At 68.2% G+C, this 51,349-nt stretch carries 37 protein-coding genes; 27 read left to right on the top strand and 10 right to left on the bottom strand.

Annotation, left to right across the window (positions count from 1 at the left end; translation table 11 throughout):
* Positions 1-104: 104 nt before the first annotated feature.
* The 8 genes from prfA to GZ998_RS13505 all read left to right on the top strand — a co-directional run bounded on the left by prfA (position 105) and on the right by GZ998_RS13505 (position 11,315).
* A complete protein-coding gene (prfA, locus tag GZ998_RS10165) occupies positions 105-1,199 on the top strand; it encodes a peptide chain release factor 1 (RefSeq protein ID WP_219109767.1) in 1,095 nt (364 codons plus the stop codon).
* Positions 1,196-2,056: a peptide chain release factor N(5)-glutamine methyltransferase gene (prmC, locus tag GZ998_RS10160; RefSeq protein WP_219109766.1), complete on the top strand. Its 861-nt coding sequence runs from the start codon at positions 1,196-1,198 to the stop codon at positions 2,054-2,056. The genes prfA and prmC overlap by 4 nt, the downstream gene beginning before the upstream one ends.
* A 205-nt stretch (positions 2,057-2,261) precedes the next feature.
* On the top strand, positions 2,262-3,020 hold the full coding sequence (locus tag GZ998_RS10155) for an NAD(P)H-binding protein (protein ID WP_219109765.1): 759 nt from the start codon (positions 2,262-2,264) through the stop codon (positions 3,018-3,020).
* A gap of 152 nt (positions 3,021-3,172) precedes the next feature.
* Positions 3,173-3,601, top strand: coding sequence for a nuclear transport factor 2 family protein (locus tag GZ998_RS10150; RefSeq protein WP_161923841.1), 429 nt, complete (start codon positions 3,173-3,175; stop codon positions 3,599-3,601).
* A 1,534-nt stretch (positions 3,602-5,135) separates the two neighbouring features.
* Positions 5,136-5,705, top strand: coding sequence for a hypothetical protein (locus tag GZ998_RS10145; RefSeq protein ID WP_219109764.1), 570 nt, complete (start codon positions 5,136-5,138; stop codon positions 5,703-5,705).
* Positions 5,706-6,656: 951 nt separating this feature from the next.
* A complete protein-coding gene (locus GZ998_RS10140) occupies positions 6,657-9,581 on the top strand; it encodes a UvrD-helicase domain-containing protein (RefSeq protein ID WP_219109763.1) in 2,925 nt (974 codons plus the stop codon).
* Between the two features lie 164 nt (positions 9,582-9,745).
* Positions 9,746-10,990, top strand: a complete 1,245-nt coding sequence (locus tag GZ998_RS10135) for an alpha-amylase family protein (RefSeq protein ID WP_308807214.1) — start codon at positions 9,746-9,748, stop codon at positions 10,988-10,990.
* The gene (locus tag GZ998_RS13505; protein WP_374939202.1) at positions 10,977-11,315 is read left to right on the top strand and encodes a hypothetical protein; all 339 of its coding nucleotides are present in this window, start codon (positions 10,977-10,979) and stop codon (positions 11,313-11,315) included. Before GZ998_RS10135 ends, GZ998_RS13505 begins: the two co-directional genes overlap by 14 nt.
* Before the next feature lie 102 nt (positions 11,316-11,417).
* On the opposite strand, the gene GZ998_RS10130 is transcribed toward GZ998_RS13505, so the two are convergent.
* Both GZ998_RS10130 and GZ998_RS10125 read right to left on the bottom strand, forming a co-directional pair.
* The gene (locus tag GZ998_RS10130; protein ID WP_219109762.1) at positions 11,418-13,874 is read right to left on the bottom strand and encodes a glycoside hydrolase family 3 C-terminal domain-containing protein; all 2,457 of its coding nucleotides are present in this window, start codon (positions 13,872-13,874) and stop codon (positions 11,418-11,420) included.
* Between the two features lie 60 nt (positions 13,875-13,934).
* Positions 13,935-15,563 carry an MDR family MFS transporter gene (locus GZ998_RS10125; RefSeq protein ID WP_237564307.1) on the bottom strand — a complete coding sequence of 543 codons (1,629 nt, stop codon included), beginning with the start codon at positions 15,561-15,563 and terminating at the stop codon, positions 13,935-13,937.
* Between the two features lie 244 nt (positions 15,564-15,807).
* On the opposite strand from GZ998_RS10125, the gene GZ998_RS10120 reads away from it, so the two are divergent.
* A complete protein-coding gene (locus tag GZ998_RS10120; protein ID WP_219109761.1) occupies positions 15,808-17,511 on the top strand; it encodes a glycoside hydrolase family 13 protein in 1,704 nt (567 codons plus the stop codon).
* Between the two features lie 201 nt (positions 17,512-17,712).
* On the opposite strand, the gene GZ998_RS10115 is transcribed toward GZ998_RS10120, so the two are convergent.
* The gene (locus GZ998_RS10115; protein WP_162679434.1) at positions 17,713-20,196 is read right to left on the bottom strand and encodes a TIM-barrel domain-containing protein; all 2,484 of its coding nucleotides are present in this window, start codon (positions 20,194-20,196) and stop codon (positions 17,713-17,715) included.
* Between the two features lie 2 nt (positions 20,197-20,198).
* Here GZ998_RS10115 and GZ998_RS13410 point away from each other — a divergent pair, with 2 nt between their 5' ends.
* Positions 20,199-20,564 (top strand): substrate-binding domain-containing protein, encoded by a 366-nt coding sequence (locus tag GZ998_RS13410; RefSeq protein WP_161923847.1) that lies wholly within the window; start codon positions 20,199-20,201, stop codon positions 20,562-20,564.
* Between the two features lie 35 nt (positions 20,565-20,599).
* On the opposite strand, the gene GZ998_RS10105 is transcribed toward GZ998_RS13410, so the two are convergent.
* Together GZ998_RS10105 and GZ998_RS10100 are read right to left on the bottom strand one after the other, a co-directional pair.
* Positions 20,600-20,884: a hypothetical protein gene (locus GZ998_RS10105; protein WP_161923848.1), complete on the bottom strand. Its 285-nt coding sequence runs from the start codon at positions 20,882-20,884 to the stop codon at positions 20,600-20,602.
* Positions 20,885-20,906: 22 nt separating this feature from the next.
* A complete protein-coding gene (locus tag GZ998_RS10100; protein ID WP_219109760.1) occupies positions 20,907-22,076 on the bottom strand; it encodes an ROK family transcriptional regulator in 1,170 nt (389 codons plus the stop codon).
* A 146-nt stretch (positions 22,077-22,222) separates the two neighbouring features.
* On the opposite strand from GZ998_RS10100, the gene GZ998_RS10095 reads away from it, so the two are divergent.
* The 4 genes from GZ998_RS10095 to GZ998_RS10080 all read left to right on the top strand — a co-directional run bounded on the left by GZ998_RS10095 (position 22,223) and on the right by GZ998_RS10080 (position 27,433).
* On the top strand, positions 22,223-23,491 hold the full coding sequence (locus GZ998_RS10095; protein ID WP_162679436.1) for an ABC transporter substrate-binding protein: 1,269 nt from the start codon (positions 22,223-22,225) through the stop codon (positions 23,489-23,491).
* Between the two features lie 20 nt (positions 23,492-23,511).
* Positions 23,512-24,447, top strand: a complete 936-nt coding sequence (locus tag GZ998_RS10090; protein WP_237564308.1) for a carbohydrate ABC transporter permease — start codon at positions 23,512-23,514, stop codon at positions 24,445-24,447.
* A 6-nt stretch (positions 24,448-24,453) separates the two neighbouring features.
* Positions 24,454-25,374, top strand: coding sequence for a carbohydrate ABC transporter permease (locus GZ998_RS10085; RefSeq protein ID WP_161923850.1), 921 nt, complete (start codon positions 24,454-24,456; stop codon positions 25,372-25,374).
* Between the two features lie 202 nt (positions 25,375-25,576).
* A complete protein-coding gene (locus GZ998_RS10080) occupies positions 25,577-27,433 on the top strand; it encodes an alpha-glucosidase (protein ID WP_219109759.1) in 1,857 nt (618 codons plus the stop codon).
* On the opposite strand, the gene GZ998_RS10075 is transcribed toward GZ998_RS10080, so the two are convergent.
* Positions 27,430-28,611: a chloride channel protein gene (locus GZ998_RS10075; RefSeq protein ID WP_219109811.1), complete on the bottom strand. Its 1,182-nt coding sequence runs from the start codon at positions 28,609-28,611 to the stop codon at positions 27,430-27,432. The two genes, GZ998_RS10080 and GZ998_RS10075, sit on opposite strands and share 4 nt — an antisense overlap.
* A 169-nt stretch (positions 28,612-28,780) precedes the next feature.
* Positions 28,781-31,159 carry a 6-phosphofructokinase gene (locus GZ998_RS10070; protein WP_219109758.1) on the bottom strand — a complete coding sequence of 793 codons (2,379 nt, stop codon included), beginning with the start codon at positions 31,157-31,159 and terminating at the stop codon, positions 28,781-28,783.
* A gap of 304 nt (positions 31,160-31,463) precedes the next feature.
* Between GZ998_RS10070 and GZ998_RS10065 the strand changes: the two genes are divergently transcribed.
* The 9 genes from GZ998_RS10065 to GZ998_RS13190 all read left to right on the top strand — a co-directional run bounded on the left by GZ998_RS10065 (position 31,464) and on the right by GZ998_RS13190 (position 42,035).
* Entirely contained in the window at positions 31,464-32,756 is a 1,293-nt protein-coding gene (locus tag GZ998_RS10065; protein WP_219109757.1) for a DUF6350 family protein, read from the top strand.
* 201 nt (positions 32,757-32,957) lie between these two features.
* Positions 32,958-34,622, top strand: a complete 1,665-nt coding sequence (purH, locus tag GZ998_RS10060; RefSeq protein ID WP_219109810.1) for a bifunctional phosphoribosylaminoimidazolecarboxamide formyltransferase/IMP cyclohydrolase — start codon at positions 32,958-32,960, stop codon at positions 34,620-34,622.
* A 67-nt stretch (positions 34,623-34,689) separates the two neighbouring features.
* Positions 34,690-35,064 (top strand): hypothetical protein, encoded by a 375-nt coding sequence (locus GZ998_RS10055; RefSeq protein WP_306823055.1) that lies wholly within the window; start codon positions 34,690-34,692, stop codon positions 35,062-35,064.
* A 309-nt stretch (positions 35,065-35,373) separates the two neighbouring features.
* Positions 35,374-36,708, top strand: a complete 1,335-nt coding sequence (locus GZ998_RS10050; RefSeq protein ID WP_162679472.1) for a dicarboxylate/amino acid:cation symporter — start codon at positions 35,374-35,376, stop codon at positions 36,706-36,708.
* 344 nt (positions 36,709-37,052) lie between these two features.
* The gene (locus GZ998_RS10045; protein ID WP_219109756.1) at positions 37,053-38,039 is read left to right on the top strand and encodes a malate dehydrogenase; all 987 of its coding nucleotides are present in this window, start codon (positions 37,053-37,055) and stop codon (positions 38,037-38,039) included.
* A 221-nt stretch (positions 38,040-38,260) separates the two neighbouring features.
* Positions 38,261-39,604 (top strand): ABC transporter substrate-binding protein, encoded by a 1,344-nt coding sequence (locus tag GZ998_RS10040; protein WP_219109755.1) that lies wholly within the window; start codon positions 38,261-38,263, stop codon positions 39,602-39,604.
* A gap of 198 nt (positions 39,605-39,802) precedes the next feature.
* Positions 39,803-40,735: a carbohydrate ABC transporter permease gene (locus GZ998_RS10035; protein ID WP_162679444.1), complete on the top strand. Its 933-nt coding sequence runs from the start codon at positions 39,803-39,805 to the stop codon at positions 40,733-40,735.
* 1 nt (position 40,736) lies between these two features.
* A complete protein-coding gene (locus tag GZ998_RS10030) occupies positions 40,737-41,612 on the top strand; it encodes a carbohydrate ABC transporter permease (RefSeq protein WP_219109754.1) in 876 nt (291 codons plus the stop codon).
* A gap of 186 nt (positions 41,613-41,798) precedes the next feature.
* On the top strand, positions 41,799-42,035 hold the full coding sequence (locus tag GZ998_RS13190; protein WP_161925296.1) for a hypothetical protein: 237 nt from the start codon (positions 41,799-41,801) through the stop codon (positions 42,033-42,035).
* A gap of 38 nt (positions 42,036-42,073) precedes the next feature.
* On the opposite strand, the gene GZ998_RS10025 is transcribed toward GZ998_RS13190, so the two are convergent.
* Positions 42,074-42,601, bottom strand: coding sequence for a hypothetical protein (locus tag GZ998_RS10025; protein ID WP_219109753.1), 528 nt, complete (start codon positions 42,599-42,601; stop codon positions 42,074-42,076).
* A gap of 24 nt (positions 42,602-42,625) precedes the next feature.
* Here GZ998_RS10025 and GZ998_RS10020 point away from each other — a divergent pair, with 24 nt between their 5' ends.
* Positions 42,626-43,084 carry a GntR family transcriptional regulator gene (locus GZ998_RS10020; protein WP_374939201.1) on the top strand — a complete coding sequence of 153 codons (459 nt, stop codon included), beginning with the start codon at positions 42,626-42,628 and terminating at the stop codon, positions 43,082-43,084.
* A gap of 51 nt (positions 43,085-43,135) precedes the next feature.
* On the opposite strand, the gene GZ998_RS10015 is transcribed toward GZ998_RS10020, so the two are convergent.
* Entirely contained in the window at positions 43,136-44,575 is a 1,440-nt protein-coding gene (locus GZ998_RS10015) for a hypothetical protein (protein ID WP_219109752.1), read from the bottom strand.
* Between the two features lie 405 nt (positions 44,576-44,980).
* Here GZ998_RS10015 and GZ998_RS10010 point away from each other — a divergent pair, with 405 nt between their 5' ends.
* The 3 genes from GZ998_RS10010 (at position 44,981) to GZ998_RS10000 (ending at position 48,461) form a co-directional block, all read left to right on the top strand.
* Positions 44,981-46,387 (top strand): hypothetical protein, encoded by a 1,407-nt coding sequence (locus tag GZ998_RS10010; protein WP_219109751.1) that lies wholly within the window; start codon positions 44,981-44,983, stop codon positions 46,385-46,387.
* The gene (locus GZ998_RS10005; RefSeq protein WP_161923862.1) at positions 46,384-47,415 is read left to right on the top strand and encodes a hypothetical protein; all 1,032 of its coding nucleotides are present in this window, start codon (positions 46,384-46,386) and stop codon (positions 47,413-47,415) included. The genes GZ998_RS10010 and GZ998_RS10005 overlap by 4 nt, the downstream gene beginning before the upstream one ends.
* A 110-nt stretch (positions 47,416-47,525) precedes the next feature.
* On the top strand, positions 47,526-48,461 hold the full coding sequence (locus tag GZ998_RS10000) for a tetratricopeptide repeat protein (protein WP_162679450.1): 936 nt from the start codon (positions 47,526-47,528) through the stop codon (positions 48,459-48,461).
* A gap of 183 nt (positions 48,462-48,644) precedes the next feature.
* On the opposite strand, the gene GZ998_RS09995 is transcribed toward GZ998_RS10000, so the two are convergent.
* Positions 48,645-51,002 (bottom strand): glycogen/starch/alpha-glucan phosphorylase, encoded by a 2,358-nt coding sequence (locus GZ998_RS09995; RefSeq protein ID WP_162679451.1) that lies wholly within the window; start codon positions 51,000-51,002, stop codon positions 48,645-48,647.
* Positions 51,003-51,349: the final 347 nt, after the last annotated feature.

Genomic DNA, 51,349 nt, shown 5'->3' with positions numbered 1-51,349 from the left:
GGGTGCGTCCCACGACCGCACGATGCGCGTGGGACGCACCCCAAGGTCGTAATCTGTGCCCTGATCAGTCCGCATATCCCCTCCGGGCCGGAGAAAGGTGAGTTGTGAGCGTCGAGGACTTCTCCGCCGTTCAGCCTCTGCTGGAGGAGCACACCGCGATCGAGCAGGATATGGCCGACCCCGCCACCGCCTCCGACCCCGGAGCCATGCGCCGCCTGGGTCGCCGCTATGCCGAGCTGGGCCGCATAGTAGAGGCGTACCGCGCCTGGAGTGCCGCTGCCGCGGACCTGGCCGACGCCGTCGAGCTGGCTCGCGATGACGCGGACTTCGCTGCCGAGCTGCCTGCACTGCGCCAGGCCGAGCGGGACGCCGCCGCGCGCCTGCGGGAGGTGCTCGCCCCGCACGACCCAGACGACGCCCGTGACGTCATCATCGAGGTCAAGGCCGGCGAGGGCGGGGAGGAGTCCGCTCTGTTCGCCTCCGACCTGGCCCGCATGTACACCCGCTACGCTGAGCGCATGGGTTGGGCGGTGGAGGTTATGGACGCCACCGACTCCGAGCTCGGCGGCTACAAGGATGTGCGCCTGGCTATCAAGGCGAAGAGCGCCGTCGAGCCGGCCGACGGCGTGTGGGCGCACCTGAAGTACGAGGCGGGCGTGCACCGGGTACAGCGCGTACCCGTCACGGAGAGCCAGGGCCGCATCCACACCTCCGCCGCCGGCGTACTGGTGATGCCGGAGGCTGACGACCCCGGGGAACTGGAGATCGACGCCGCCGACCTGCGTATCGACGTGTTCCGCTCCTCCGGGCCCGGCGGGCAGTCCGTCAACACCACCGACTCCGCCGTGCGCATCACCCACCTGCCCACCGGGATCGTCGTGTCCATGCAGAACGAGAAGTCCCAGTTGCAGAACAAGGAGGCGGCCCTGCGGGTGCTGCGGGCGCGGCTGCTTGCCGAGCGTGCCGCCGCGCAGGCCGCCGAGGCCGCTGCCACCCGCCGCTCCCAGGTCCGCACGGTCGACCGCTCCGAGCGCATCCGCACCTACAACTTCCCTGAGAACCGCATCGCCGACCACCGCACCGGCTATAAGGCCTACAACCTCGATGCCGTGCTCGACGGCGACCTGGGTCCGGTCATCGACTCGGCCATCGCCATGGATGAGGCCGAGCGCCTGGCCGCCGCCGGCGAGCAGCCGTGAGTGCACTCGACCGCTACGCGCTGCGGCGTACGGTGCGCGAGGCAGGACAGGCCCTGGTCCGCGCCGGGGTGGCCTCGCCGGAGGTTGACGCCCGGCTGCTGGCCGAGCACCTGCTGGGCGGGCCGGTGCTGCTCGCCGACGGCGCCCCGGAGGACTTCGCCGCCGCGTACGCGCAGCTCGTGGAGCGACGCGCCGCCCGCGAGCCACTGCAGCACATCTTGGGCGTGATGTGGTTCCGGGGACTGGAGCTGACCGCCCGGCCCGGTGTGTTCATCGTCCGCCCTGAGACGGAGGTGGTCGCCGGGGCGGCCATTGATGCCGCAAGGGCGATCGCGCCGGGGGAGGAGGCCGGCGTCGTCGACCTGTGCACCGGGTCGGGTGCTATTGCCGCCGCTGTGGCCCGGGAGGTGCTCACAGCTCGCGTGTGGGCGGTTGAAATAGCCTCCGACGCCGTCGCCCTGGCGCGGGAGAACTGCGAGCGTCTGGCGCCGGGCAGGGTGGAGGTGATCCACGGCGATGCCACTGATCCGGCCGTGCTGGCCGAAATGGACGGGCGAGCCGATGTGGTTGTCTCCAACCCGCCGTACGTGCCCGCCGGGGCGGTGGAGGACACCGAGACGGCTGAATACGATCCCCACGTCGCCCTTTACGGCGGGGGAGAGGACGGCCTGGAGACTCCGGTCGCCGTCGTCGCCCGGGCCGCTGCCCTGCTGCGTCCGGGCGGGGTGCTGATCATGGAGCACGACCCCGGGCAGTCCGCGCCGCTGCGGGCCGCCGCCCGAGAGACCGGATTCGCCGCGGCCACCACCGGAGTAGACCTGACCGGGCGGGAACGCTTCCTGCGGGCAGTACGGTAGGTCGACCGGTCGCAAGCGTTGCGGCTCGGCTCAGGGGAGCCCTGCCAGACCCCGTCTCGTGGGACCTGGAACCGCCGCTCGGCTTACGGCACGATTCTGCGTGCCGGCAGGCAGAACCGTCTTCGCCACGGTCACCCGAGCCGGTAACGCCACGCGGCCGGGGCTCACCCGGCCCGAACCACAAGTGCAGGAAAGAGCACCCCTTATGACCACCATCCTCGCCATTGGAGCCACCGGACAGGTCGGACGCGTCGTCGTCGACGAGGCGTTGCAGCGCGGCGTGGGGGTCCGGGCCCTCACCCGTAACGCCGCCCGCGGCCGCCGCTCCCTGGCCGACGGCGCCGAGATCGTCGAGGCGGCCGCCACCGACACGGAGGCGCTGCGCCCACTGCTGCAGGATGTCGACGCCGTCGTACTCACACACGGTACCGACAACGACGGTAAGGGCGGCGCTACCTTCTACGACGTGGTTCGCGCCGTCATCGACGCCCTGGGGGACGGCCCAACCCACATCAGCCTGATGACCACCATGAACGCCTCCCACTCCGCCCGCGCCGGAGCCAGCAGCTACGGGTTCGTGGAGTGGAAGCGCCGTGCCGAGCGGCTCGTGCGCGCCTCCGGCCACCCCTACACCATCGTGCGCCCCGGCTGGTTCGACCACCAGGGCCCCGCCGACCGCCAGATCGACCTCAAGCAGGGCGACCTGGTCACCGGGCAGCCCGGAGTCGACCGGCGCCACATCGCCCAGGTACTCCTGGAGGGCGCCCTCAACCCCTCCGGCGCGCGCCGCACCGTGGAGGTATTCAGCAAAGCCGGTACCCCCGTCACCGACTTCGAGGCCCTGTTCGCCGCGACGCGTGCGGATGAGGAAGGTGTGATCGACGGCGTGCTCGACACTAACAACGTGCCGCTGGCCAGCGAGCCGCAGCGCGTCCAGGACGACCTCGCCCGACTTGGCAAGTGATGGGGCTAAGAGAGGCACTCATCAAAGCGGTTCCGCCCCGCAGCATCGTCGCAGGCGTACCGGCGCGAGTAATCCGCGAGAAGTAGCCGCACTGCCGGACGGCACAGACGCACGGACTCAATCCGAACCACCCTGAGAAAGTGAGAACACTGATGCCTACCGAACTCGAGCACAAGGACGCCATCCGCGAGGTCATCGACCGCTTCTCCAACCTGGAGGTAGACGTCGCGGAGCAGTCCAAGCTGTTCACCCCGGACACGCACGTCGTGGTCTACACCGCCGATGGCTCGAAGATGATGGAATTCGATGGCGCCGACCAGCTCGTCGAGCTCTTCGGAGCCGCCATGGCCGGCGTCAAGACCTCCTTCCACATCAACGGCCAGCAGGTCATCACGCTCGACGGCGACACCGCCACCGACGTCCACTACGGCCAGGCCCTGCTCGTCCAGGAGCAGGACGGCAGGGACGTGCTCCTGTCCCACTCCATCCGCTACATCGACACCCTGGTCCTGCGTGACGGCAACTGGCGTATCAGCCGCCGCGAGCAGCACTTCGTGATCTCCGAGACGCGCGACTACTGACGCGCACTCCTTGATGCGTTGACGGCTGAGCCCGCCTCCCGATTGCGGGGGCGGGCTCAACCGTAGCTTTGGCTAAAAGACGGTGGTGCGCGCTCCTTCAATTCAAGACTGCTCGCTTGGTGGGCTGCGCTAGGGCGGGGTTACCGGTTCTTCCGGTGTGGGGGTGTGCGCGGTGGGGCGAGATACTGCCTGACTATCCGTCACCGAAACACGCCAAGAAACTTGACCAAGCCCGAGAGCCACCAAGGGGTGATTGTCATGATTCGGGACAAACGGGTTCGGCGGCGCCGGCGGCCGCGAGCGAAACGTTGGAATCATGCGGGCGCCGAACCACGCTCGGCGGGTGTTAAGGCTCGTTTGTCCCGACTGGTGACACTCTCCGTCACAATCCACAGCGATTTGCGGGCCGATGGCAAGCCGGTTGTTTCCAGCACGCCTGCAGACAGCCCGGCATCCTACCCACATGTTGTCCCGCCATCCCTCCGCACCCGAAAACAGGAAGAGGCTGTCAGCTACGCCGGTTGGGCGTTAACAACGCTACTTAACGTTTAGCTGTATACCTCAGAGCCCTTCAGCAGACCGTTAACAGGCGTTGTTAACCCCGAAATGGCGTAGCAGATGGCCCCACCGTCGGCCCTTGGAAGGCACAGGCAGTCAACCCCGGCGCGGTGAACTGACCCGGCTACGGACGGCGGTGGGAAATGTCCGAGATCGGCATAAAGGACTCTGAGACGGCGAGTGTTACCTGGCAGATCGTTGATATTCCGCGCTTTCGTCGGCTGCGATGCCGCCGAGCGGCGGCGTTTATGCCGATCTCGGACAGTTACGGGGAGTGGCGTAGTCTCCCCAGGCGGAAGTTAGGTATTCTCCAAAGCCCGAGCCGCTCCTCGTAGCCAATCTCAGTCGATGGCTCCATCAGAGGGTAATAACGCCTCATTCTGTGGTAGCAGCGTCGGCGCCTTCTGCGTAGCGGCCTCGGCCGCATCCCATAGGTAAGCCGCGTTGTCACCGCACATATAGGTCCTCTGCCGTGGCCAGAACCGACTCCCGGAAGTAGGGGTTACGAAGAGAATCTGTGGTCACTAGGTCTACGGAGCGGCCCGTCGCCCGCTCCAAGGCCTCCTACAGGCCAAAGAAATCGTCGAAGTGGCTGCCTCGGCGTCCACAGCTCTTGCAGGCCGACCTGAAGCAGACGGCGGAACACATCATCGTGGCCAGGTCGGGGTCCGCAAGGACTTCCGCGATCAGCATGGATACGGCAGGCTTGCTGGTGGGGCGTCGTGGGTGGATCTTCCTAGTGAATCTTGGTCGAGAATCTGGGCTCCCACGATGCCCCACCCGCAGCGCCTACGACGCCGCTGGAGGGACCCCCGCGCGAATTGCCACCACACAACGAGACTCACCACCTGTGCCTAGCGTTGTCGTGCGAATAACATAACGATAGTCTTGACTTAAGGGTGCATTTTTGTTTAACTGATTGCTGAATGTAGTCAGATGTGCACCAAAGGTGTGATGTATTGTGGGGGCAGTTACGGTGTCTTCGCTGCTTAAGCAGGCGTTAGAGAGCAATATTGGAAGGCGGTTGTTGTGGCAATTGCCGCATTTGTTGGTTGTGGCGTGTTTTTGTGTCCAGCGTCCTGTGTTGACTATTGCGTCTGATGTGTTGGAGTGGGCCGGATTTTCTGCGTTGCGTGTTTCGGAAGTTGCGAGTTGGGTTGCTGGGCGAGCTTATGTTCTCGGCGCTCTGGCGTTTGTTGTTTTGGTACTCGTTGCGTTACTTTGGTCGGTTGAGGGTGTTTCCACGGAAAGGCTTCTTGTAATTCTTAGCTGTGCCACGCTGCTGTTGTGGCAGGCTGCAGGCGCGCCTTGGCCTGCGGTTGTCGTTGTTGCTGCTCGGGTAATTATTACTTGGCTGTATTCGCGTTTGACGCGCGATGAGTCTCATTTTGCAATTACTGTAATTGGGTTGATGACTGTTATCGGGTCGCCAGTATTTACCTTTATGTCTTTGGTCTCGCCTGGTGACAGCGGTCATAGTCGTGAAATCGCTGTGCGCTTGAGTGGGCCGGTACGGGTGCAGCAAGTCCCGCTTGAAGCGCCATAGGGGGCTTTGGTTGTAAGTGTGCGTGCCCGTGTTGCTAATTCTGTCTATCTCAGCTCCAGCGGGGGGTGTGGATCGGTGGCAAATATTGATCTCGCGGCGAGCGGCGTGTTGTGAAACGTCGTCACTTCAACGGCTCGCAATTTTAATGTCGGTCGGTCCGTTCGTTCGTCATCGATTTCGAGAATCGGTCACGGCGCACCCGGCGATCTGCATGTGGTGGACCGGGCGTGGGATGATGATTCGTGTGTTTCGGTGGTCGTTCGTGTGGTTATGGTCGAGGGCCGGTCCAAGCATGCCTTCAAGCATTGGCTCTAGGACCTGCCCGAGACGCTCCGGGCTCTTCCGGTTTGAGGGTGTGGTGGTTCCGGCCGGGGGCTGCGGCGTGGGGGTGATGAGGTAGGTTTCGGGCTGATATGGACATGTTCAGGCTGACGAGGTCGTGCTCGACCGGCGCAGGTCGTTGTCGGGTGGGCGGGGACGTCGTTAGTCGGGCGGGGGCGCTCTCGCCGTTGGCGGGGCGGTCGTCGCCGACGCGGGATACACCTCCAGGACGCGGACAACCCGCGTCCTGGAACAACCGACCAGGCGATCCGGGCTGGCTCTTCGTGCTTGTGGGTGTGGCGGCTGGCGTGTTGCGGGGTGAGGGATCTGGTGAGCCTGCCGGTTCACCACGCCGCACTCGTCTGTTGGCAGCCCCGGCGTCCGGAGGTGGGTTCATCTGCAACGCCACTTCGGGGTTAACAACGCCTGTTAACGGTCTGCTGAAGGGCTGTGGGGCATACAGTAGACCGTTAAGTAGCGTTGTTAACGCCCAACCGGCGCAACAGACGCTTCAGCCCGACTCAACCACCACACCCATGAACCGGAAGAGCCGCGTTGGGCGGGAAGCGGAGGCTGGGAGCCGCCGCGGTGCGCGCCGTCTCGAGTCGACCGTCTAGGCTTGGCCCCGAGATGAACGACGCGATGAACTCCCTCTTCGGTGCACTGCCCATGCCCGGTTCCGGCTCGGAGACCACGCCTCCGCCGGAGGCCGCCCTGCCCTCGCTCGACCCGGCCGGCGCCGGCTGGGATGACGAGAGCTGGGCCGCCGTCGAGCCTCCGGACGAGGAGGACCTGGCCGCCTACGACCCCGCGGAGGAGACCTCCGTCCCGTCCGCCGCCGGCGCGGCCGCCGTCGCCCCCACCTGGGAGGAGCGCCAGGCGGAGGTCTCGGCTCTTGTCGCCCGCGCTCAGGCCAACGCCGCGGCCGCCCGGACCCGCGCCGGCGTCGACGCCGAGGGCGCGGCGGACCGGACGGTCGGCCCCGGCGCCCTGCGCGGCTACGGCATCACCACCGATCCCGCCGAGTTGCTCACCGGCCTCAACCCCGCTCAGGAGCAGGCAGTCACGCACGCCGGCTCCCCGTTGCTGATCATCGCCGGCGCCGGCAGTGGCAAGACCCGGGTACTGACCCACCGCATCGCCTACCTGCTGGCCACCGGCCGGGCCCGCCCCGGCGAGATCCTCGCCATCACCTTCACCAACAAGGCCGCCGCAGAAATGCGCGAGCGCGTGGCCGGCCTGGTGGGGCCGGCGGGGGAACGCATGTGGGTGTCCACCTTCCACTCCGCCTGCGTGCGCATCCTGCGCCGCGAGCACGAGGCCGCCGGGCTGCGCTCCACGTTCTCCATCTACGACGCCGCCGACTCCACCCGCCTGATCACCCTGATCGTGCGCGAGCTCGGCATCGACCCCAAGCGCTTCACCCCCAAGACCTTCGCCGCCCGCATCTCGGATCTGAAGAACGAGCTGATCACCCCGGCGGAGTTCGCCGAGCGCGCCGTGACCTCCAACCCCTTCGAACGGCACCTGACCGAGGTCTACAGCGCCTACGCGCGGCGCCTGCGGGCCGCCAACGCACTGGACTTCGACGACCTGATCATGCGCACGGTCCAGCTGCTGCAGGCCAAGCCGGCGGTGGCGGAGATGTACCGGCGCCGCTTCCGCCACGTGCTAGTCGACGAGTACCAGGACACCAACCACGCCCAGTACGTGCTGGTGCGCGAACTGGTGGGCGGGTCCGGCACCTCCGGCGCCGACTCGCCCGTCCCGCCCGGGGAGCTGACGGTGGTGGGCGACTCCGACCAGTCCATCTACGCCTTCCGTGGCGCCACCATCCGCAACATCGAGGAGTTCGAGCAGGACTACCCCAGTGCGCGCACGATCCTGCTGGAGCAGAACTACCGCTCCACCCAGAACATCCTGTCCGCCGCCAACTCCGTGATCGCCCGCAACACCGGGCGGCGGGAGAAGAACCTGTGGACCGCCTCCGGCGACGGCCCCAAGATCATCGGCTACGTGGCCGACTCTGAGCACGACGAGGCCCGGTGGATCAGCTCCGAAATCGACCGCCTGGCTGACGAGTGCGGTATCCGCCCCCGTGACGTCGCCATCTTCTACCGCACCAACGCCCAGTCCCGGGCTCTGGAGGAGGCCTTCGTCCGCTCCGGCCAGCCCTACAAGGTGGTCGGCGGCACCCGCTTCTACGAACGGCGCGAGGTCAAGGACGCCATCGCCTACCTGCGCGCCGTCGACAACCCCGACGACGACGTCTCCATCCGCCGCGTCCTGAACGTCCCCAAGCGCGGCCTGGGAGACAAGGCGGAGGCCGCCCTGGCCGAGCATGCCGCCCGCTACGCCGTCTCTTTCGGTACCGCCGTGGCCGACGCCGCCAGCGCCCCCCGCCCGGGGGAGGGCGAGGGCGCGGAGCCGCCCGCCGTCGTCGGGCTGACCACGCGCGCCACCCGGCAGGTGACGGGCTTCCACGAGCTGCTCACCTCCCTGCGGCACGGCCGCGACGCTGGCGACGGCGTGGCCGACATCCTCGACGCCGCCCTGGACGCCTCCGGCTACCTGGCGGAGCTGCGCGCCAGCGACGACCCGCAGGACGCCAGCCGCGTGGAGAACCTGGCCGAGCTGCACGCCGTCGCCTCCGACTTCCAGGCCGCAAACCCCGACGGCACGCTTGCCGACTTCCTCGAGCGGGTGTCGCTGGTGGCCGACTCCGACCAGCTGCCCCCGAGCGCCGATGCCGCCGACCAGGCCGAGGCCCAGGCCCGCGAGCAGGGGCAGGTCACCTTGATGACAGTGCACACCGCCAAGGGGCTGGAGTTCCCGGTCGTATTCGTAACCGGACTGGAGGACGGCACCTTCCCGCACTCGCGCTCACTGGCGGAGGAGACTGAGCTGGCTGAGGAGCGGCGCCTGGCCTACGTGGCCGTTACCCGCGCCCGTGAGCGCCTGTACCTGACCCGTGCCGCAGTGCGCTCCGCCTGGGGCAGTGCCACCGCCATGCCCCCCTCCCGCTTCCTCGACGACGTCCCCGAAGACACGATCGAGTGGAAGCGCATCGCCTCCTCCATGGATGCCCTGCGCGGCGGCGGCACCGGCTGGGGCGCCTCCTGGGACGAGGGCGGCTTCGGTACGCGCCGCGGTAACGGGCGCGGCAGCGAGGAGGCCCACGACGACGACGGCGACGGCGACTTCGCCCCCGCCATTGGCTCCGGCCGCCGCACCCGCACCGGCAAGCTGGGGCGGGTGGAGACTCCCAAGGACCGGGCAGAGGCCCGACGTGCCAAGCGCCTGGCGGCGCGCGGCAAGCCGGTGCGCCTGGGCACGTCCCAGTCCGGGGCGGAGTCCGCGGAGGCCGCCCTGCCCGCGGCCGTGGCCGGGTTGCGGGCCGGGGACCGGGTACGTCACAAGACCTACGGGGAGGGCAGCGTCATCGCTATCGAGGGCACAGGCCGCTCCACGGTCGCCCGCGTGGAGTTCATGATCGACGGGGCCCGGGCGACCAAGCGCCTAGTGCTGCGCCTGGCACCCGTCGAAAAGGTCTAAGCGGCGGTCCTCCCGTCCGGTGACATGCCGCCCGGCGGAGCCTCTGGCGGAGGTCCGTGATGCTAGGGTGATCGGGTTCACCCGGAGCGCGGCCGTGGCGAGAACTCCCCCGGCGGATTCGGTGCTGAGACAGATCCGAGCTGGAGCCCCACTTAGGAGTTTCTGTGGCCTCATGGAGTGATTCCTGCATCTGGTGGCACGTCTACCCGCTGGGCTTCACCGGCGCGCCGATCCGGCCCACGCAGGCCGAGCGGGCACTCACCCCGCGTCTGGACGCCCTGGAGCCGTGGCTGGACTACCTGATCGAGCTGGGAGCCAACGGCCTGGCCCTGGGGCCGATCTTCACCTCCGAGACCCACGGCTATGACACGGTCGACTTTTACTCCATCGACCCGCGCCTAGGGGATGACGCCGCTTTCGACCGGCTGATCGCCGCCTGCCGGCGGCGCGGCATCAACGTCATGCTCGACGGCGTGTTCAACCACGTCGGCACCGGCCACCCCCGCTTCCGTGCCGCCCTGGCCGAGGACGCGGCGTCCCAGGAACTGTTCCGCCTGGAGCACACCGACGCCGGCGTGGTGCACCAGGACTTCGAGGGGCACCGCGGCCTGGCCGCCCTCAACCACGACTCTGACGCCGTAGTCGAGCTGGTGGCCGACGTGATGCGCCACTGGCTGCGCCGCGGGGCCATGGCCTGGCGGCTGGACGCCGCCTACGCCGTGCCGCCGGAGTTCTGGGCCCGGGTGCTGCCGCGCGTGCGCGAGGAATTCCCCGAGGCCTGGTTCATGGGCGAGGTGATCCACGGCGAGTACGCCGAGATCGTGGCCCGCTCCGGCATGGACTCGGTGACCCAGTACGAGCTGTGGAAGGCGATCTGGAGCTCACTGCTGGATGAGAACTTCTTCGAGCTCGACTGGTGCCTTAAACGCCACAACGAGCTGCTTGCCGCCTTCACGCCCCTGACCTTCGTCGGCAACCACGACGTCACCCGCATCGCCAGCAAGATCGGTGACGCCAAGGCCGCCCTGGCTGTGGTGCTGCTGTTGACAGTCGGCGGCATCCCGTCGATCTACTACGGGGATGAGCAGGCCTTCCGTGGCGAGAAAACCGAGCGCCTCGGCGGCGACGATGAGGTGCGTCCGGTCTTCCCCTCCGGCCCTGAACAGCTCTCAGCCCTGGGCGCGCCGATGCTGTGCCTGCACCAGGACCTGATTGCGCTGCGCCGTCGTAACCCGTGGCTGACCACGGCCACCACCGTGACCCGTCACCTCGACAACCGCGCCTACAGCTACGAGACGGTGGGCCCCGGCGGGCAGCGCCTCGCCGTCGAGCTGCGCCTGGAACCAACTCCGGGAGCCGTGGTGACCGCCCCCGACGGGCAGGTGCTGCGGGTTGGTGAACAGGCATGAGCAATGGCTTGGTACGGGGCGGGCACTGGCACTGACCGCGGTATTTTTCGGAGCGGCGCATATCACCAACACGGAGGCGAGTGCTTTCGGCGCCGTGGCGATCATGCTAGAGGTGGGCATCCTGCTGGGCGCCTGCTACCTGGTCACGCGCCGCCGTGGGCTGCTGCGCCGCCCGCGCGCAGGCGCAAAGACTCAGCGCCGTAGCGCAGAGGGGTTAGCGGCTTTTCCGGCCGGTGGGTGTCGGGCTGAGGAGGGGCGGCTGGCATGCCGGTCCCGGTGCCTGTTGAGACGGAGTGTCCAAATCGATGACAAGCACCGTCCATAACCCGTGAGAGCCGATGCAGCGCCCGCACGATTCCAACGTTTTGTTAGCGGCTGCTGTTGCCTCCAACCCCGTTTGTCATCGATTTGGACACCTCAGCCCGGCTCAGGCTTCGGCAGCCGCCCGCGCGGCGGGCGTGGTGGCCGCCATGCGCAGCACGTGCAGCGCTGTCTGTTGCAGCTCCCCCAGCGTGAGGTGCTCGCCGCTGGCGTCGTCCGGGGAGTATCCAGCCAGTACGGCGTCGTCATGGCCGTCCGCACGGGTGGATGACCAGGTGACGCCGCCGGGCATGAGCACGTCCACGCCCGCGCGCACCCGGGTGGCGGAGTCCTTCAGCTGCGGGAAGAGCGGGTCCGGCGCGTAGCGCATCCACCAGTCGGTCATCACATTGCCCTGGTAGTCCCACTCGCCGCGCAGGATGGTGGTGACCAGGTCGTAGTTGTAGTGGGCCCACTGGCTGTTGATCTTGTTGTAAGAGGTCATGATGTTGAGCGGGTCCGACTCCTGCACACAGATGCGGAAGCCGCGCAGGTAGATCTCCCGCAGCGCCCGCACGGACACGCGCGAGTCGTTGTAGATGCGGTTGGTCTCCTGGTTGTTGGCCGCGAAGTGCTTGGGGCAGGCCGACACCCCCTGTGACTGGATGCCGCGCACGACGGCGGCCGCCGCCAGCCCGGTCAGCAGCGGGTCTTCCGAGTAGTACTCGAAGTTGCGCCCGCACAGCGGGTCGCGGTGGATATTCATGCCCGGCGCCAGCAGCACGTCCGAGCCCTTGCGGAGCATCTCCTGCCCGTGCAGGGCGGCCAGCTCCTCCAGCAGTGGTGCATCCCAGGTGGAGGCCAGGGCGGTGCCGCAGGGCAGCAGGCTGGCATAGGCGGACACTCGGATCCCCGACGGGCCGTCGGTGGTGATTACCGGGGGAATACCGAGTTCTCGCAGGTGCTCGGTCAGCCCGCCGAAGGCGCCGGCATTGCCGGGTGCGCCCAGCGGGGAGTTCATCTCCACATCCCCGTAGGCCAGCTGCGCCAGGTCCTCCACACCCAGCTGAGCCACGAAGTCCTCCATGGTGGCGCGCCCGGCTACCACGTCCGCGAACCGGATGCCGACGTCGCCCGTGGGCGCAATGGCCTGTGGCAGGCGCGCCAGGATGCGCTCGCGCAGATCGACGGTGGACGTGGGTACGGCCTCCCAGCCGACCTGCGCCCGGCCGTCCGCGTCGCGTGTCACAGTCATGCGGTCGAAGGGAGCGTCGGGGGAGGGGGCGAGCGCCTCCTGTAGCTGCTCGACCACCTCGGTCTCCTCCACGACTACGGCGCCGACCTCGATGGTCTGCCGCACCGAGGTGCCCACGTGCACCGGGTAGGTGCCCGCCTCCACCACCCAGGCGTGGGCGTGACCGGTCCGGCCGTCGTCGTCGAAAGCGGCCAGGCGCTCGCGCGGGAAGGAGAGCGTCACCTCCTGGGCCTCGCCCGGGGCAATCATGCCGGTGCGGGTGAAGGCGACCAGTTCCCGGGACGGGCGCGGCAGCGCCGCCTCGGCGGGCGCGCCCCGGTACGCCTGAATTACGGTCGACCCGGGGCGCGGACCGCTATTTTGCACCTGCACGCGTACGGTGACGTCGCCATCGCGGGTGGGGGAGGCATCCTCCAGGCGGGCTCCGGACAGTGCGAAAGAGGTGTAGCCCAGGCCGTGCCCGAAGGGGAACAGCACCTTCTCGGGGGCGAAGGTCTCGAAGTAGCGGTAGCCGACGAACACGTCCTCGGCGTAGTTGTTGAACTCCTCATTCCCGAAGTTCGCAGCCGACGGATAGTCCGTGTAGGTGCGGGCGATGGTGTCGGTCAGGCGCCCGCCCGGCTCCGTGGCCCCGGTGAGCACGTCGGCGACCGCACGGCCGCCCTCCATACCGCCGGGCCAGGCCAGCAGCAGGGCGGACACACCCAGTTCCTCGGCCCAGGACAGGTCCATGACATTGCCGGAGTTGACAATCACCACCGTGCTCTCGAAGTGCCCGGTGACGCGCTCCAGCAGGGTGCGTTCGGTGTCAGTGAGGTAGTAGCCGCCCGGCTCTAGCACATTCTCCCGGTCCTCACCCGCGGCCCTGCCGATCACGACGACGGCGGTGCGGGCCCGGGAGGCGGCCGCAGCGACCAGCTCCTGGCCCGCCTCCATCTCCGGGTAGAAGCGCGGCCAATTGCCCCACTCCTCGGTGGGCGGCTCCTGCGCGTTGCACCACTGCCGGTAGGTGGAGGCCAGCTCCGCGTCGACGCTGACTCCGCGCTCAACCAGGCTGCCGAGCAGATTGGTGGTGTATACGGGGTTGACGTCACCGCCGGAGCCATAGCCGACGGCGAACCAGTCGATTTGCACACGCCCGAAAACCGCTACCGGCTCGGCAGGGGACAGGGGCAGCACGCCGTCGTTGGTGAGCAGGACGGTGCCCTCGGCGGCGGCCCTGCGGGCCAGCTCGGCCAGGCGGGGGTCATAGTAGCGGTCGGAGTCGTGGTCGGCGGCAGCGGAGGTGTTCAGGTTCTGGGCGACCTCGCTGGTGGTGTTGGTGGTCATGGCTGATCGTCTCCGTAAAAGTACATGCAGGTCGTGTGGGACAGCGGTGTCAGGTCAAGCCTAGCCGTTCGCGCCGTCGGTGTGTCGGGCATTATCGGTACCGTCTGCGGCGAGCTCCTCCTCGAGCTGCTCCAGACCGGTCTTGGTCGACAGCGGGATCGGCCTGAACAGGGCGGCGACTGCAGCCGCTAGCAGCAGCATCGGGGCCAGCGCCAGCAGCACGGGAGCCAGCGCGTGATGGTAGGCGTCCACCACTGCGGCGCCCGTGGCGGCGTTCAGGTTCCGGGCAATCGCCGGAGTGATTGAGGCGGCTGCCTGTGAGTCGAGGCCGAGGGAGAGCAGGGAGGCGGTCAGTCGGCTGGTGAACAGCACCCCAACCACCGTGTTGCCGATCGAGACCCCGATCTCCCGGAAGAAGTTGTTGGTGGAGGTGGCGGTGCCGAGCATGCTGGCGGGCAGCGCATTCTGGATGACGAGGACGCTGAGCTGCAGGAACATCCCGATGCCGATTTCCAGTATGAACACCGCCACGCCGGTCCAGGCCACGTGGGCGTCGGCGGGTAGCAGACCCAGCATGGCCATTCCGGCCGCGGCCACCAGCGAGCCCACGATCGGGAAGGGCTTGTAGCGCCCGGTGCGGGTAACCAGCGTGCCCGACAACAGCGATCCGGTGAACATTCCGATGCTGCCCGGCACAAGCAGCAGGCCAGACACGGTGGCAGAGACTCCGTGGACCATCTGCAGGTAGGTTGGCAGGTAACCGTTCATGCCGAACATGCAGGCGGCCATGAGCACCGAGACGACGGTGGCGATGACGAAGGTGTGATTGGTCAGCACCTGCAGCGGCAGGATCGGGTCGGTGGCTCGTCTCTCCACCGGGACGGCGGCGGCCCAGGCAGCCACGGTGACGCAGATCAGCCCGACCATCACCGGGTTGTTCCAGGCGTACGTGGTCCCGCCCCAGGTGGCGATGAGCACGATCCCCGCGGCGCCGATGCTGGTCAGTGTCAGCCCGGCCCAGTCGACGCTGAAGCTGCCGACGCGCCGCGGCATGCGCAGCGCGATGGCCACCGCCACCCAGGCGAACAGACCAAAGGGCAGGAAGAACCAGAAGATCCAGCGCCAGCCCAGCCAGTCCGAGAGCCATCCCCCCAGAAGCGGGCCCAGGATGGCGGCAATGCCGAACATGGCGCCCATGGGTGCCATGTAGGTGCCGCGTACACGCGGCGGGATGATGTCGCCGGTGATGGCCTGGGAGCAGATCATCAGGCCGCCACCTCCCAGCCCCTGCACGAAGCGGAAGATAGTAAAGGAGAACATGTCGGCCGCCAGGCCGCACAGGGCCGAGCCGCCGACGAACAGTGCGATGGCCAGCAGGTAGAGCTGCTTGCGACCCACCAGGTCGCCGAGCTTGCCGTTGATCGGCATGGCCAGCGTCTGTCCGAGCGTGTAGGCGGTGATGGCCCAGGACATGTGCGCCACGCCGCCCAGGTCGCCGATGACGGTTGGCAGCGCTGTGGCGATCACCGTGTGGTACATCGCGGTGAGGAACTGAACCATCATTAGGCAGATGTACACGACCCAGAATCGCCGGTCGGGGCGGAAGGTCATGCCCGCGACGGTGCCGGAGATCCCCTGCGAGCCCGGCTGCGGGCTCACATGTGCGTCTTGCGTGGGGGTATTGCTCATAACCTCGCGTCTCTCCTCACGGCGCGCCAAGTGGGGAGCGGTCCGGAGCCGGGAACGGCGCGTCGCGCAACAAATTTTGCCAAACGGACGGGATCGCTGGGAAATGCCCGCGGAGAGGTATTGGGCACCCCAAGTGCACCGGCGCCGCCAAGCGCGGAGCTGGTGATCGGACTATGTACCATCCACCTGCGCCCCCGGGAACGGTTGCTCCCGGACTAGCCCCGTTCCACGACCAGAAGACCTCATGACCTTTCTTGCTCCGCTCGTGACTGTGCGCACTGACCAGGACGCCTGGTGGCGCGACGCCGTCATCTACCAGATCTATCCGCGCTCCTTCGCCGACTCCGACGGCGACGGCCTCGGTGACCTGCCCGGCGTCACCTCGCATATGGACCACCTGGCCGCGCTGGGGGTGGATGCAATCTGGCTGTCGCCCTTCTACCCATCTCCGCAGGTTGACGCCGGCTACGACGTGGCCGACTACTTCGGCGTGGCCCCCGAGTACGGGACGCTGGATGACTTCGACGATATGGTGGCCGCTGCTAGCGCCGTCGGCATCAGGGTTGTCATCGACCTGGTGCCCAACCACTCCTCTGACCAGCACGCCTGGTTCCGTGCCGCGCTGCAGGCGGGCCCCGGCTCGCCGGAGCGCGAGCGTTATATCTTCCGCCACAACCCGGACGGGCCGCCGAATAACTGGGGCAGCCTGTTTGGCGGCCCGGCATGGTCTCGGGTCGAGCCGCTTACCGGCCGGAGGGAGGACCGCGGCTGGTGGTACCTGCACCTGTTCGCCGCCGAGCAGCCCGACTTTAACTGGGACCATCCCGATGTACGCGGGATGTTCCGTGAATTCCTGCGTTTCTGGGCTGGGCGCGGGGTGGATGGCTTCCGCGTGGATGTCGCCCACGGCCTGGTCAAGGCTCCCGGCCTGCCCGACGACGCTCTGGGGGAGGACCGCTGGCGCGGTGCCCCCGTCGGCGATGAGCGGCCTAAGACCGCTGACAACGGTCCCATGTTCGACCAGCCCGGCGTACACGACATCTACCGTGACTGGCGCAGCGTGCTCAGCGGCATACGCCCGGACATTCTGCTGGTGGCAGAGGCCTGGGTGGATCCGCCCGAGCAGATGGCCAAGTACGTCCGCGAGGACGAGATGAGTCAGGCCTTCAACTTCAACCACCTCAAGTCCCCCTGGCGTGCCGCTGACCTGCGCCGCGTCATCGACACCTCAATGGCCGCCAACGCCGCCGTGGGCGCGCCAACCACCTGGGTACTGTCCAATCACGACGTCGTCCGCCACGCCACCCGCTTCGGATTTCCCCCGGGGAGGGAGCCGGACGACGGTATCGGCGCCGAGGATCCGCAGCCGGACATCGCCCTGGGGCTGCGCAAGGCCCGCGCCGCCACGCTGTTCGCCCTCGGTCTGCCCGGAAGCATGTACATGTTCCAGGGGGAGGAGCTGGGCCTGCCCGAGCACACCACCATGGAAGATGCCTGCCGCCAGGACCCGGCCTGGCTGCGCACCGGCAAGCGCACGCGTGGGCGCGACGGCTGTCGTGTGCCGCTGCCCTGGGCCGCCGATGGACCCGCCTGCGGCTTCAACGCCACCGGACGGACCTGGCTCCCGCAGCCTGAGGGCTGGGGTGCCTACGCCCCGGCCGTACAGGCGGCTGATCCCGACTCCACCCTGGCCATGTACCGGCGTGCCATCGCCGCCAGGCGTGAATGGCAGCTGGGGAGAGGCGGGGTCGAATGGGTGGCGGGTCTGCCCGAGCAGGTGCTCGCATTCCGCAACGGCGAGGTCATAGTTGCGATCAACATGGGAGATGAAGAAGTCCGATTGCCGCGGGCGGGCACCGTACTGGTGCAGTCTTGGAACGGGCAGACGGGCGGGCGCCTCGACGCCATAACCGTTCCCGCTAACGCGGCCCTGTGGCTGGCTGCCTGAGCGGCCTCCGCGCTGACGAACGGTCCGTCAGGCCACGCCACAGGTGCCCCGGTTAATCCGGAGTAGCGCTCGATAAGCCTCGTATTCGGCCTGCCCGCTCTCATTCGGGATGCGGTTCCCCGGTTTGGACTGCCCCGGTGTGCAACCGGGGCAGTCCAAACCGGCGTGAGCGCTGCAAACTGACGCGAGCACTCCAAACGGCTAAGCCACCTCGCTGATGGCGGCCAGCAGCTGCTCAGGCAGGCCGGCCGCGCGCAGGCCGCCAATGAGCGCACCTCCGGTCGCACCGGAGGAGACCACGCCCCAGGCCCGGTCCTTGGCCGGGTAGGACATCTGAGCTGGTTCAAGGATCCGGAATACCTCGTCTGCCAGCGACGGCGGCCTGGTGCTCACGCCCGAAAGCTCGAGCACGACGCCGTCGGCCGGACGCACCGCGCCCAGGGAGACATCCAGGCCAGCACCAAGCGTGAAGCCATCGGCAGGGCGTTCCTTGAGGGGGACCTCGGCGCCGTTCACACGGGCCGTGGCCCGTCCGCCGGTGGACAGCAGGTGCACGGTGATCTCCCGCTCGCCTGGCACGGTGCTCTCCGGACCGTCCTGGGTGATCTCCAGGCGGGCCGAGCCGGCCGCCTCGTCCCAGGCCAGTGTGAAGCGGGTGCGCACCACGGCGTCGGGACCGGGCTCGGGAGAGCCGTCGTCCTCCTCGAGCACGAACTCGCCGTCGGCCCCCGGCACCACGAGCACGGAGAGGTGACGCGGGTTGTCGCCGGCCGCCTCGGTGAGGTCCTCGGCGCCGACGACTACGGACCCGGCGCGTGCCAGGACGGGCACCTGCTCTAGGGGACGGGAGAAGGTGAGCACGCGGCCATCGGCGGCAGCGGCGTCGTAACGACGTCCGGTGGGCAGGTCGAACCAGGTGCCCTGGGGCAGCCAGGCCTCCTCCTGGGCCAGGCGCGCGGCCGGGTCGGCGGGGCGCGTGACAGGCATGACCAGCAGGTCCCCGAAGAGGAACTCATTGCGGTTGTCGTAGGAGCCCATGCGCGTCGGGTAGTCGTGGTAAAGCGGCCGCACCGGGCCGGTGCCGTCGGTGTGTGCCAGCCGGGCCCACGTGTACAGGTAGGGCACGAGCCGGTGCCGCAGCCGCAGGTATGCGTTCATGGTCTCCCGGGCGTCGCGGGAGTAGCGCCACGGCTCCTTGGAGTTGAACACAGAAGTGGTGGAGTGCATGCGGTTGATAGGGGAGAAGCAGCCCAGCTGCACCCAGCGGGCTGCCATCTCATCATCCTTGGCCCCGAGCATGTGCCCGCCGATGTCATTGGACCACCAGTAGTAGCCGATGTTGGCGGAGGTGGCGGTGAACTCCGGCTGGAAGCGCAGCGACTCCCAGGAGGTTACCGTGTCCCCGGAGAAGCCGATCGGGGTGCGGTGGCTGGAGGCGTCGGCGAACCGGGAGAAGGTGATCGGACGACGCCGATAGCTGGTCTGGCCGGGGCCGCTGCGCTCGCGCCCGGAGTCGAGGTAGTGGACGTGGTTGAGCATCCACAGTGGGTCCAGCCCCGGAATGTCGGTAGCGCCTCCCTGCTGCCAGTCCAGCCACCAGAAGTCGACGCCCTGCGCCTCCAGGGTGTGGTGGGCGTGCTCCAGGTATGCGGCGGTGAAGGCCTTGTCGCCGATGTTGAAGGGGATATCCGCACCCGTTGCGGGATCCATACCCAGGGCGCGGGCCGTGGGCGCGTAGGCGTCCTCGTGACGGCGTATGCCGGCGGCGGGGTGCAGGTTGAGTGTCACCTGCATGCCTCGCTCGTGCAGGGCCGCCAGGAAGCACTCAGGGTCCGGGAACAGCGCCCGGTTCCAGGTGTATCCGGTCCAGCCATTGCCGATTGCCGGGTCGATGTCCACCAGGTGCCAGTCCATGTCGACCACGGCCACGGAGAAGGGCAGCTGCTCGGCGGCGAAGCGGTCCATTAGCGCCAGGTAGGACTCCTCGGAGTACTTGTGGTAGCGACTCCACCAGTTGCCCAGTAGTGCCCGCGGGATCAGCGGGGTGGGGCCGGTCAGCGCGAAGAAGTCGCGCAGGGCCGCCCGATAGTCCTGCCCGTAGCCGAAGAAGTAAAGATCCTGGTCCGGTGCCCGGCCGGAGGCGGCGTCGGAGTGCGGACGCGGGCGCACCCACTCGTCCTCCTGAATGAGCAGGGAACCGGAGTCATCAATAACCGAGTGCCCGGTGATCGACAGCAGGCCGGGCTGAACTGCGGTAGCACCATCCACAGTGTCGAGCGTGCGCACGGTGCCCCCCAGGTTGGTGCGGTAGAGCTCATCCGGGTCCCACCGGTCGCCGTGGCGCCAGGTGCCGCCATGCACGCCGATGACGGCGGTGCGCAGGGTGACACTGAGACCGGAGTCGGAAAAGCCGCGCGCCGGCAGGTAGGTCAGATGCAGGTGCTCGGTGATGATCTCGACGCGGTCCTCGCTGCGGCGGACTTCAAACTGCGGCACTGGGCCCAGATCGCGGGAGACCACCAGCTGGGTGGCGGCGTCCACGAAGTTGCCGTTGTGGGAGTACTCCATGCGGATCAGCCGCGAGGTCAGCACCGTGAAGCGCCAGTCGGGGCCGGCGACGACCGCGCCGGGGCGGGCGGGGGCGGGGCGGGGACGGTCCGAACCGGAGGAGAGGGGAGAGGTCATGGGTGGCCTTTCAAAGCGTATTTCGAGTCCGGAAGGCGGCCAGTCCGCCAGCAAGTTTTGCGATAAACGTTAGGTTAGTGCACCGCCGCGGCCCGCTCGCTGGCGGGCTCGTCCTCGCGAATCCTCGCCCTGTTTTACGGGCGGGTCAGCGGGTGCCCGAGGACGTCTCCGTGGTCGGCTTCGACGGGCTGGACCTGGCCCGCTACGCCGACCCGCCGCTGACCACCCGTCAGCCGATAAGGGACAAGGCCACTACCGCCGTCGCCTTTCTGCTGGATGAGCTGGGCGACGGTGATGGCGCCCCGCGGCAAACCGTGCTACCGGTCGCCTGGCAGGAGGGCAGGACACTGGGGCCGGCGCCGAGCTGATACCGGAAGGTGCCGATAGAACCCGAGGGGCTGCCTCACTCGCGTCGCTTGCCTTCGACATCGTCGTGCTTCAGCTTCATGGCGCCAGCGTCGAGGATGCCGATGATGGGGGCGACAAGGAGGACAAGGGGGATGTTGTCGGCACGTCCCAGAGCCGCGAAGACGGCGCAAACCACAACGGCAACGATGAAAGTTGCCAGGACATGCCGTGCAAAATGCGGCTCGGAGCGTTTTGACCCGCTGCGCTTGGAACCGCCTCCGGTGCAGCCTTGTGACCTGGACATGATGAGTTCTTCTCTCGCGGGCCGCGATGCTGTCACGACCACGTTGGTATGACATGAATCATAGTTCACCGAGGATGTGGGCGCGCAGGGCTAGGGCGGCAGCGCCGGTGGCCCATTCTGCCCGGTCGTGCTCGCGCACGACCACATCGAGCGGAGTCGCACTGGCACGGCGTACCGCGGCGATCCCCTGCTGCACCTCGTCTTCAAAGAGCGTGGCGATGCCGGCGCGCTCGCCCGCAACCACCACGACCTCGGGCAGGGTGAACGCCGCAGCCATGCCCAGCAAGCGCCCTAGCCTGCGCGCGTAGGAAGCGCATAGAGACACGGCGTCGCCGTCCCCCGCGGTCGCCAGCTCGACGATGTCCGCCGCTGGCAGCCAGTCGTGGCCGCGCTGCACCCAGGTGTGTTCGATTGCTTCATTGGTCAGGCAGTCCATCGCCGCTGCGGCGCTGGCCGGCCGAGCGCCGTCGGGTACCGGCACCGTGCCCAGCAGACCCATCTCGGCGTCGGCGTTGGTCACGACCTGGCCGTCTACTACCAGTCCATGGCCGACGCCCGCACCCACCGTGAGCAGGCTGAAGCGGCCGTGTACCCGTCCCACTCCGAACCAGGCTTCCCGCAGCGTCAGTGCGGTCAGGTCGTTGCCGATAATGGTCGGCACGCCCAGCCGGGCCTCAACGAAATCGGCCAGAGGCACTCGGTGCCAGCCGTAGAACACGGCCTCATCGACCGTGCGCCCGTCGCGCGCGGTGCCGCCCAGGCTGATCCCCAAGCAGGAGGGCGGCGGAGCGTCCGCGGAAGCGCCGGCGAGATCGGTGAGCGCGGCGGCCAGCTCGGTGATGATTTCTGCGGGGGAGTGGCCCGTAAGCGGGCGGCGCACGGTGGCGAGAACGCCCAGGCGCAGGTCTGTCAGGACGGCCGTCAGCAGGTTCGTTGACAGGCCAACTCCCACCACGGACTCGGCGTCGGCGCGTACCTCCAGCGGAGACTGCGGCCGACCGGTGTCGGCCACCTGCAGCGTGTGCGTGGTGAGCAGTCCGGCATCCACCAACGGCGTCGTCAGACGGGTGACCGAGCCGGGGGAGATGCCAACTATGCGCATGATCTCGGGGCGCAGCAATCGTCCGTAACGCAGCAGGGCGAGCACGATCTCGCGCTGGGTGTCGCTGAGAGCGGTCCAGGGCGATGTGGGTGATTCGGTCCCGGCCGGGGCGCTTGAGTCGGCCATGACCCCATCATGCCCGACTCTGGGGTGATGCTCGTGGCCGGTGGGCTTGCGCACAGGTTTCTTCTGGTGCAGAATAATCTGTGTTGCCGCCGACCGGTGGCACTCCCACCCCCACCTAACCTCAGCAAGGATGCACGGAGGTAGCCATGAGAGCACTGAGCAGGCGCTCCTTCCTCGCCGGTACGGCGACGGCGGCGGCGCTCGCGGCCACGGGCGGCACCCTCGCCGGCTGCTCGTCCGGAGACGGCAAGGTCCACCTGGAGCTGTTCCAGTTCAAGAGCGAGGCCATCACACTGTTCGACCAGATCTGCGAGGACTTCAATGCCGCCAACCCGGACATTGTCGTCACCCAGAACTTCCAGGCCGACAACATCACTTCATTGCGTGCTCGCCTGGTCAAGGGCGACACCCCGGACTTGATCACCATCAACGGCGACTACAACTACGGGGCGCTGGCGGACACCGGCATCTTCTACGACTTCAACCGCACCGACCTCCTCGACGGCGTGAACCCGTCCATCGCCTCCATCCTGGACACGCTCGGCACCGGTGGCGAGGGTCAGACCAACGGCGTGGCCTTCGCCGACAACGGCTCGGGCATCATCTACAACAAGGACGTCTTCGACTCCGCCGGCGTCGAGCCGCCGACCACCTGGGATGAGCTCATCGAAATCTGCGACGAGCTCACCGCCCAGGGCATTGATCCCTTCTACTGGGCCATCAAGGACAACTGGACCGGGGCGCCCGCCTTCTCCTCCCTGTCCGGCTCCTACCTAACCGACGGCGTCGCCGCGTGGTACGACAAGCGCCGCGACCTGGACTCGGGCACCTCCTTCGCCGAGCTCAGTCCGGTGTTCGAGAAGATGCACCAGGCGGTCCAGTACGGCAACGCCGACAAGGCCGCCCTGGGCTACAACGACGGCAATCAGGGCTTCGCTCAGGGCAAGGCGGCCATGTACTGGCACGGCACCTATGCCATTCCCGCCATCCGTTCCTACAACCCGGACATCAACCTGGGTACCTTCGCCACCCCCGCCGACAACGCTGCCGACACCAAGGTCGTCTCCGGCGTCGACGTGGCCCTGACCATGGGGGAGAACCCCGCTCACCTGGAGGAGAACCTGCGCTTCTTCAAGTACCTGATGGACGAGGCGAATATGACCGCCTACTGCGACGAGCAGGTCGCCTACCCGACCCTGACGGCACTATCCGCCCAGGACCCCGCCCTGGAGGGGCTCCAGCCCTACTTCGACGCCGGGCGCGTGGCCACCTACTCCGACCACAACTTCCCGCCGGCTATCACCCTGAACGCCTATATGCAGCAATACCTGTTCAACGGCGACCTGGACCAGCTCATCACCACCCTGGACGCCCAGTGGAACAAGGTTGTCCGTCGCATCAACGAGACAGCCTGAGGCAGGAGGACCGAATCACCATGACCACGCAAACCGCCACCGCGCCGCGGGTCGGCGACCCGCAGGCGGCACCGGGCAAGATCCGGGACAACCAGGCCAAGAAGGTCGACCCGGCCTTCATCTGGATGCTCGTCCCGGCAGCTCTCGTCTTCACCCTGCTGCTGACGATCCCGCTGCTGACGGGTGTCTTCTACACCTTCACCAACTTCAAGGGCTACGGCGACTGGCACTTCGTCGGCCTGACGAACTACAGGAACCTGTTCTCCGATGACATTATCTGGGGCTCGTACCTGTTCACCTTCAAGTACGCGATCGTCGCCTCCGTCCTGACCAACATCATCGCCCTGGGCCTGGCCCTCATCCTCAACTCAAAGATGAAGGCGCGCACCTTCTTTCGCGGCGTGTTCTTCGTGCCCTACATCCTGCCGGTGCTGGTCGTCTCCTACATCTTCAGCTACCTGTTCACCAACAACCTGCCCCAGATCGGGCAGGCGCTGGGATGGGAGTGGCTGAGCACCTCGCTGCTGGCCAATGAGGACCTGGCGTGGCTGGCCATCGTCGTCGTCGGCGTGTGGCAGTCGGTCGCCTACAACACAATCATTTACCTGGCCGGATTGCAGACCGTGCCCGAGGAGATCTACGAGGCCTCCGCCATCGACGGCGCCGGCCCGGTGCGGCGGCTGTGGTCCATGACCCTGCCGCTGATAATCCCCTACCTCGGCATCAACATGGTGCTGTCATTCAAGGGTTTCCTCGGAGTCTTCGACCAGATCGTGGCCCTGACCTCCGGCGGTCCGGGCACCGCCACCCAGTCCATCTCCTACCTGATCTTCAAGAACGGCTTCCAGGGCGGCGAGTACGCCTACCAGACGGCGAACGGCGTCATCTACTTCCTCATTGTGGTGGCGCTGTCCTTCGCCCAGCTCCGCTTCACCCAGAGCCAGGAAAGGGTCTGATCCGCCATGACCGCCACAACAGCCAACCTAGACAGTCCCCGCCCCTCCGAAAGCCGCCTGGGCGCGGCCGATCCCGAGGTGTATCGGGTGCGCCGCGCCTCCAGAGGCGTATTCGGCCGCACCAACTGGTGGACCACCCTGCTGGCGATCGTGCTCAGCCTGACCGTGCTGGTGCCGCTGTACTTCACCGTGGTCACCGCGTTCAAGACCCCCGAGGAGCTGGCCACCTCCGGCTGGGCGCTGCCCCGATCCTGGAGCCTGGACAACTTCGCTACGGCATGGGAGATGACCTCCTACCCCAGGCGGGTGCTGACCTCCGCCATCATCACCGTCGGCGCGACCGTGTTCACCCTGCTGTCCAATTCCATGGTCGCCTACGCGCTGGGTCGCAACATGCACCGCCCGTGGTTTCGTCGCCTGTACTACTACTTCGTGGCAGCCCTGTTCGTGCCGTTCCCGATCATCATGCTGCCGGTGGTCAAGGAGACCGCCCTGCTACACCTGGACAACGAGGCCGGCCTGATCCTGCTGTACGTGGTCTACGGCCTGGCCTTCAACATCCTGATGTACACCTCCTTCATCAAGTCCATCCCGGAGGAGCTGGAGGAGGCGGCCGCCATGGACGGCGCCAGCCGCTGGACGATCTTCTGGCGGATCATCTTCCCGCTGTTGTCGCCCATGAACGCGACCGTCGGGATCCTGACCTGCCTGTGGGCCTGGAACGACTTCCTGCTCCCGCTGGTGATCCTGACCGACCAGTCCAAGGCGACCCTGCCGCTAGCGCAGTACGTCTTCCAGGGACAGTTCAACACGAACTACCCGGTGTCCTTCGCCTCCTACCTGATGGCGATCGCCCCGATGTTCCTGGTGTACGTGGTGGCGCAGCGCTGGGTCATCTCCGGAGTCATGCGCGGCAGCCAGAAGTAGGGGAGAGGACATAGGCTCTTCCCAACCCCGCCGAGACCGGCACTAGTGACACGCCGAGATCGGCACTTGTAACACACCCAGACCGGCACTAATGACGTGCCGGGAACGGTTTCAACGGTTCCTCCCCGGGGCGCGGCATGCCGTCGTCCCGCGCCCCGGGGAGGAACCGCAGCTCCACCACCCAATCTGGAAGGCCACTGCCATGAGCTATCCGCCATTCATCGTCAGCTCCCGCCACGTCGGAGACGACGCCAACTGGTGGCGCCGCGCCGTCGTCTACCAGATCTACCCGCGCTCCTTCCAGGACACCGACGGCGACGGCTACGGCGACATCCCCGGCATCACATCCCGCCTGGACCACCTGGACGCCCTCGGCGTCGACGTCGTCTGGCTCAGCCCCGTCTACCGCTCCCCGCAGGACGACAACGGCTACGACATCTCCGACTACGAGGACATCGACCCGATGTTCGGCTCGCTGGCGGACCTCGACGCCCTGATCGCGGGCCTGCACGAGCGTGGCATGCGCCTGGTGATGGACCTGGTGGTCAACCACACCTCCGACGAGCACCCCTGGTTCTCCGCCTCCCGCAGCGCGAAGGACAGTCCCAAGCGGGACTGGTACATCTGGCGGCCCGCCCGCGCGTTCCCCGGCCTGAAGCCGGGGGAACCCGGCACCGAGCCCACCAACTGGGGCTCCTTCTTCTCCGGGCCCGCCTGGCAGTGGGATGAGGGCACGCAGGAGTTCTACCTGCACCTGTTCTCCGTCAAGCAGCCCGATCTGAACTGGGAGAACCCCCAGGTGCGCCACGCCGTATACGACATGATGGGCCGCTGGCTCGACCGCGGAGTGGACGGCTTCCGCATGGACGTCATTAACCTGATCTCCAAAACCTATCCACTCGCCGACGGCCCCCGCCCGGACGGCGCCCTGTACGGCGACGGCGCGGCCCTGGTTGCCAACGGGCCGCGCGTGCACGAGTTCCTGCACGAGATGAACCAGGCGGTCTTCGCCCCGCGCAGCCGACACATCATCACCGTCGGCGAGACCCCCGGCGTGAACACCACCGAGGCCTCCCGCTACACCGACCCGGCCCGTGGCGAGGTGGACATGGTCTTCCAGTTCGAGCACGTGGGCCTGACCGACGGGCCCGGCGGCAAGTTCGATCCACAGCCACTGGACCGCGTCGCCCTTAAGCGCAACCTGGCTGGATGGCAGGCCGCCCTGGCCCCCGAGGTCGACGCCGCCGGCCGCGTCACCGGCGAACGGGGCTGGAACTCCAACTACTGGGACAACCACGACCAGCCGCGCGCCGTCTCCCGCTTCGGCGACAGCGACCCCGCCTGGCGGGAGATGAGCGCGAAGACCATCGCCTCGATCCTGCACCTGCACCGCGGCACCCCCTACGTCTACCAGGGGGAGGAGCTCGGCCAGACCAACACTGTCTTCGCCGGCATCGACTCCTACCGGGACCTGGAGTCAATCAACTACTTCAGTGAGCGCACCGGCGTCGGCGACGACCCGGCCGCCCTGCTGGCCGGCCTGGCCGTCAACTCACGCGACAACGCCCGCACCCCCGTGCAGTGGGACGCGACCGCCCACGCCGGCTTCACCACGGGCACCCCCTGGATCGATGTCGCTCCCAACTTCAGGGAGATCAACGCCGCCGCCCAGGTGGGCGTGCCCGGCAGCGTCTTCGAGCACTACCGGGCGCTGATCGCGCTGCGCCACCACGACGACGCCGTCGCCTTGGGCACCTTCCGGCTCCTGGATGCTGACGCCGCCGACTCCTGGACGCTGCTGCGCGAGTATGTGGGAGCAGATGGTGAGCGCGAGCAGGTCTTGCTGGCCGCCTCGTGTACGCGCGCCGGACTGGAGACCGGGCCCGGTTCCGCCCTGCGTGGTCGACTGGCGGCCGAGGGACTGGACCTGGGGGAGTGGAACGATTCCGAGCGCGTGCTTATGGCCTCCTTGCCGGTGGAGGAGGCGGCCGCCTCCGGCACGGGGATGCCCGCGCGCCTGGCGGGCTGGGACTCCGTGATTCTGCGCCGTCGGCTTTAGGCACTCGAGCCGCGCATGCGGCCGGGCCGGGACGTCAGCCACCAGCAGCATACGGAGACCACCGCCATCAGGGCCAGCACCCACAGGGGGCCGCGGGCTAGCTCCCACACGAACACCGTGCCGAACACGGGTGCCCGCTGCGTGATTGACAGCACCGCGCCGGCGCCGACGAGCGCCAGCACCGGAACGCTCACCTGCCAGCCGGCCAGGTTCGCGGCCACCGCCACCGCCGCGCCTGCACTGCCGCCCAGGGCGAAGGACGGCGCCAGCAGCCCGCCGGTGGCGCCCGCCCCCAGCGTGATCCCGGTCAGCAGCGGCTTAAGGATGACGACACCTGCCAGCCCCACCAGCGCGGCGCTGGTCGTGGGGGAGACGAGTGCCGCCTCCAGGGCATCACGGCCGTTTCCGGGCAGCACCGGCACCCACAGGGAGGCTGTACCCGTCAGCAGGCCGGCAGCCCCGATGCCCAGGGGGAGCGCCCAGGTGTCCGGCAGCCGGTGATCCTTGAACCGGACCCACAGCGACCGTGCGCCCGCACCCAGCAGTGCCGCTAGCCCCGCCACCGGCAGGGCTGCCATTAGGGTGGCGGAGTCAGGCCCGTCGATACTCACCGCAAAGGTGGGCCGCCCGCCCGAATGCAGCCAGGAGACCACCGTGGCCAGCAGGCTCACCGGTATGGCCAGCCACACGCCTCGTCGGCGCATACCCGCTGGCATAGTGATCTCGACGGCGAAGGCAGCCCCGCCCAGGGGCGCGTTGTACATGGCCGCCAGCCCCGCGCCGGCCGCCGCGGCCACCAGGGTGCGGGCCGGATGCGGCCCCAGGCCGAGGCGGGAGGCGACTCGAGCGGCGACCGCGCCGGCCATGAGCCGGGGCGCGCCCTCACGTCCGACCGAGTTGCCGGCGCCGACGGTGAGCACCTGCAGCACGCCGTCGGCGAAGGGGCGCAGCAGGCCCATGCGACGGCTCGCCCGGCCGGAGACGTCCCCAACCGCCGCCTCAACGCCTAATACGCCGCCGGTGGACCGCTCCCACCACCACAGGCCGCCGGCCGCCAGGCCGCCGACGGCCGGGGCCAGCACTCTCCGCCAGGCGGCGGCTGCCTGCACGCGCTGGGGGAGCGCGCCCTCGCCGACCCCGTAGAACAGCCACTCGAAGCTCTCCAGCAGGAAGGCCATGGCGATGCCGATCAGGCCCGCGGCTACGCCCGCCAACAGTGCGGCTACTGGCAGGCGCGCAGCGCCGGTGCGCGAGTTGGATGAGGATGCGGATCGGCGTGGAGTCACTGTGCGACCCTACCGGCAGCCGAGCAGCCGTGGATCCAGGTATTGCCCCCGCGCAGCGCGGTCAGTCCCTGTCCTCGGCGGAGGCTGCCCGCGACACCGTCTCGCCGAAGTCGGGGACGTCCGCCGGCGCCATGACTCCCAGGTCCTTGTTGACCAGGCCGATGGCGCCGCGCAGCCCCATCCACCACTGGTGCAGGGGGCGACGCGCCGTCAGGTCGAGTTCTTCATCCATGTGTTCCAGGCGATGATGCGTGATGCGTCCTTCTACCAGGCCCACGTAACTGGAGTGGTAGGTGCCGGCGTCCAATTGGTCGGAAAGCAGCTCCAGGGCGTGCGCCACCAGCTTGGTGGCCATGATCCGGTCGAAGGCAGTCGGGTCCCCGCCCTGCTGCAGGTGACCGATCTGCGCCTGGCGCACGTCGTACAGGCCCTCGCTCTCCTCGGAGAAGATCTTCGCCAGTACGTCCAGGGTGTAGTTCTCGCTGGCCCGCTCGTTGCGGATCACCAGGTAGAGCTTGCGGCCCGAGCGGAAGGACTCCACCATGCGAGCCGAGTCCTGGGCCAGCTTCTTCAGCGTCAGCCCCTCCTCGTTGAGGTACACCCGTTCCGCGCCGGTGGCGATACCGCTCATCAGGGTCAGGTAGCCGCAGCGGCGCCCCATCGCCTCGGCCACGAAGCAGCGGCGCGAGGCGGCCGCAGACTGCTTGATGGCGTCCAGCGCCTCCACCGCACTGTTCAGGGCGGTATCGGCGCCGATGGACAGCTCCGAGCCGGGCAGGTTGTTGTCGATAGACGCGGGCACGCAGATCATGGGGATCTTGAAGGCCGGGTAGCGGCCGCGCTCTGTGACCAGCTTGTGCGCTGCCAGGTAGGCGTTGAACCCGCCGATGATGAGCATGGCGTCGATCTGGTGGGACTCGATGGCCCGCCCCAAGGAATACAGCTGCTCGATGGTGGGGATGTCGCGCCGGGTACCCAGCTCGGCGCCGCCGTCGCCGACCCAGCCCTCGACGTCGTCCCAGGACAGCTCGCGCACATCCCCATCCAGCAGGCCCGGGAAGCCGCCGTGTACCCCGAGCATTGTGAAGCCGTGGTCCAGGCCCAGGCGCACAGCGGCGCGTGCCGCCGTGTTCATGCCCGGCGCCAGCCCACCCGCATGCACTACTGCGACTCGCCGGGAGCGTCCCGCCTGCGGGTTCAGGGCGCCCCCGGCCGCCGGATCCAGGGCCGGCGGGGTGGACATGGTCTCGAAGATGCCGAGCATCTGCTCAAAACTCGAGCCGCGCGCTGCTACAGCGCCCTGGTAGTCGCCGGCTGCTACCAGGTCCTTGACGGCGCGGGTGGCGCGAACCTGCTCCATCATGGGCAGGCGCCGGATACGGTTGCGCCGTTCGGCAATGATCACCGGCTCGCTCTCGGGCGTGGCCAGAACCACCTCGCGGGCCGCGGTGCACCCCAGCAGCGTGGACATCCAGCGGTCATAGGCACTCGGCTTGCCACCGCGCTGGACGTGACCGAGGATCGTCACACGGGCCTCCTCGCCGAGGCGCTCGGCCAGGACCCGCTTGACGTCGTCGGCGGTGATGGGGTTCCCGGACCGGTCGGTGGCGCCCTCGGCCACGATTACCATCGACTCCCGCCGCCCGGCCTCGCGGCCCTTGGACAGCTTGCGGCACATGTCCTCCTCCCAGCCGTCATCCGGCGGGAGCTCGGGCACGAGCACGTAGTCGCAGCCGCCGGCCACTGCCGCCATGAGCGCCAGGTAGCCGCAGTGCCGACCCATGACCTCAACGATGAAGGTGCGCTGGTGGGAGGCGGCGGTGGAGGAGATGTCGTCGATCGCCTCGAGGATGCGGTGCAGGGCGGAATCGGTGCCGATGGTCATGTCCGCACCCACCAAGTCATTGTCGATCGAACCCACGATGCCGGTAACCATCAGCACCGGGTGGGCCGCCGCCGTCTGCGCGGAGATGTCGCCACGCTCAACGAGCTCGGCCACCAGGGAGGGCCAGTTGTTCCGGAACTCGTTGGTGCCGGTCAGGGAGCCGTCGCCGCCGATCACGACCAGGCGATCAATACCGTGCTCCAGCAGGTTGCGGCAGGCGGCCAGCTGCCCGGCACGCTCCCGGAACTCCGCCGAGCGGGCGGTGCCGATGATGGTGCCGCCGCGGTGCAGGATGGAGCCCACCGAGTCCCACTCCAGCTTGCGTACGCCCTCACCGCCGGCCACGGCCCCCGCCCAGCCCTCCATCACCGCATACGGCTGGGCGCCCATGCGCAAGGCGGTTCGCACCACCGCACGTACTGCGGCGTTCATACCCTGCGCGTCGCCACCGGAGGTCAGCACCCCGATCCGTACGGGCTCACCGGGCGAAGAGGCACCGGTATCCGCGTCAACCGCCGGTCCGGGCGAGGTATCGCGCTGCGTTTCACTAGACATGGTGAATCCTTCCGTGGACGTCCGCTGCCTGGCTCTGGACCTGATTCTAGTGTGGCCCCCGCCGCAGCGGTGGTCTTGGCCCAAGTCGTTCACGGCCTGTTCACCGGCCTCCTCCCGCCGGTGCCGCACGTGCGCGTGCAGGAGCGCCGGGAGCGCGGGGCGGGCGGCGTCCGGCAGGCTCCGGTGGCGCCCCGTGTCTGACCTCGGTCCGCTCGCTAAGCCGCGTTAAGGTCGGCGGTGATCGTTCCGGCGCCGTCGGGACCGACATCGCGGGGCGCAGCACCAACAGGATGGAGAAGCGGGCATGAATCTTGGGCAACGGCTCGGCCGGCGGAGTTCGCGGGGCCCGGGCGGCTCTCCGGTGCGACGCGGCCTGCCGGATGACTGGCCGCTGGCCGCGCGCGCCGGGGCGGAGTCCGTGGTGCTCGGCTGGGGGCTTGTGGTGCTGCCGACCCTCGTCCTCTACCTGCTGTCATCCTCACGCGACGCCGCGGCGGCCCTCTCCCTGGGCGGCGTGCTGCGCACCGGCACCGGCTTGTGGAGCCTCGGATTCGGCGGCTCGCTCGGGGCTGGAGCGGCCGAGTACGGCACGCTGAGCCTGCCGCTGCTGGGGCTGACGCTGCTGCAGGCGTGGATCACGCGCGCGTGCGTGCGCCGCGCCCGGCCCAGCGGCCCGCGCGCGGGGGCGGTGACCGTTTGTGTCGCCGCGCTGACGGCGCTGGCCATCGTGGCTGCAACCCATCCGGCCACCTCACGCACCGGGGCCGCCGTCATTGGCATAACGGTGCTCACCGCGGCGGTCACCGCCGCGCACCTGCAGCGCGTCGGCCGGGGTTGGCGGAAGGCCGCCGACCGGTGGGCGCAGCGACCACAGTGGAGCGTCATGGCCGTGCGACTGTGCCGGGAGACGGCGCTGGCACTGGCCGTCCTGGCAGGCGCGGTAGCGCTGGTGGGGCTGATCGCAGGAGCGGGCCGGGTGTCGCGTCTGCATGACGCCCTCGTAGGCGGGGACCTCGCGGGAACGGCCGGGCTGGCACTGCTGCAGCTGGGCTGGCTGCCCACCGGTTTGGTATGGGCACTGTCATGGGTGGCTGGCCCGGGCTTCGTAGTGGGCACAGGCTCTGTCTTCTCGCCCACCCGCGTGCTGGCCGGAGCCGTACCCGCGCTGCCGCTGCTGGGGGGACTGCCCACCGGGGCACTGGGCGCAGGCGGAGCGCTCCTGCCGTTCCTCATTGCGGCGGCCGCGGCAGTGGCGGCATGGCGGCACCGGCAGGCGCTCCGGGAACTGCCCCTGCGGCAGGCGGCACTGACGACTTTGATCGTGGCCCTGGTACTCGGTGCCGGCGTGCTGCTGGCGTGCCTGGCCGCGTCCGGTCAGGTCGGTCCTGGGCGCATGACCGAAGTGGGCCCGCGCAGCGGCTATGTCGCTGCGATTGTGCTGCTCATGGTGCTCTTTGGAGTGGGAGTGGTGGCGGTACTGCCACACCCGCGTACCCGCGCGCTCACCGGTCGTGGGGTGCGGGCAACCGCGGCGGCAACGAGCGCTGCCGCAGACAATGCCTGGGAGCGACTGAGGGGGCATGCGGGGAGGCGGTAGGCTGACCCTGGCCGTAACTGGCGCGGGTGGGGCACCACCGGGAAGCGGCCGACCGGACACCGGTTACCCTCAACGGGGCGTCGCCCGCCTGGGCGTCCCGCCACACCGGCACAAGGAGCATTCGTGACCGCCCAGACCCCGTCGCCCTCTTCCGCCAACTCTTCCGCCAACTCCGCCGCCGACTCTGCTGGCAACTCTGCCGTGCAGTCCGGTTCCGAGCGTATTCCGATCCGCCGCGCCCTGCTCTCGGTCTATGACAAGACCGGCCTGACCGAGCTGGCCGCCACCCTGGTCGGCCACGGCGTCGAGATTATCTCCACCGGCTCCACCGCCGCGACCATCGCCGAGGCCGGCCTGCCCGTGACCGCGGTGGAGGAGGTCACCGGGTTCCCCGAGTGCCTGGACGGGCGCGTCAAGACCCTGCACCCGCGCATCCACGCCGGCATCCTCGCGGACCGCCGCAAGCCCGAGCACCAGGCGCAGCTCGCCGAACTCGAGGTAGCCCCGATCGACCTGGTCGTGGTCAACCTCTACCCCTTCACCCAGACGGTCGCCGCAGGCGCAGGCTTCGACGCCTGCGTGGAGCAGATCGACATCGGCGGTCCCTCCATGGTGCGCGCCGCCGCGAAGAACCACCCGTCGGTCGCGGTGGTGGTGGACCCCGCCCGCTACGAGGAGGTGGCCGACGCCGTGGCCGCCGGGGGCTTCGACCTCGCCCAGCGCCGTGCCCTGGCTGCGGCCGCCTACGCCCACACCGCGGCCTATGACGCCGCCGTCGCCTCCTGGTTCGCGCACCGGCTCGAGGCTGACGCGGTCGACGCCGCGCCCGCCATGCCCGCCTACGTGGGGGACGCCTACACGCGCCTGAACCCGCTGCGCTACGGTGAGAACCCCCACCAGCGGGCCGCCGTGTACACCGCCGCCGACGCCGCGCCGGGGGCGGGCGTGGCCGGCGCCCGGCAGCTGTCAGGCAAGGCCATGAGCTACAACAACTACACCGACACCGACGCCGCCGTCCGCGCTGCCTATGACCACGGCGAGGCCACCTGCGTGGCGATCATCAAGCACGCCAACCCCTGTGGCGTGGCCGTGTCCGCCACCGGCGACGTGGCGGAGGCGCACCGCAAGGCCCACGCCTGCGACCCCGTGTCCGCCTACGGCGGCGTCATCGCCACCAATGCCACCGTCACGGCCGCCATGGCCCGCCAGATCAAGCCGATCTTCACCGAGGTGATCGCCGCGCCCGCCTACGACGACGAGGCCGTGCAGATCCTGTCGACCAAGAAGAACCTACGCATCCTCGTTGTCAACCCGCCGGAGCGCGGTGGCTGGGAGGTCAAGCAGATCTCCGGCGGCGCCGTGATTCAGGAACGCGACGCCGTCGACGCTCCCGGCGACGCCCTCGCAGGCTGGGAGCTCGTGGCGGGTGAGGCAGCCGACGCCGCCACCCTGGCGGATCTGGCATTCGCCTGGCGTGCCATACGCTCCGTGCGCTCCAACGCCATCCTGCTGGCCCAGGACGGGGCAACTGTCGGCGTTGGTATGGGGCAGGTCAACCGGGTGGACTCCTGCAGGCTGGCGGTTGAGCGGGCCAACACACTTGGTACCCGCATGACCGGGGACGCGGCGGGCGACGCCGTGGACGCTGCGGGCACCGGGGTCTCGGCCCCCGAGCGCGCTCGGGGGTCGGTGGCCGCATCGGATGCCTTCTTCCCCTTCGCCGACGGCCTGCAGGTGCTTATCGACGCCGGCGTGCGCGCCGTGGTTCAGCCGGGAGGCTCCATCCGCGACGAGGAGGTCATCGCCGCCGCCCGGGCCGCGGGCATTACCATGTACTTCACCGGCACCCGTCACTTCGCGCACTGACCCGGTGGGGCCCAATGCCCCGGTCGCCTACGGCGCGGGCGACCGTTGAGGGACTAAGGTAGCTGCCGTGACCGACCAGAACGGTGCAGACGGCGGATCGCCGTCGGAAGGCGAACGGGCGGGTGCCTCGGGCGTGGGCCACGACGGGGGATCCAAAGCGGACAGCTGCCCCGAGCGGCAGCAGCCCTACCGCACGCTCGCGGTGGTCGCCGTGGCGGCCTGGCTAGCGGCCGTTCCGGTGCTCTCCTTACTCGGCTACCGGCGTCTGGCGGTGATCTGGTTGGCGCTGGAGGTGCTGGCCCTGGCGGTGATCCGGGTGCAGCGACCCGACGGAACCTGGATCGCGGCGCGCAGCCGGGGATTTGACGTCGTGTTCGGGCTGCTGCTCGCGGTTGGCCTGTTCGCCCTGTCCTATTACGCAGGCCTGCCGCGGGTGCACTGACCGCGGGTGCACTGGCCCGTTCGGCGCTGCCCTCCCGCGCGTTCACCGTGCTGCCCACGCGCGTACAGCGCAGTGGCAGGCCCGGGGCCGGTGGCTTGGTCGGTGCTGCGCCGGGTCCCAGGCGGATGGCCAGGTGGAGGCCCAGATGGAGGCCCACTGTACGGTCCGACGGGGCGCAGGTGGCGGTGAGTGTGGCATCCTGCCGCCCAGTATGCGGTCCCGGACCGCCCGAATCCAGCCGAAAGGCAGTACATGAGCAACCCATTCCCGCGTCCCGACGGTACCTCCGGGCAGCCTGCCCCGGGGCCAGTGCGCAGGTTCCTGGCCCGAGGCGGCATCCTCGTGTGGGTACTCGCCGCTATCATCCTGGCCCTGCTACTCGGCTCCATCCAGATCGGTGGCAGTCACCTGGTACCGGTTCCGGTTGGTCGAATCTTCTCCACCTTCTCCAACCTGTTCAGCCAGTTCCTGTCCTTCTCAATCCCGCTGATCATCATCGGCCTGGTCACGCCCGCCATCGCGGACCTCGGACGTGGCGCCGGCCGCTGGCTCGCCATTACCGCCGCCATCGCCTACAGCTCTACGCTGTTCGCGGGCTTCGTCACCTACCTGGTGTGCGCGGCCACACTTCCCCGCGTCCTGGGTGGTACGACTCTGGCGGACGTGGAGGAGCCCGGCAGTGCCCTGGACACCTACTTCAGCGTGGAGATGCCCGCCCCGGTGGGAGTGATGACGGCCCTACTGCTCAGCTTCGTGCTCGGCATCGGGCTGTCGATGGTGCCGCGCGGGGTCATGCGCAAGGGATTCATCGAGTTCCGTGCCATCATCACCTCCCTGATCGAGCGGATCATCATTCCGCTGCTGCCACTGCATATCTTCGGCATCTTCCTGAACCTCACCTACACCGGTGAGGCCTGGGCGATTATGCGCACCCTGCTGCGGGTCGTCGTGGTCGTGCTGGTCCTGGAGGTGCTCATCCTGGGTGTCCAGTACCTGGTTGCGGGGGCCGTCGGCCGCAAGAACCCCGTGAGGGCGCTGGTGACCATGCTGCCTGCCTACCTCACCGCCCTGGGTACCTCCTCCTCGGCGGCCACCATCCCGGTGACCCTGCGGCAGGCCCGCAAGAACGGCGTGGCCGACGCCGTCGCCTCCTTCACCGTGCCGCTGTGCGCCACCATCCACCTGGCCGGCTCCACCTCAAAGATCTTTGCCTTCGCATTCGCTATTGCCCTGACCCAGGGCATCACGGTTTCCGCCGCGCAGTGGATCGGCTTCATCTTCATGCTCGGCATCACGATGGTCGCCGCTCCAGGAGTTCCCGGCGGAGCCATCATGGCTGCTACCGGCCTGCTGTCCAGCATGCTCGGCTTCGACGACGCCCAGGTGGCGCTCATGATCGCCACCTACATTGCCCTGGACGCCTTCGGCACCGCCACCAATGTCACCGGTGACGGCGCTATCGCCATCGTTGTGGACCGGCTTGCCCACGGCCGCATAGGGCCCGAGGGGGAGCCGGAGAACACCCGCGAGCTGGCCTTCGACGGCATGAAGTACCTGGACCGGGTCAGCGTGGAGGGCGTGGTCAGCGCCGAGGAGCTGGAGGCCTCCGCCGCCGCCGCGGGCCCCAACGCCGTCAGCCGCTGACGTGCGGCCATGCCCTGCCGAGCAGGTGGGCTGTGCCGCGAAGACAGTAGCCTGCCCGCACACCGCGCCCTCTGATGATGTCGGTGCCCGCAGCCTCGTGCCAAGCCGTGGGGCTGCGGGCGGGGGCGAGCAGCCGGGTCCGTGAGCGCCTAGATGTGCAGAACCAGGCGCAAGGCGCTGAGGGCCGCGCCATCGTGCTAATCCCGCGGTGTAGCCCAGATCTCCTCACACGCCCGGGCCGCTCCGGCTATCGTCCCAGCCGCTCGACCTGGTCACGGCATAGGCTTGGTGTACCGGCCCTCAGGGGCCCCAACTGACTGTCTCTTGTCTCGAAGGAGTCCTTCATGGCCAACGCCCCCGTCAACATCACTGTCACCGGCGCTGCCGGCAACATCGGCTACGCGCTGCTTTTCCGTATCGCCTCCGGTGCCCTGCTCGGCCCCGACCAGCGCGTCAACCTGCGCCTGCTCGAGATCCCGCAGGCCGTCAAGGCCGCCGAGGGCACTGCCATGGAGCTGTTCGACTCGGCCTTCTCCACCCTCGGCTCCGTTGATATCTTCGACGACCCCAAGCAGGCCTTCGAGGGCGCCAACATTGCCTTCCTGGTCGGCTCCATGCCCCGCAAGGCCGGCATGGAGCGCTCCGACCTGCTGTCCGCCAACGGCGGCATCTTCGGTCCCCAGGGGGAGGCGCTGGGCGCCGGCGCCGCCGACGACATCAAGGTCCTCGTGGTTGGCAACCCCGCCAACACCAATGCGCTCATCGCAGCCTCCCACGCCGGCGACATCCCGGCCTCCCGCTTCACCGCCATGACCCGCCTGGACCACAACCGGGCCCTGGCCCAGCTGGCCGCCAAGGCCGGCTGCCACGTCTCCGACATCGACAAGGTCACCATCTGGGGCAACCACTCCACCACCCAGTACCCCGACCTGACCCACGCCACGATCAAGGGCGAGCCGGTCACCGACATCCTGGCCGACCGCGCCTGGGTCGAGGACGACTTCATCCCCACCGTCGCCAAGCGCGGTGCCGCCATCATCGAGGCCCGCGGCGCCTCCTCCGCCGCCTCAGCGGCCTCCGCCGCCATCGACCACGTCCGTGACTGGTGCCTGGGCACCACCTCCGCATGGACCTCCGCCGCGGTCATGTCCGACGGCTCCTACGGCGTACCCGAGGGTGTCATCTCCTCCTTCCCCTGCACCGCCGAGAACGGTGAGTGGAAGATCGTCCAGGGCCTGGAGATCGACGACTTCTCCCGCGCCAAGATCGACGCCTCCGCCGCGGAGCTCGTCGAGGAGAAGAACGCCGTCGCCGGCATGGGCCTGATCTGAGATCTGCCAACCGTAGTGATGGGCCCCGCCTCCACACTGGAGGCGGGGCCCATGCCGTTCGGGTTACCGGGATGCAAGCAACCAAAGGCTTCGTGAGCGAGCTATTCGTTTTATACTCCTTATGCTTAATGCGCCCGGGTCTGGGCTGACGACGTGGTCAGCCAGGCGGTGACTCCGCCCCGACCCTCCCATAGAAACAGCGTCGTTTCGAGGAGAACACCATGCGTAATCCCGTTCTGTCCCGGCGGCAGGCTCTGGTGGGCCTGTCCACCACCGCCGTCCTGGCCACGCTTGCCGCCTGTGGTACCACCGGCACCGAGGAGTCCGGTGCCGGATCCGGATCCCGCTCCGACTCGGTGGTCGTCGGTGAGGGTGATGACAGCCAGGTCGACGTAGTCACCTGGTGGTCGGCAGGATCCGAGAAGGAGGGACTGGCCGCCCTCGTGAAGGTGTTCGAGGAACAGTTCCCGCAAACCAAGTTTGAGAACAAGGCCGTGTCCGGCGGTGGTGGTTCCCAGGCCAAGCAGAAGCTCGCCGCGGACTTGGCCGCCGGCAACCCGCCCGACACCTACCAGGCCCACGCCGGCGCCGAGATCCAGGCGGACATCGAGGCCGGCTACCTGCTGGACATCTCCTCCCTGTACGACGAGTTCGGTCTCAACGACGCCTTCCCCGAGACCCTCATAGACCGGCTGAGGGACTCCGAGGGCGCCATCTACTCCATCCCCTCAAACGTGCACCGCAATAACGTGGTGTGGGCCTCCATCGAGGTGCTGAAGGCCTCGGGACTGGACTCGGACAGCCCGGCAACGGACATCGAAGGTTGGATCGCGGACATGGAGAGGGTTAAGGCGGCCGGTTACACCCCCATCACCATGGGCATGGCCTGGACCCAGCTCGGACTGCTGGAGTCCGTGCTCATCGCCGACCTCGGTGCCGACTCCTACTCAGGGCTGTTCGACGGGAGTACCGACTGGGCGGGCGATGAGGTGGCGGCCGCGCTCAAGCACTACGAGACCATCGTGGGCTTCACCGATAAGTCCCTGTACACCGAGGACTGGGAGCCGGCCATGCGGCCGATCTTCGAGAACCAGGCCGCCTTCAACGTCATGGGCGACTGGGCGGTGGCCGGCTTCGACACCGCGGGCCTGACCGCGGGTACCGACTACACCTACTTCCCGGTGCCCGGCACCGACGGCGTGTTCGACTTCCTCGCCGATGCCTTCGCCCTCACCGATGGCGGCCCGCACCCGGGTGGCGGCAAGAACTGGCTGCAGTGCATCTCCACCAAGGAGGGGCAGATCGCCTTTAACACCGTTAAGGGCTCCATCCCCTCCCGCTCAGACCTGACCGAGGAAGAGAAGGCGCAGTTCTCCGAGTACCAGCGCTCCGCGATGGACTCCTTCAGCCAGGACACGATCGTCTCCTCCATCGCCCACGGCGCCGCCCTGCCGACCAAGGCGTCGGACGCGATGAATGATGCCCTGACCAAGTTCGCCCAGGGCGCCTCAGACGTCGCCACCCTGCAGTCCGAGCTTGCCGCGGCATACGCCTCGGTGGCCTGACCCGCGTGCTCGGGGCGGCGCGACTACTTGCCCCGCCCCGAGCACAGCGCCACTGTCAATCGCACTGGCAAATGCACTGCCAAATGCCGGTGGCGAACGCCACTGGATATTGTCTCACCCCACGCAGCGCGGGTGCGGGGAGACGAGTGCTGCCGCCCCGGCCGAGGCGACGCCAGCCGACAAACTTCAAGGAGCATCGTGAGCACTAGAACGACGTCGCGTCCCCGGCGGAGGAAGGCGAACTGGCGGAAGTGGGGGCCGGGGCTGCTGCTGATCTCGCCGTCCCTGGTCCTCGTTGGCATATTCGTGTACGGCATGATCGGCGTGAACATCAACACCTCCCTGCTGGACACTCACACTGCGGCGCAGGTGTCGGGCAGGCGGTCCTCGCACGTCGTCGGCCTGGAGAACTTCGTCAACCTGTTCAAGAATCCGAACTTCCAGCACTCCTTCCTCAACCTGATTCTGTTCACCGTGGCCTTCCTGGCCGGAACCCTGGTCCTCGGCTTCCTGTGGGCGTGGCTGCTGGACAAGCCGATCAAGGGTGAGGGGCTGTTCCGGGCGGTGTTCCTGTTCCCCATGGCCGTGTCCTTCGTGGCCTCCGGCGTGGTGTGGCGGTGGCTGCTGAATTCCGCCCAGGGGGCACAGGCCTCCGGCCTCAACCGCCTGTTCGAAATGACGGGCCTGCGGTTCTTGGAGAACAGCTGGACGCAGCACACTACCTTCGGCATTCTCGCCATCGCCATCCCCGCGGTCTGGCAGCTGGCCGGTTATGTGATGGCCCTGTTCCTCGCAGGCTTCCGGGGAATCAACGAGGACCTGCGCGAGGCGGCGCGCGTGGACGGCGCCAACGAGTGGCAGCTGTACAAGTCGATCATCTTTCCCCAGCTGACACCTATCGCCCTGAGCGCCGTCATCATCATCGGACACATGTCGCTGAAGTCATTCGACCTGATCATGTCCATCACGGACCAGCGCACCTACTCCACGAAGGTGCCCGCCATTGACATGTTCAACTTCATGACCGACAACGACTACTCCAACGCCGCGGCAGTCGGCACGATCCTCCTCGTCATCGTCGCCATCGCCGTCATCCCGTACCTCATCCACGACGCGAAGGGCAGGTCCTGACATGGCCGTCGACGCCGCCGCTCTGACCGCCAAGCGGACCGTTACCCGGACCAGGGGTGTCGCCTGGGGACAGGTGCTCCGTTACGTCCTGCTGCTGGCCTCGCTCGTCTTTGTGCTCATCCCCGTCTACGTCCTGTTCGTCACCTCCTTCAAGAACGGGGCGGAGGCCTCTCCGGCTACCACCTGGTACCTGCCGGACAGCTGGGACACCACCAACTGGACCAATGCGTGGAACGAGCTCAAGGGCGGCCTGGTCCGCTCCCTGATGCTGGTTATCCCTTCCTCCCTCATCTCTGCGATGCTGGGATCCGCCAACGGCTTCGTGCTGTCCAAGTGGCGCTTCCCCGGGGCGAACGTGGTGTTCACCCTGATCCTGTTCGGCATGTTCATCCCCTACCAGGCGGTAATGATTCCGCTGATGCGCATGGTCACCGGGGTTGGGCTGGGATTCGGCATCCCGACGCTGATCCTCATGCACGTGGTCTACGGCATTCCGATCTGCACGCTGATCTTCCGCAACTACTACGAGTCGATTCCCGACGAGCTGATCGAGGCCGCCGAGGTCGACGGCGCCGGGATGCTGCGCACCTACTTCTCCGTGGTGCTGCCCATCTCGATCCCCAGCTTCGTGGTGGTCATCATTTGGCAGTTCACCAGCGCCTGGAACGACTTCCTGTTCGCCCTGTTCTTCGGCGGCGGGGCACAGTCGGGTCCGGTGACGCTGGCACTGAACAACTTGGCGCACGGTTCGATCATGGCCGACTACGGCGCCTCGATGTCCGGCGCGCTGATCGCCTCCGTCCCGACGCTGCTGGTGTACATCTTCCTGGGCAAGTACTTCGTTGGCGGCCTGATGGCCGGCTCCGTGAAGGGGTGACACGTTAAGCGCCCCGGCCCGCCCCACCCCGGCTTGCCCCGCCCCACCCCGCACCCTCGCCGAGGTCGGTAGACGTTACGTGCCGAGGTCGGTCGAATTGGCGAGCGCGCTACAGTCATCCACATGGCACATCGAGGCTCCCGCAGCTCCAAGCGTCCCTACGCGGCGGGCCACAGGCCCCTGGACATGGACCGCCTGGCCTCCGTGCCGCGTACCCAGGTCGGCCCCGGAGGAGCGGAGTTCACGGTGCGGCGCGTTCGTGGCGGGAACAAGGATTATCTCTGCCCCGGCTGCAACCGGACGATCCCAGCCGGCACCCCGCATGTAGTGGCATGGAGCAACGAATCGTTGTTTGGCCCGGAGCGCGGCTTGGAGGAGCGGCGTCACTGGCATACCTCGTGCTGGGAGCGGCGCCTGTGGTGAGAAGAGCTTTCCAATCCCGGAGCAGCCGCACGAACCGGTTAGGCCAGTGGTTCGGGAGAGCGCTTCTCCCAGCCTGGTAATAGCCGATCCAGAGCGGTGCGCAACGGCACGATATCGCCGTCGCGACCGCCCTCACCAATGGTCATGGGGACCGGTTCCTCCGCTGGGTCTACGCCGAACAGATGATCGCGCAGTCCCAGTGCCCGGGTCAGGATGTAGAAGCGCCCAGAGGTATCGATACCCACCGACTGATCCTGACGCAGGTACCAGCCGGTCAGCGAGGTGCGCGCCGATCCGCCCCCGTATCCCTTGACCCGCAGCGGCTGCGCTGCCAGGCCCTCGGCCTTGGCGACGGCGAGGAACAGGGAGACGATCCGTGCGGCTCGCTGATGCTCGGCATTCTGCCTCGCCGCGAGCATCCGGGCGCGCTCGGCCGCGGCCTCCCGACGGCGTTGCGCCCAGTCTCCGGGCTCGGAATCACGCGGGGTGGCAGGTGACCGCTGTGCTTGCGGGGCGTCGGCGGAGTCGGCTCGAGCGGGGGAGGGATCGGCGTCCTTGCTGTCCATAGCACCAGACTACGACGATGTGCCATGGTGTCTGTGGCGCGCTTGTCGCACACTAGAGCTATGCAGTCACCAAGCCCACCTCAGCAGCGCCCTCCAGAGTCTTTTGCAGCGCAGCCCCGGGACGGGCGCACCGCGCGGCTTCACATCAACCTTGATCCGACCTCCACCGAGCCGGTGTTCTCGCAGATATGTGCGGCGGTGAAGGCTGATATCGCGGACGGTCGACTACCTGCAGGCAGTCGCCTGCCCCCTACACGTGCTCTCGCGGCCCAGCTGAGCATCGCCATAAACACGGTGGCGAAGGCATACCGTGAGCTCGAGGCGCAGGGCTATATAGAGGGCCGCGGGCGCCGCGGTACCTTCGTGCGCGACCCGTCGGGGGCTGCCGGGGATCGCGAAGTCATGCGCTTCGTTACCACCATGCGCTCCTTGGGAGTGCCGCTGGAGGACGCGCTGGAACAGGTGCGCCGCGCCTGGCCCTGACCGGCGGCCCGCCCGGCCCGGTGGCTTACGCTGCAGAGCCGCCCCGCGCATTCACCGGGTGCGGGCCGTGGACCGCGGGTGCTCGCCCGGATCACCCTCAGCCTGCAGATCCGCAGTATCCTCAGCCTCGTCCGCCTCGACGTCGGCTGCGGCCTCTGCATCGGATTCTTGCGCCGGAGCGCCGTCGGCCTCGGCTCCCAGCGCCTCGGTGATCACATCCGAGAAGACCGGAACCGGAGGCACCGCGTTGCCGAGGACGCCTCGCATCTCCTCCAGGTAGCCGGCAACGGAGTCCCGCTGGCGCTCCAGCTCCTCCACATCCCGCGCTGCCGCGGACTTCTCGGCGTCGGCGTCGGCCCGGGCGTCCTCGATCAGCTGCTTGGCCTGCTCGCGGGCCTGCTGCACAATCTCCTCCGCCTGCCGGGTCGACTCCTCAAGGCGAGCCTGGGCGGACTCATCGGTCTCGGCGCGCACGGCCTCGGCCCGCTTGAGTGCTTCTTCCAGTCGAGCCTCGGCATCGGCCGCCTGCGCCTGTGCCTGCTCATGCATCTGTGCGATACGGCTGCGCGTGGCCTCGTGCGCGGCCGCATCCTCCTGGGCGGCGGCCTCGTGCGCGGCCGCAACTTCCAAAGTGGCCTGCTGACGCAGCTCTGCGGCCTGCGCGCGAGCGGCCTCTGCATCAGCCTGGGCCGAACGGCGCAGCTCATCGGACTCGCGGCGTGCCGAGCTCAGCAGCTCCTCCGCCTCGGCGCGGGCCTTCTCAACGGTGAGCCGGGCCTCCTCCCTTGCTGCGTTAAGTGCCGACTCCGTCTGCTCGGAAGTGGAGCGCCGCAGCTCCTCGGCCTCCTGCGTCGCGGAATCACGCCGCTCGGTGGCCTCACGCTCGGAGGTCACGGCCAGCTGCGCCGCAGCCTTCTGCGCCTGGGCACGTACGACCTGGGCCTCACGCTCCGCAGTGGCACGGAGCTCGGTGGCGGCGGACTCGGCGTCAGCGGAAATCTGGGCTGCCCGGCGCTCAGCCGTGCCGACAAGCTCGTCCGCCCGGGCCTGGGCGTTAGCCAGCGTGGTGTCCGCCTCGCTCTTGCTGCGGGCGCGCAGCTCAGCGGCGTCGCGACGGGCGTCGGACAGGAGAGAGGCCGCTTCGGAAGAGCTGCGCTCGGACAGGTTCGCCGCATTGGCGCGCGTGCGGGTCAGCAGCGCATTCGCCTCCGCGTTCGCCTTGGACAGGACGGAGGCACTCTGCTCCTCGGCGCTGCGCAGCAATTGCTCGATACGTGACCCCAGCCCCGCATAGGTCGGTTTGTCGGACTCACGCAAGCGCCGCTGGGCCTCCGCGAGCTCACCGGCCAGGGTCATCGCCCGCTGGTCGAGGCTGGCGACCTCGCGGCGGGCATCCCGCAGCTGGCGATTGAGTGCCTCCAGCCGCTGGTCGACCTGCGCACGATCGTATCCACGCATGGTGATGGCGAACTCTTCGGTGTCCTCGGCCACGTCAACTCTCCTCCTGGGCCGGGTTGGGACGGCCCCACCAACACAGCGTAGCCCCTGCACAATCCGCGCGGAATCGGTAAATACTGCGGTTGTCCGGGGAGCCTCGCGGCCACCGCCGTAAATCCACGGATTCGACTTGTCAGTAGGCTCGGCGGTGCCGCGATGACCGCGACGACTCGGCGCGTCCCGGCCCTGTGATCAGCGCGGAGCCGGACTTTGACCTAGGCTTCAGCTTATGGCGCAGCAGCCTGTGATCTTCGCCGGTAGCGGTGCGAGCCGGCGGCGCTCATGGGATTCTGGCGCACGGCCGCGTCCTTCGCCGTTACCGCGGCGTCGATGCGAGTCGTGCACGCCTGCCCGTCGGCTAGGCGGGTCCATGTCCACGAGTCCGAGGAGAAGCGCGTCGTGAATCGACGGATCCTGAGCGTGATCATTGCCGTTCTCGGCCTGGTCGCCATTGCCCTGGCAGTCTGCTCCGCCACCGTGTGGCGCCCCAGCTCGACTGCACAGGCGAGCCTCGCCCAGAACCCCGACCAGCACTACGTCGTCACCGAGCCGGGCGTACTGAGCCTCGTCGAGTCCGACGTGAAGGTCACCGCCACCGCCGCATCAGCCGATCAGCAGGTCTTCATCGCGGTCGGGCATGCGCAGGATGTCGACGCCTGGCTTGCCGCGGACCCCTTCATCTCCGTGACCGGCCTGCTGGACTGGAACACGCTCGCCTCCGAGGCGGTAACTACACGCTGTCCCGAAGACGCGGCGGTCCCCACATCCGCGGCCTCCGCGTCCGCCGAGGACGCGACCGCCGCGGCTACCGCCGCGGAGTCCGGGGCGACGGAGGGATCCGAGGGATGCACCGACCTGGAGAACAGCGATGCCGATCCCGCTGACTCGGACCTGTGGATCACCTCCAAGACGGGCACCGGCTCGGCCACGCTCGAGCTGGACACCTCCGGATCCGATCTGGTGGTGCTGGTAGCCACCGACGGCGCCTCCAACGCCCCTCAGCTGTCGCTGTCCTGGCCGCGGCACGTGTCCACTCCCTGGCTCATCCCCGGCCTGGTGCTGGGCGGCATGCTGCTGCTGGTGGGCGTCTTCCTGTTCCTGATCGACATCCAGATGCGGCACGCGGACGAGCAGCGACGCGCCCGTGCCGCACAGCGAGCCGCACGCATGGCGCAGGCGGATTCGGTGGCTACTGTGGGCATCCCGCAGATCGGTGATCCGGACCGACCACTGACCCGCCGCGAGCAGCGAGACAAGGAACGTGCCGAGCAAGCCGGTGAGGAGTGGGTAGACCCGCGCACCGGGGCCGTTTACCTCGGCGGGGTGGAAGCGCCTTCCGTTCCTCAGGCACCCGCCCCCGAGCCGGAGGACCTCGCGGCGGGGATCGACGCCGTCGGGGCCTCCGGTGCGGCCCGTGGCAGCGCCGTCGTCCCGGGGCTCGATGCCGAGGCCACCGCCGCTTACAGAGCCGGCCGTGAGCTCGCCGACGACGTTCCGCTGGCACTGGCTACGGCGGAGGGGACGACCGACGCGGACGCCCCTGCGCAGTCGGCCGGAGACGTCGCCGCAGACGGCCCCGACGCTGCCCAAACGGCCGAGCTCGACGTGCTGGAGCCGGACGCACTGGCCGAGTACGAGAACACCGCGGAGGCTGAGCAGGCGGATGCGGACAGCCAGTCCGCGCAAGCCCCCTCCGGTGCCGAGGCAGGCGGCGAGGACCCCGCCGAAGACGACCGCGCCGACGACGGTGAAGACGGTACTGCCGATCCCCGCAATGAACAGTCCGACGAGGAGCACCACGCATGATCACCAGCCGCCGCGCCTTCATTACCTCTGCGACAACCGCAGTGACAGCCGTTGCACTTGCCGCGTGCTCGCAGGACGTGCCTAAGAACGCTGCCGACGCCTTCAGTCCGACGCCGCAGCCGGTGCTCGACTCCGAGCGGCTGACCACCATCCTCAAGCGCATTCAGACAGGGATGGACGCAGCGGACGCGGACAAGAATGCGGAGGCCCTGAAGGGATACCTAACCGGTCCCGCGGCCCGCATCCGCGGCGAGGAGTACAAGCTCGCAGCGGCCGCCTCGGACGACTCAGTGGTACACACCTTCACCACCGACAGCCAGGCGGGGACGGTGGCGCTGGCCACCGATTTCCCCCGCACGGTGCTGACCATCACCGATTTCGCCGAGGATGAGCAGGGTTACCTCCTTGCCCTCACGCAGGACTCAGCCAGGGAGAACTATCAGCTGTGGGGCTGGACCCAGCTCTTTGCGGGCGTCGAGATCCCCTCCACCTACGCCCCGGCCGTAGGCACCGAGCAGGTTGCGGCAGACGATTCCACCGGCCTGAAGGCCAGCCCGCAGGAGGTTCTGGACGCCTACGTAGATGCTCTCAACAACCCTGACGGCGACAATGGCAAGCTGTTCGCCGACGACATCCTGCGCCAGCGCATCGCCGCGGAACGCAGTGCCGACCTCTCAGAGGTAGGCGAGGTCAGTGTCAGCGCCAAGGTGGGCACCGACGGGTTCAAGAGCCTGCGCACGGCCGATGGCGGCGTCATCACCATGACTACCCTGAGCTTCGCAACGGAGTACAAGAAGACCGTCGCTGGGGCGAACCTCGCGCTTGACGGCAACGTGGGGGCGCTGATGGGCGAGGACCGGGAGGTCGTTGGTGCCGCCACAGCGAATTACGACGTCATGATCGCCTTCCTCATCCCCGCCGCCGATGCCGAGGCCAATGCCTCCGCCCTGGGAATGGACCTGGTACTCGCCTCGGTCTCGCGCGACGACTCCCAGGCGCCCGCAGAGGACGCCGAAGCCACCGACTGACGCCCGGGGCGAACGGGCACCGATCCGCACTTCGGGTGGGACTACGCTCCCAGGCGTAACGGAACAAGCTGTACTGACAGACTGCGGGCCCTGCCCGAGAAAGGCACACCATGAGCATGTTCGGTGCCGTCGACCTGTCCGCCCTGGCCCCCAAGCAAGGGGCCTCACCGACTACGGCGCCGGTCAGTGGCGCACAGGGCGGTGCCGTCCTCGACTCAGGCGGCGCGGGAGACCTGGTCGTGGACGTGGACGCATCCAATCTGCGTGACATCGTCGAGGGCTCAGCGCGTGTCCCGGTAGTCGTAGTGCTGCACACGCCCCGTTCACAGGCCTCAACCGACCTGGCGGCGCTGCTGGAGCGACTGGCCGGAGAGTATGCGGGCCGTTTCCAACTGGCCCGCGTGGACGTGGACGCCGCGCCTGAAGTGGCGCAGGCGCTGCAGGCCACGGCCGTGCCCACGGTAATAGCGCTGATCGCCGGCCAGCCGGTGCCAATGTTCCAGGGCAGTGTCCCCGAGGAGCAGTTGCGCGCCGTACTCGACCAGCTGCTGGAGGTGGCCGCACGCAACGGCGTCGATGGCCAGGTCGCCGTCGATGCCTCGGCGCAGGCCGCCGTGCCCACCGAGCCGGAGGAGACGGAGGTGGAGCGAGAGGCCCGCGAGGCCATCGAGCGCGGCGACTGGGCTGCGGCAGAGGCGGTCTACGATCACGCAATCGCCAATGCGCCCGCCGACGACGAGCTGAAGGCGGCTCGTAACCAGGTCCGCATGCTCGCCCGTATGGACGGCCAGGACCCAGCCGAGCTGCTGGCGGCGGCAGATGCCCCCGGCGCGGGCCTGGACGCCCAGCTCGCCGGCGCGGATGCCGCTCTCGCTCTGGGAGATGTCAACGCCTGCCTGGGGCGGGCGCTGGAAGCCGTGCGCAGTCACAGCGGCGAGGACCGTGAGCAGGCCCGAGTGCGCCTGCTGGAGCTGTTCGAGGTCATCGGGACCACCGCCCCCGAGGTCGCCCGGGCCCGCCGCCAGCTCGCCACCATCCTGTACTGAGGTCGCCGCGACCCGCACGCTCATGATGTCATGCGGCTGACTGACTGCGTAAGTGGTGCCCGCATCGGTCAGGTGCCGTGGGCGCGGATCGTGACGCAGGCAACGCGCAGACAGACGACGGCGCCCGCCCCATAGCAGGGGGCGGGCGCCGTCACGCTAGTCCGGAGTCCGAGTCGGTGGCCGTCAGGCGATCGGCTGCGGCTCGATACCCCACACCTCGGCGTAGTCGCTGATGGTGCGGTCGGAGGAGAAGCGGCCGGAGCGGGTGATGTTCACCCAGGCCTTGCGCTGCCAGGCACGCTGATCGGCGTAGTCGGCGGCCATGGCGTCCTTGGCCTCGCGGTAGGCGGCGAAGTCGCCCAGCACGTAGTAGACGTCCGCGTCGGCACCCTCCAGCAGGCTGCGGCGCAGGTCCGCGAACCAGCCGGAGCCGTTGTCATCCAGCGTGCCGTCGGTGAAGGCGTCCAGCACCCGCTTGAGCCCGGGGACGGACTCGTAGGTAGCGTGCGGGTTGTAGGAGGCGCGCAGGGCGGGCAGCTCGTCCTCGGTAGCTCCGAAGATGTATGCGTTGTCATCCCCAACGGCGTCGAGGATCTCCACGTTGGCGCCGTCGAGCGTACCCAGGGTCAGGGCTCCGTTCATCATGAACTTCATGTTGGAGGTCCCGGAGGCCTCCTTGCCGGCCATGGAGATCTGCTCGGAGACATCCGCGGCCGGGATGATGTGCTCAGCGGGGGAGACGTTGTAGTTGTGGATGAAGACCACCTTCAGGGTCTGGGAGACCACCGGGTCGTTGTTGACCAGGTCCGCGATCGCGTTGATCAGCTTGATGATGGCCTTGGCGCGGATGTATCCCGGAGCCGCCTTGGCGCCGAAGATGAACACGCGCGGCGGCACCTGCAGCGACGGGTCCTCCTTCATACGGAAGTACAGGTCCAGGATGTAGATGGCGTTCAGGAGCTGGCGCTTGTACTCGTGCAGGCGCTTGATCTGCACGTCAAAGATCGCGTCCGGGTCGATCTCGATCCCCTCGCGCTCGGCCACCCAGGCGGCGAAGTCCACCTTGTTGGCGTGCTTGATCTCGGCGAGCCGGTCCAGCAGCGCGTCGTCGACGGCGTCGGTGTGCGCACCGAGCAGGGACAGGTCCTTGACCCAGGCATCCGAACCGGTCGCCTCATCCAGCAGCGCGGACAGCCGGGGGTTGCACTGGCGCAGCCAACGGCGCGGGGTCACGCCGTTAGTCTTGTTGTTGAAGCGCTCGGGCCAGATGTCGTGCCACTCCTTGAGAGTGTCGCGCTTGATGATCTCGGTGTGCAGCGCGGCCACGCCGTTGATGGAGTAGGAGGCGTAGCAGGCGATCCACGCCATGCGCACCTTGTCGCCGGACAGCGGAGCCATGTAGTCGATCCGCATCTGGTCCAGACCGCGCTCGGCCATGTCCTGGCGGAAGCGGCGGTCGATCTCGCGGACAATCTCGGCGATGCGGGGGAACAGGCGGTCGAAGATGGACATCTCCCAGGTCTCCAGGGCCTCGGCCAGCACCGTGTGGTTGGTGTAGGCGAAGGTCTTGGTGACGATCTTCCAGGCCTGGTCCCAGCCCAAGTGGTGCTCGTCCATGAGCAGGCGCATGAGCTCGGGAATAGCCAGCACCGGGTGGGTGTCGTTGAGCTGGACGGAGTTGAAGTCCGCGAAGCCGCTCAGGTCCTCACCATGGTGGGTGACGTAGTTGTCGACGATCTCCTGCAGGGAGGCGGAGCAGAAGAAGTACTGCTGGCGCACCCGCAGCACCTTGCCCTCGTAGGTGGTGTCATTGGGGTAGAGCACGCGGGAGATGTCGGCGGTGCGCTCGCGCTCAACGATGGCGTCGGTGAAGCGCTGGGAGTTGAAGGCGTCGTAGTCGAACTCCTCCATGGGCTCAGCCCGCCACAGCCGCAGCGTGACCACGTTCTTGGTGCCGTAGCCGGTGATCGGCATGTCGTAGGGGACAGCGCGCACGGTCAGGTCGTTGTAGCGGACGATTCGCTGCGCCTCCTCGCGGCGCACCACGAAGGGGTAGCCCTCCTCCATCCACGGATCGGGGTGCTCGGTCTGGAAGCCGTCTTCGAACAGCTGCTTGAACAGCCCGTAGCGGTACAGGATGCCGTAGCCGGCCACCGGCAGGTCCAGGGTGGCGCAGGAATCCAGGAAACACGCGGCCAGGCGGCCGAGCCCACCGTTGCCCAGAGCGGCGTCGGGTTCCTGCTCGAGGATGTCGGTCAGGTTCTGGCCGAAGGCGTTGACGGCCTGGGTGGCCTCCTCAACCAGCCCGAGGTTGGTCAGGTTGTTCAGCAGGGCGCGTCCCTCAAGGAACTCGGCGGAGAAGTAGTGCTCCATCCGGCCAGCGCGGTACTTCTGCTCGGTGGCGTACCAGTCGTCTGCGATGGCGTCGACGACGGCGGCGGAAAGTCCCTGCCACACCTCCATCTGCGTGGAGGCGCCGGCGGGGCGACCGGAGGCGGACCTGACCTGGGAGGGCACGGTCTGGACCAGGTTCTGCGTCATTCTTCTTCCCTTGTCAGACTACGGAGACCGCCGTTGCAAGAAGCACCTGCAACGGCTGAAAGAGTGTACATTGCGTTGGTTCGCTATTGGGGCGGGGACCGCACGCATGCATGCACCGGGACCATACCCGTCTCTACAAGGTCACGCGCCAGCTTTCTTGCTCACAACGGTGTGGGACTTAACGGCGACGTAGTCGAAAAGGCCCTTGATCCGCATGAAACAGGGCCTAAGGTCCATGCCTTGCTGGAGTGTGAGACGCGCCGGGCCATCCGGCCGGATGACCGAATGCGATGTCCTCCAGGCGCGATTGCTCGTCTCGGGACTGGAGCTGCCCGAGGACCTGGGAC

Origin of the sequence: Actinomyces sp. 594 (assembly GCF_019325145.1) — a bacterium.
Classification (GTDB): domain Bacteria; phylum Actinomycetota; class Actinomycetes; order Actinomycetales; family Actinomycetaceae; genus Actinomyces.
This window is presented reverse-complemented; position numbering and strand designations above follow the sequence as displayed.

Coding starts and splice junctions, on each gene's coding strand:
- GZ998_RS10075 (WP_219109811.1), bottom strand. CDS start 28,611: ATGGCCTTCCTGCTGGAGAGCTTCGAGTGGCTGTTCTACGGGGTCGGC.
- GZ998_RS10000 (WP_162679450.1), top strand. CDS start 47,526: ATGAGCATGTTCGGTGCCGTCGACCTGTCCGCCCTGGCCCCCAAGCAA.
- GZ998_RS10020 (WP_374939201.1), top strand. CDS start 42,626: ATGGTGTCTGTGGCGCGCTTGTCGCACACTAGAGCTATGCAGTCACCA.
- GZ998_RS10025 (WP_219109753.1), bottom strand. CDS start 42,601: ATGGACAGCAAGGACGCCGATCCCTCCCCCGCTCGAGCCGACTCCGCC.
- GZ998_RS10090 (WP_237564308.1), top strand. CDS start 23,512: ATGACCACGCAAACCGCCACCGCGCCGCGGGTCGGCGACCCGCAGGCG.
- GZ998_RS10155 (WP_219109765.1), top strand. CDS start 2,262: ATGACCACCATCCTCGCCATTGGAGCCACCGGACAGGTCGGACGCGTC.
- GZ998_RS10045 (WP_219109756.1), top strand. CDS start 37,053: ATGGCCAACGCCCCCGTCAACATCACTGTCACCGGCGCTGCCGGCAAC.
- GZ998_RS10125 (WP_237564307.1), bottom strand. CDS start 15,563: ATGAGCAATACCCCCACGCAAGACGCACATGTGAGCCCGCAGCCGGGC.
- GZ998_RS10130 (WP_219109762.1), bottom strand. CDS start 13,874: ATGACCACCAACACCACCAGCGAGGTCGCCCAGAACCTGAACACCTCC.
- GZ998_RS10080 (WP_219109759.1), top strand. CDS start 25,577: ATGAGCTATCCGCCATTCATCGTCAGCTCCCGCCACGTCGGAGACGAC.
- GZ998_RS10030 (WP_219109754.1), top strand. CDS start 40,737: ATGGCCGTCGACGCCGCCGCTCTGACCGCCAAGCGGACCGTTACCCGG.
- GZ998_RS10120 (WP_219109761.1), top strand. CDS start 15,808: ATGACCTTTCTTGCTCCGCTCGTGACTGTGCGCACTGACCAGGACGCC.
- GZ998_RS10150 (WP_161923841.1), top strand. CDS start 3,173: ATGCCTACCGAACTCGAGCACAAGGACGCCATCCGCGAGGTCATCGAC.
- GZ998_RS10040 (WP_219109755.1), top strand. CDS start 38,261: ATGCGTAATCCCGTTCTGTCCCGGCGGCAGGCTCTGGTGGGCCTGTCC.
- GZ998_RS10070 (WP_219109758.1), bottom strand. CDS start 31,159: ATGTCTAGTGAAACGCAGCGCGATACCTCGCCCGGACCGGCGGTTGAC.
- GZ998_RS13190 (WP_161925296.1), top strand. CDS start 41,799: ATGGACCGCCTGGCCTCCGTGCCGCGTACCCAGGTCGGCCCCGGAGGA.
- GZ998_RS10085 (WP_161923850.1), top strand. CDS start 24,454: ATGACCGCCACAACAGCCAACCTAGACAGTCCCCGCCCCTCCGAAAGC.
- GZ998_RS10100 (WP_219109760.1), bottom strand. CDS start 22,076: ATGGCCGACTCAAGCGCCCCGGCCGGGACCGAATCACCCACATCGCCC.
- GZ998_RS10005 (WP_161923862.1), top strand. CDS start 46,384: ATGATCACCAGCCGCCGCGCCTTCATTACCTCTGCGACAACCGCAGTG.
- GZ998_RS10065 (WP_219109757.1), top strand. CDS start 31,464: ATGAATCTTGGGCAACGGCTCGGCCGGCGGAGTTCGCGGGGCCCGGGC.
- GZ998_RS09995 (WP_162679451.1), bottom strand. CDS start 51,002: ATGACGCAGAACCTGGTCCAGACCGTGCCCTCCCAGGTCAGGTCCGCC.
- GZ998_RS10140 (WP_219109763.1), top strand. CDS start 6,657: ATGAACGACGCGATGAACTCCCTCTTCGGTGCACTGCCCATGCCCGGT.
- GZ998_RS10115 (WP_162679434.1), bottom strand. CDS start 20,196: ATGACCTCTCCCCTCTCCTCCGGTTCGGACCGTCCCCGCCCCGCCCCC.
- GZ998_RS10095 (WP_162679436.1), top strand. CDS start 22,223: ATGAGAGCACTGAGCAGGCGCTCCTTCCTCGCCGGTACGGCGACGGCG.